Source organism: Mucilaginibacter arboris (assembly GCF_009754915.1).
GTDB classification, from domain to species: domain Bacteria; phylum Bacteroidota; class Bacteroidia; order Sphingobacteriales; family Sphingobacteriaceae; genus Mucilaginibacter_A; species Mucilaginibacter_A arboris.
In genome coordinates this window covers 1-57,671 of sequence record NZ_WPIK01000017.1, presented here as the reverse complement: position 1 = coordinate 57,671, position 57,671 = coordinate 1, and the positions used below count along the sequence as shown (strand labels likewise).

Sequence of the window (57,671 nt, the reverse complement as noted above, 5' to 3'; positions counted from 1 at the left end):
TATGTAAGTCATCAAAACTCAAAGGTTGCACGTCCGATTAAAGAACTTAAAGCGTTTAAACGGATCACCCTAAATCCAAATGAAACCCAAACAATGAAGTTGTTACTGAATGCAGAAGCACTACAATATTGGAATGTAAAGCAGAAACGATTTGTGGTTGAAAAAGATAAACTTAAAGTGATGGTTGGCGCATCTTCAGCAGATATTAGAGGCGAAGGATTTTTGGTAGTTAAATAAGATTGACCAGAAAATTTACTCGGAAACAAATTTTACCCTTATAAAAGAAGCATTCTGATTTCCATAAATATTGTTGGCTTCATGCACGTTTTTAAAAGGATACAACAGTTAATTAAAAAGTGCTTTTTATTATGTTAATTCATTTTAATCTACTCTAAATCAGATAATTAAACTGAATTAACATTTGTGCCCCTATTTCTTAACATTTACATTCATTACCTGTTCTATTTTTATCCTCATAAACCAAATAAACTAATGGGCAGCTCTATTTTGTTGTTGTTCCAAGTACTTTGCTAAATCAATTGTAGTAATAAATAAACCTGTTGCACTTATTTAATTTTTTATGAAGAAACGTGTACATCAGATTTTGTGCCTGTTTTTAGCTGTTTTTTTGTTTCCTGCTGATATGGATTATATGCAATCAGTCAACATTAAAAAATTGCAAACAGTTGTACTTATTTCCTTTTCAAACAACGGGTATGCCAGGCTGCGGTCGGAAGTCATATCAGATAAAATAATCTCTTTTACTAAAGCAAATCGACCGAAAAGTGATAAAAACTTAAGGTTGGATAATCTAAAAAGCTGTTCCTAAACTCTGTGCTAACCAAACTATAGCACAGTTTAAATTGAATAGGAACCTAGCTATCATACTATATCTAATTAAACAATAAACCAATTTATATGAACCAATTATTTACTAACCTAAATTCATTTGTAAAATGAAGAAAAAATTAAAAAGAATAGCCATAAGTAACAGTTTCTTACTTGTTGTTATTACCCTGTTTTTTTCCTTTACCGCTTATGCACAGATAGGGCAAATAGCGGGTAAAGTAACCGGTGCCGATGATAAACAAGCTTTACCAGGCGTAACGGTAAGGGTGAAAGGGGCCAATACGTTTGCACCCACAGATATTAATGGTAATTACCGTATTCAAGCAAAGGAAGGCGACGTCCTCGTTTTTTCATTCATTGGTTTTCAAACGAAAGAAGTTGCCGTTGGTAAAAATACTACGGTTAATGTTGTATTAAATAGTTCATCCAGTAATTTAAATGAAGTGGTTGTAATAGGTTATGGTACGGCCAAGAAATCTGACTTAACCGGCGCAGTATCATCTGTAACGTCAGCTGATATATTAAGAACGCAGCCCACTACAATAGACCAAGCGCTGCAGGGAAAAGTTGCCGGGGTTGTTGTTCAGCAGGTTTCGGGCCAGCCAGGCGGAGCTGTAAATATACAAATACGGGGGATAGGCGGTTTTTCTGGTACGCCGCCTTTATATGTAATTGATGGGATACAAATCCCGCCCAGCGCTCAGTCGCCTATTGGCGGCAACGGTACCAATCCTTTATCCAGCATCGATCCTTCCCAAATTGCTACAATAGATGTGTTAAAAGATGCCTCTGCTACTGCAATCTATGGTTCGCAGGCATCAAATGGCGTAATTATTATCACAACAAAAAAAGGAACAAGTGGCGCTCCGACGATCAGCTATGATGGATATTATGGCTGGCAAAAATTGCCTAAGTATTACGACGTAATGAACTTGCAGCAGTATGCTACTTTTATGAATGAAAAAGCAGCTATTATTGGTTATGATTTTCGGCCGCAGTTTGCAAACCCTAAATATTTGGGCCTGGGTACTAACTGGCAAAAAGCATTATACAGGACTGCTCCCATGCAAAACCACAATGTGGCCGTTAGTGGTGGCGATGCCAGGACAAAATATTATTTGTCGGGCACCTATTTTTCTCAGGAAGGTATTGCTTTAGGATCTGATTTTCAAAGAACTTCTATAAAAGCAAATATTGATAACAAAACAACCGATTGGTTAAGAATAGGTACAAACATACAGTTGGCCCATGTAACTGAAAATGTAGCTACAAGCAATACGGGAGTTATTTTACAAGCTTTAAATCAAACACCGGATGTAAACGTAGTAAACCCTGATGGTACCTGGGGCGGTAACGATCCAAATATTTATGGTGCAACAGGCACTAACCCATTTGCATTGGCTTCTATTGTAAAAGACCTAAGAAACAGGAACCAGGTGCTGGGAAATGCTTATGCTGAAATTCAATTTACAAAAGACCTTACCCTTCGTAATGAAGTATCCGGAAATTTCGATTTTGCTACAGAAGACTATTTTAACCCTACTTATACCATGGGGGCATATTCTCATAATACCAATTCGGGAACTGCTACAAGCGCACAGAATTTTTATTACTCGGTTACTAATTTTTTAAATTACTCGCACACTTTTCACAGCAAATATTACTTCAATATAACGGCTGGGCACGAAGCTCAATTACTTAATAGCAATAGTGTATCTGCTACCAGGACTAATTTTGCAAGCAATAATGTAACTTCCATAAGCACTGGCGATGCTACAACTGCAACTAATACCGGTACTAAAGGACAAGGGGCACTCGAAGCTTATTTTGGCCGTGCAAACTTTACGTACAATGACAAATATTTATTAACGGCCACGGTACGTCGTGATGGTTCTTCAAAATTTGCAGTAGCAAACAGGTGGAATACCACCTACTCAGGAGCTTTAGCATGGAAAATAAACCATGAAGATTTCCTGAAAGATATAAAAGCTATTAATGATCTGAAACTTAGGCTGGGTTATGGTTTGGTAAATAACCAAAACATTGCCGAGTATGCTTACGGTTCAACTTTAACAACTGTAGCAACAGGATTATCAGGAAATTCGCAGTTAACTTCTACTACCGGAAACCCTGATATAAAATGGGAAACAACCAGGTCCTATAACGTGGGATTGGATGCCAGTATTTTAAACAGCAGGATCCAGTTTTCTGCCGATGCTTATTATCGTAAAACCTCCAACTTATTATTAAGCCTTACAGAGCCTTTTTATTCAGGTACTTTTCCTTCAGGCGGATATTCGCCAGGTGCCGTTCGGGCTCCTTACGTTAACATTGGTTCTGTAAGCAATAAAGGTTTTGAATTTTCATTAACAACTGCCAATATCAGATCTAAAAGCTTTAACTGGAGAACAACTCTTACACTTTCCAGGAATAAGAACACTATTCTTGCTTTAGCTTCTGGTACGCCAGCTCTTTATGGCTCAGTTACTAAAACCATTGTAGGCCGTTCTATCGGTGAGTTTTACGGTTATCAGGCTATCGGGATTTATAAAAATGCGGCAGATTTTGCTAAATATCCTGCAAGGCCGCAAAATGGAAGCGGGCCAATACCAATTACAAATGGTTCCGGTGGTGTTTGGGTAGGTGATGTTATTTTTAAAGACCTTAATAATGATGGTAAAATTGATGCGAACGATCAAACGTTTTTAGGTTCGCCTATACCAAAGTTCCAATACGGCATTAATAATACTTTTAACTTTAAAAACCTTGACCTGACAGTATTTATGACAGGTGATTATGGCAATAAAATTTATAACCAGCTTAGTGTTAATGCAAATAATCCGAATCAGAATTTTGGTTATTTCCCAAGTGTTTTGAATTTTGCTAACATTGGGTTAATCAATGCTGCAGGTTCTACAACGGATATTAATAATGTATATATCACCAATCCCACTACCAATATTACCAGGATAAGCCAGAGCAGCGGCAATGGTAATCAGCGTTTTTCTGACAAGTATATTGAAAACGGATCTTTTTTAAAATGTAAGAGTATTGCTTTAGGCTATAGTTTCCCGCCTGCCCTGTTATCTAAAATACATTTAAGGTCGCTGCGCCTTTATGCTAATGTAACCAACGTGTTTACTATAACCAAATATACCGGGTATGATCCTGAAATTGGTTCATGGAACCCTTTAGAAGCAGGTATTGATAATGGATATTATGCACAGCCACGGGTTTATACAGTTGGCCTAAACGTCTCTCTAAACAAATAAAATTTACGATTATGAAACTGATTAAAATATATATTTTTTCTTTGCTTGTCATCATACTGATGTACAGTTGCAAAAAGGAATTTCTGAACCGGCCTCCTTTAACAGGATTAACTACTGATAACTTTTATAAAAGCAGCTCCGACCTTAGGCTTGCTACTGCTGCTGTTTATGCGCAGCCTTGGTGGGGTTGGAATGATTTCTGTCTTCTTGGTATCGGCGATATTATGAGCGGTAACATGTTGCAGCCTTACAATTCTGCTTTAGTGCAATTTACAACTTTTTCTATCACCAGCGACAATGCCTATATCGCTCAATCATGGAAATCCTTTTATGATGTGATAGCACATTGTAACATCAATATAAAAGCTATTAACACCAAATTGCCGGATAGTGTATCTACTGTAAGTAAAAATAGAGCTCTTAGCGAATTGAGGTTTTTGCGTGCAACGGCTTATTATCACGTGGCCATGTTATGGGGTGCGGTGCCTATTATTGAAGACAATGACAAGCTGATTGCTAATCCTTTAGTTCCGCGCCATAAGCTTACTGATGTTTATAAATTTATCATAAACGATTTAAGGTACGCGGCTACTAATCTGCCAAAAACAGATCAGGCGGGGCGTGTAACTACATGGTCTGCGCAGGGTATGCTGGCTAAAGTATATTTAACCAGGGCTGGTTTAGGCCAGAGTGGTGCCAGGAGTCAAACTGATTTGGATAGCGCAGCCTATTATGCAGGCAATGTTTGTAACACAAGCGGCTTAACGCTTTTATCAAGTTATTACAATCTTTTCAGAACACAGTATAACGATAATTCTGAGTCGCTGTTTGCATTTCAATGGGCACCAGGTGTAGGTTATGGTAATGGTAATAGTATAGAAGCACAGTTTGCACCCAGCGGAAGCCTTGTTACCGGTGGTGGTGGCTATGGAGGTGCTATTGGCCCAACACTTGATCTTGCCAATTTATATACTACACAAGATTCTATACGCCGTAAAGCTACTTTTATGCTTACCGGCGATCGTTACCCCGAATTAAATGCCGCAGGTGGTGGCTATACCGCAACTGGTGTAAACGTTAAAAAACATGTAGTAGGTACGGCTGCTGATAACAATTCGCCTACAATGGATCTTTGGTCGTCTATCGAACATAATACGGTATTACGGTTAGCCGATGTATATTTGATATATGCAGAAGCTTTGTTAGGTAATAATAGTTCAACTACAAATGCTACGGCCTTGCAGTATTTTAATGCGGTAAGAACAAGGGCCGGTGTTAGTACGGTAACAAGTATTACGCCAGCAATTTTGATGAAAGAAAGAAGGATTGAATTGGCATTTGAAGGCCAGTATTGGTTTGATCTGGTCCGTCTTTCTTACTATAATCCACAAGCTGCAAGCGCTGCACTTAACACTCAGGTACGGCAGCAATTTACTTACGCTCCTGCAACAGGTGTAAAAACGCCGGTAGTCAATGGCCTGATCATTACGCCAGCAACTGCTTCCACGTTTACCTTGCCCATACCAGCCAATGATCAAACTGCTGATCCAAAACTGTTAGAAGCACCAGTAGCATATTATTAATATACTTAGAATTCATTATTCAAAAAACATGAAAAAGCTACGCTATAATATTCATTTATTGCTTGTTTCGATTACAGCAATAATCCTTATACAAACGGGTTGTAAAAAAGAAACTTCGTATTCTACCGGAACACCTGTTATTACCCGTATCCGCAATTATGTTGCAAGCCCCGGCGATTCTGTTTTAAGCAAAGTCGGAACCGGGCAATGGGTTGTTATTTCGGGACGGAATTTAAAAGGCGCCCTTCAAATTTATTTTGATGGTACGGCAGCTTCTTTTAACGATGCCTGGTTTTCTGATACCAGCGCCATTGCATTAATTCCGGCTGTTATCGCTTTCCCATCGGTTCCAAGCAAGCAGCTTAATACCATCCGGTACGTAACTACACATGGCGAAACCACCTTTTCTTTCCCTATTGTTGCTCCTGCCCCTTCAATTACCAGTATCTCAAACGAAAGTGCAAATGCCGGCGATTCTGTTAAAATTAACGGGTTAAATTTTTTCTTTATCAAAAGCGTCGTTTATGCAGGTAAAACAATTACCAGCTATACCGCTTCAAATGATGGTACCACTATTAGTCTGGCCGTTCCTGCTGGCATAACAACTGGTGGACCGGTAAGCGTTACTACAAACTCCGGTTCCGCTACAACGACTTTCAATGTTGAAGATTTTGTAACCGGCGTATTTTGTAATTTCGATGCTATCAATACCTATCCTTGGGGTTCAAACACTTCAAATAGTTCTACAAATTATCCAGGCAATACTGGTTATTATGATGTCATTGGTGCAACTAATCTTCCTGCTGGTGGAACAGATTGGTATAATTCTCCGCACTCCATCAACCTTAATGCTGCACAATGGGTCCCAAAGGCAGATATAGCAAACAGTTTAGATAGTTATGCCGTAAAGTTTGAAATATCTGTTCCGGCTACTACACCCTGGATAAATGGTACGCTGTATATTTTAGTAAATTACAAATTTACTTATATGGCTGCGTACAGCCCATGGCAAAATGCAAATGGTACAACAACTCCGTTTACTACAAAAGGCTGGCAAACAGTAACGATCCCGCTATCAAGCTTTAATGTAAATAACGGTGCAGCAGGTGTGCCACCAGCATCAATAACAGCCTTAGTAGGTTCAAGTGGTAATAATGCAATGGAGTTTATGTTTATGAATTATGGCAAAACTCCGGTTGTTAAATTTGCAGCTGGTATTGATAACATTCGGGTTGTAAAAATTAAATAAAAAAAACTGTTAATTAAAGGCAGAGTGCTGTTAGGTATTCTGCCTTTAAACTAAATAAGAAAGCTGTAACAGGTATTTTAAATTGTCGGACACATTTTTAATGCTTCTTTTATCATCTAAAAAATGGAGCGTTCCATCCTTTATATATATAATTGATAAAAATATAAACATAAATTTGATAGGGCTAAAAGAAGCATGAGAAGGCAGTTTTTAGCTAAGGATTTAACTGCTTCATATACATCTACCCGTGAAAAAGAACCGTTTTAAATATATTTATTCTTGCTTATTTCTTCTTGCTTTAGTTAGTTGCAAAAAAGGCAGTAAAGATGATATTGCAAATAATAATACCACCACTACAACAACTACTACAGTTACACCGCAAGCCGATGCTCCTGTAGCTAAATCTATAGGGTTTTTTTTAGATGATTGGGCGCCAAAAAATTTTACTGCGCCCGCCTTTACAGATATTGCAAAACCCGACAATGCTACTGTTACAATAAATGTAGATTATAGTAAAGTAGTTACCAAAGTATCAAAGTATTTATTTGGTAATAACACTAATCCTTACATGAGCCAGATTGTAACGGAACCTGTTTTACTTAATAATATTAAAACGCTTTCTCCTAATATATTGCGTTTTCCGGGTGGAAATATATCGAGCGTTTACTTTTGGAATGCTTCTCCCGGAAATGAAAGGCCTTCAGATGCCCCTACAACTTTATATGACTCTGATGGAAATCCAACAGCAGCATCCTATTGGGGAGGTAAAAAAACAGATAGCTGGACGCTTTCATTAGATAATTACTACAATACTTTACAGCAAACCAACAGTACGGGAATTATTACGGTTAACTATAGCTATGCACGTTATGGTTTGAGTACGCATCCGGATCAAATGGCAGCACATTTAGCTGCCGATTGGGTACGATATGATAAAGGCCGAACAAAATATTGGGAAATTGGTAACGAAAGTGACGGGCCGTGGCAAGCGGGCTGGAAAATAGACATTTCTAAAAACAAGGATGGACAGCCGGAAATCATTAATGGTGGGTTGTATGGAAAGCATTTTAAAATATTTGCCGATTCGATGCGAAAGGCTGCAACTGAAATTGGTGTACAGATTAAAATTGGGGCACAGTTAGTACAAACTGATCCTGTAAACGCATGGAACGCAGTTGATAAGACATGGAATTCCGGTTTTTTTGCTTCAGCTGGTGATTATGCCGATTTCTATATTGTTCATGATTATTATACATCACAAAGCAATGAATCAGCAGCCACTATTCTTAATTCACCGGTAACAGAGTCAAAAGCAATGATGGATTGGATGAATACCACGACTACACAAGGTGGTGTTCCTTTAAAACCTGTTGCATTAACAGAGTGGAACCTTTTTGCTACTGGTTCCAAACAAATGGTCTCTAATGTTGCAGGAATACATGCTACAATGGTTTTAGGCGAACTGCTCAAAAATAACTTTGGTATGGCAAGCAGATGGGACCTGGCAAATGGATGGAGTAATGGCGATGATCAGGGAATGTTTAACCAGGGAGATGAACCTGATGGAATAAGTAAATGGGGCGCACGGCCGGCTTTTTATTACATGTACTACTTTCAAAAGTATTTTGGCGACCGGATGATTAGCTCAACCGTGCAAAATAATGCAGATGTTTTGAGTTATGCCTCGTCATTCAATTCAGGAGAAGCCGGAATAGTTATTGTCAATAAGGGAACTTCAACCCAAACGATAAATATCAGCTTACAAAATTTTGTTAGCGGCAGCCGCTATTACTATTACACGTTTGTAGGCGGGAATGATAACGGTGAATTTTCCCGTAAGGTTTATATTAATGGCAATGGACCAGATGGCGCTGCCGGCGGACCATCAAATTATTTAACATTAAAAGCTAATGCATCAACTATACAAGGAGGAATTAAAGTTTTGGCACCTCCAAGATCAGTTGTTTTTGTTGTAGCTGAGGGTAAAAAATAATATAAATGCAGTTTAGTTTGATTTTAAAAAATTGCAATGCTTCTTTTAGCACTATAAAATTTGTGTCTGCCTTTTGTACGAAAGTATAGAAACTTTCTATTTTTTGTGTGATAAAAGAAGCATGTAACAAACCAGCATGAAAAAGAATTGGTCGAAACTATTTTAACAATCACATCATATAGATTAAAACAAATTATTTAAAAATTACAAACAGAAAAAAGTATTGAACGTCAATCGGAACAGCCCAATAAACCTCTTAATGTTAAGGATACTTAATTTAATCTTTAAAAGAAGCACATCACTTTTAATAATCCTACTGTTAGGAGGTAAAATATTTGCGCAACAAACGATCATACAATATCTTTCTGGCACCGATAAAGACCATACTGTTACCTGGGATTTTTACATTAATACCGGGATGAAAAGTGGTTCGTGGAACAAAATCCAGGTTCCATCTAATTGGGAGCAGCAGGGTTTCGGCACGTATAATTATTATCGCGACACCGAAAACCCTAACGAACAGGGTAAGTATAAATACAACTTTAAAGTGCCTGCTTCAAATTCAAATAAAAATGTTTTTATCGTTTTTGAAGCATCGATGACGGAAACGGAAGTTAAAATCAACGGACAACTTGCTGGCCCGATTCACCAGGGCGGATTTTACCGTTTCAAATACAATATTACTAAACTGCTTAACTTTAAAGGAGATAACTTACTTGAAGTTACGGTAAGTAAAAAGTCAACAAATGAATCCGTTAACCAGGCCGAGCGAAAAGCTGATTTTTGGTTGTTCGGAGGTATTTTTCGTCCGGTCTATCTGGAAATCGTCCCTCAAACTTATATAGACAGAATAGCCATCAACGCTAAAGCAAACGGTACACTTTACCTCGATGCGTTTACGGAAAATTTAGGTGATAAAAACAGTATGAAGGCCCAGGTGCAAAAGCTTAATGGCGAGCCTGTCGGATTACCTTTCACTGTAAAAACAGCAGCAGGACAACAAAAAGTAAGTTTACAGCAGCAAGTAAAAGGCATTTTACCCTGGAACCCCGAATCGCCAAATCTATATAATTTATCAGTAACGTTAAACGGGCCGCAAGGTATTGTTCATCAGGTAAAGCAACGCTTCGGTTTTCGTACTACCGAAATGAGGTTACAGGATGGTTTTTATGTTAATGACAAAAAAGTAATTTTTAAAGGTGTTTGCAGGCATAGCGAATGGCCGGAATCGGGACGGACATTAAGCAAAGAAATCAGTTTAATGGATGTAAAACTGATGAAAGAAATGAACATGAATGCGGTTAGAATGTCGCATTATCCGCCCGACCAGCATTTTCTGGATGTTTGCGATTCTCTTGGCATGTTCGTACTGGATGAATTAACCGGCTGGCAGGCAAAATACGATACAGAAGTTGGCAAAAAGCTGGTAAAAGAATTGGTGGTGAGAGATGTAAACCATCCATCAATTGTACTTTGGGACAATGGTAACGAAGGCGGCTTTAATACAGATCTGGATGCCGAGTATCCAAAATACGATCCGCAGCAACGCTGGGTAATACATCCATGGGAAAAATTTAATGGTACAGATACCAAGCATTATCCAGATTATAATTATGTAGTTAACGCAGTGCTGTATGGAAAGGAAGTGTTTTTTCCAACTGAATTTATGCACGGCCTTTATGATGGCGGACAAGGAGCTGGTTTAGAAGATTTTTGGGATGAGATGAGTAAGCACCCGCATTTTGCAGGCGGTTTTTTATGGTCTTTTCATGATGAAGGCGTAGCGAGAACAGATCGGAACGGACAAATAGATGTACAAGGAAATTCGGCACCTGACGGTATTTTAGGCCCGCACCGGGAAAAAGAAGGAAGTTTTTATACGATAAAAGAAGTATGGTCGCCTGTTCAAATTGGAAATAAGTACATTCCTGAAGTGTTTGACGGAAGGTTGGAGATAGAAAACAAATACATTTATACAAACCTGAATAAATGCACTTTTAAATGGAAGCTGGTAACATTGGCTTCACCAAATGATGTTAATCTTCAATCTAAAATCAACGCATCAGGAAACGCAGTTCCGATAAACGTGGAACCGGGAGCAAAAGGTTTTTTACATCTCAACTTGCCTGCTGACAGAAAAAACAGCAATGCTCTTTATGTAACAGCTATCGATCAATATAATAAAGAGATTTTTACCTGGAGCTGGGCGTTAAAAGCTCCTGAAAGTGCAATCAAAAATTATGCTGATAAAAGAAGCATTAAGATAGATACGACATTGCAGGACGGAATTTTCATGGTGAAAGCAGATGTATTAAGCTATTATTTCGATACCAAAACCGGCTTTCTGCAAAAAGTAGTCACAGTAAAATCGACCATTAATTTATCTGAGGGCCCAGCATTGGCAGGCGTAAAAAACACGCTAAAAAAGTTTAACCATTATGCTTTGGGGAATGATTATTATATTGTAGAGGCCCAATACGAAGGCGACCTAAAGTTTACTGTGAAATGGACTTTCAGTTCAGGCAAGCCGGCAAAGCTCAATTATCAATATGGTCAAAAAGGCGAATTTGATTTTTCTGGGATCACTTTTAATTTTCCCGAAGAGCAGATCACCGGTATGAAATGGGAAGGCCGAGGCCCGTACCGGGTTTGGAAAAACAGATTGAAAGGGCAGCAATTTGGCGTTTGGCATAAGGATTACAACAATACAATAACCGGCGAGAGCTGGATTTATCCGGAATTTAAAGGTTATCATGCAGATGTATATTGGGTAACTGTTGAAAATAAACAAGCTCCTTTTACGGTTTACATGGATCAGAAAGACATGTTTTTCCAGATGCTAAAACCCGGTAAACCAGTGGGTGCAAATAATGATAATACAAACCCGCCCTTCCCCGAAGGGAACTTAGGGTTTTTGAATGCCATTAGCCCTATCGGTACAAAGTTTCAACCGGCAGATAAAATGGGACCACAAAGTCAGAAAAATATGCAGTTAAACTATTCACCTGTAAAAGGAACTCTCTGGTTTGATTTTAAATAAATAAGCCAGTTAAAAGATTGAAAATTACCCGATAAAAGAAGCATTACCAATGATAAAAACTACAACTAAAAAAATTATTTTTCTAAGCGCCATCTTATGGATGTTTGCAGCCACAAAAGTATCAGCGCAGTTACAAGACATGAAGCTCCTGAACGTGCCGATTGATATCAGTAACGATTTCAAAGATTTCACAAATACTTATTATCTGGCTGATAGTTTATCTTCTTTTGATCCGGTTACGGCAACCGGGAAAATCACTTACAAACGATATAATTACGCCACGAGGCAAGCCTTTAACAACATGCTCGGCGTATTGCGGCCTGTAGCTGCTAATGAATTTCCGACTACAGAGTACGAAGCATCGCCTAAACTCCCATTTTCCATACAATTTGTTTCTGCCCGCACGGTTCGTGTGCGTGCTACTTCCGGTTTCCAGGTAAAACCGGATCAGGAATCGTTAATGCTGGTGAACGGAAAAGCACCGGTTGATAAAAGTGACTGGAAATACAGTAAGATTTCGGGTGGCCACCGTTATACCAGCCAGTACGGTTCTGTCACTATTTTAGAACATCCCTGGCATGTAGAATTTCGGGATGCGACAGGAAAACTGCTGACTAAAACCGTTCATAACCAGGATAATATCGATTCTACTTATACACCTGTTTTGCCGTTTTCCTATGTGCGGCGCGCGGCAGATTATTCGCGCAGCATGTCGGCCGCGTTTTCGCTTTCTCCGGGAGAAAAAATATTTGGTTGCGGCGAATCGTTCGCGTCCTTCAATAAAAGAGGGCAAAAAGTGGTTTTGTGGGCCGATGATGCCAATGGCGTACAAAACGAAACGATGTACAAACCTATCCCGTTTTTTATGAGCAGCCGCGGTTATGGCATGTTTATGCATACTTCTACACCGATTACCTGCGATTTTGGTAAATATTTCAGCGGCGTAAATTCGCTAATGATAGGAGACGATGAGCTGGATCTGTTTGTGTTTTTAGGCGAACCGAAAGACATTCTGAACGAGTACACTAATTTAACCGGGAAAGCAACCATGCCGCCGCTTTGGTCTTTTGGTTTCTGGATGAGCCGGATTACGTATGTTTCTGAACAAGACGGACGCGATGTTGCCGCCAAACTGCGGGCAAATAAAATCCCGGCAGATGTGATCCATTATGATACCGGCTGGTTTACTACCGATTGGCGGACAGATTACAAATTTGCACCTGATCGTTTTAAAGATCCGGCAAAGTTAATGTCGGATTTAAAGAAAGACGGTTTTCATGTTTCACTTTGGCAGCTTCCTTATTTCACACCTAAAAACACCTTTTTTAACGAACTGGTTAAAAATAATTTAGTGGTAAAAGATGGCAAGGGAAATCTGCCTTATGAAGATGCAGTGCTTGATTTTTCCAATCCGGCTACCGTAAAATGGTATCAGGATAAAATTGCTGGCTTGCTAAAATTAGGCGTAGGTGTGATCAAAGTAGATTTTGGCGAAGCCGCACCAAATAACGGTTTGTACCATTCTGGCCGGACAGGTTTTTACGAGCATAACTTGTACCCATTACGCTACAACAAAGCAGTTGCCGATATTACCAGACAGGTTAATGGTGAAAATATCATTTGGGCGCGCAGTGCCTGGGCCGGTAGTCAGCGTTATCCGTTACATTGGGGCGGCGATGCGGCCAATACCAACACAGCAATGGCTGCTGAATTGCGCGGCGGATTATCTTTCGGCCTTTCCGGCTTTGCTTTCTGGAGCCATGATATGGGCGGATTTGTATTGAAATCACCAGAAAACCTGTATGCAAGATGGGCAGCATTTGGACTACTTTCCTCTCACAGTCGAAGTCATGGTGCGCCACCAAAAGAACCTTGGGAATACAGTCCGGAGTTTTTAAAAACCTTTAGGCTAACAGACGAAACACGCTATAAATTAATGCCTTACATCTACGCGCAGGCAAAAGATTGTACAGAGCGCGGTTTGCCAATGGTTCGTGCCTTATTTGTAGAATATCCGAACGATCCGGGTTCCTGGCTGGTTGATGACCAGTATTTGTTCGGTTCCGACATTTTAGTTGCTCCGCTTTTTGAAAATGTGGCAGAACGTGATGTGTATTTGCCGCCGGGACAATGGATCGATTATCAAACCGGACAAGTATATAACAACGGCTGGAATAAAATTAAAGCAGGGCCGATCCAGGCAATTATCCTGGTAAAAGAAGGTGCAGTTATACCTCATATCAAACTTGCCCAATCTACCATGCAAATGGATTGGTCTGCACTTGATCTTGTTTCCTATGCTATTAAAGGAGAGAAAGCTACTGCCCTGATTTGCCTTCCGTCTGATAATGTGCTGCGTAGAATAAATGTGTCAGGCACTTCGGTATCGAATGATGCTTTTTCTGGCAAAGTAAAATTGCAGGTAAAACCTTATACCGCTACCATCCCAAAATAAGGAGCAAGTTTGATAATCATGCTGCTCAAATTGAATATGAAAAGATTTTTTATTTGCCTTCTGTTAATTGCATCCCTGTTTCAGCATACCGTTAATGGCCAGCAATTGAACAAACCCTATAACTGGAAAAGTGTACAAATAGCAGGCGGCGGTTTTGTTGACGGTGTTATATTTCACCCTACAGCAAAAGGATTGTTGTATTGCCGCACAGATATGGGCGGCGCCTATCGCTGGAATGATGTTTTAAAAGCATGGGAAGCCCTGCTAGATTGGGTATCTTATAAAGATAATAACCTGATGGGTGTAGAAAGCATTGCGCTTGATGCAAATGATCCTAACCGGCTTTACATGGCTTGCGGTACTTATACCAGTTCTCCGGGCCCGAATGCTATTTTAAGTTCTGATGATAAGGGGAAAACTTTTAAACGCACAGACGTAAAATTCAGGATGGGAGGCAATGAAAATGGCAGGGGTAATGGAGAACGTATGGCCGTTGATCCTAACAACGGGAACCTAATTTATATGGGTACACGCCTCGATGGTTTGTGGTGCAGTAAAGACCGGGCTGTTACCTGGAACCGTGTAGCAGGTTTCCCGGAGATAACAGAACCTGTTGTAGCTGCAGGTCCAGAAACTCCCCGCCGTTACAGGCCACGTGCTAACGGAATTATCTTTGTAATATTTGACCCTAAAAGTGGCAGCTTAAATAAAGGCAGTAAAATTATATATGCAGGTATTTCTCAAAAAGGGAAAGACAATTTATACAAAAGCACAGATGCCGGAGCTACCTGGGCACCGGTAGCAGGACAGCCGACAGCTTTAATGCCTACACATGGCATTTTATCATCCGATGGTATGCTATATCTAACTTATGGAACCAATCCGGGACCGGATAGAATGACCGATGGAGCAGTTTATAAATTTAACACCGTAACAAATGAGTGGACAGACATAACACCTGTAAAACCGGAACCGGAAAATCAAAAAGGATTCGGTTATGCGGCTGTGGCTGTTGATCCGAATCATCAAAACACACTCATCGTCAGCAGTTTTAACCGTTATGGAAAAGCGGGCGGCGAGGATATATTTCGTAGTACAGACGGCGGTAAAACCTGGCGGCCAATTTTTACGGGCGGAGGCGGAGGAAAATTCGATTACACGTTGGCGCCATATATCAAACATACAGGTATCCACTGGTTATTTGACCTGGAAATTGATCCTTCAAATTCAAATCATGCGATATTTACTACCGGTTATGGATTGCATGAAACTTTCGATTTGACAGACGCAGATCAGGGTAAGCCAACTACCTGGAGTGTAATGAACAAAGGCATTGAAGAAACGGTAGCGCTCAGTTTGCTTAGTCCGGCTAAAGATGCAACGTTGGTATCAGGCATTGGAGATTATGGAGGCTTTGTACACTACAATTTAGATAAACCTGTACCGGAAGGTAATTTTGTAAACCCGCATTTTGCAAATACAGACGTGGTGACTGGCGCAGCACTTAACCCTGACCTTATGGTTAGGGTAGGCGAAGGTTCTACACAAGTAGGAGGTGGGAATATTGGGTACTCTTTGGATGGCGGAAAAACCTGGCAACTGCCTAAAAGCACACCACAACCTGATAGTAAACGAGGTACTGTTTGTGTTTCCGCATCGGGCAAAACCTGGATATGGATACCTGCACACAGCGCTGCCTTTATCACCAATAATAATGGTGAAACCTGGCAAAGGATAAGCGGATTGCCTGATAATACTCCGGTTATAGCCGATCCTGTAAACCCGACAAAATTTTACGCTTTGTCTTTGTTTGATGGAAAGCTTTTTGAAAGTAACGATAGCGGAAGTTCCTTTCAGGAGCATGAACTAAAGCTGTCAAACGGATTACCTCAACGGGGTAACCGGGGAGACAACCGTGGACAACAGGACCATTTATATACAACGCCTGGCAGAGAAGGCGATCTATGGATACCAGCTTATGATGGTTTGTATCATACTGATAATATAAATAAGGCTTTTGAAAAGATTAATAATGTAGAGGAAATTCATGCCTTTGGTTTTGGCAGGGCAGCCAAGGCTAATGGTTATCCTGCATTATACCTTGCCGGAACGATCAACGGAGTAGATGGTATATTCCGCTCTGATGATAAAGGGAAAAGCTGGCTGCGGATCAATGATGACAGCCGCCGGTGGGGATTAATACTTCAAATTACTGGAGATCCTAAAACTTACGGCCGCGTATATGTTGGTACACATGGCCGGGGTATTTTTTATGGTGATAAACATTAAATAGAGTAAGTACAAGCCAAAACAGAGAAACCCTTACTTAAAACTCAGAAAAATTTATAGTGCTTCTTTTAGGCATATAATTGTTTTTTGTATTTTTTATAGATACAAAAAGCATGAAAGTTTTATATTTTTCAGGTGATAAAAGAAGCATAAAAAATAATTTAAACAACCTCTTAATACCATTAAATATTTTTAAATGCAGGTAAGGTAATTGCAACAATTAGTTAAGACACAAAATATAAAAATTGCCATAACAGATTTTGGAACAGGCATACCGAAAGGTCCACCTCTTTTTGGTTTTAATTACCTGTAGTTTAATACTTCTATTGATAAAAAACGCTGTTATATTTGTCCATCTGCCATTTAATTATTTATTTGTTTTTGCAGCAAAAGAAATGCTACAATCATAATTTATAAAATTTTTGGCTGATGTTAAAGATATGAGAAGAATTGCTATGCTTCTTTTACCCTATAAAAATTAGTGTTGTAGTGCTTCCTCACCAATTGAAAAATCAGTTTTTATACGATAAAAGAAGCATGTTAATTTTTAACCAGCTAAATTCAGGAAGAAAATTCCGAACAACTTAAAAAAAGTGGGATTCCTCTTAATTTAAATTTAACTTAATTTTTAATACCAATAAGAAAGGAAAGGCAAAAAAACATATATTGCTTTGCTATTAAACCAGTTATTTTCAACCAATAATCTTCATGAAGTTAGAACAAGCAGAGGGTAACTTAAACATTTTAAGCAGAATGGTTGCAGATCATGTTCCTGCAATGCTGGCTTATTGGGACAAAAATCTTGTTTGTTTGTATGCAAATTCTGCTTATCAAGATTGGTTTGGAATGGGCCCTGATGAAATGATTAATAATAAGATGACGATCGATAAAATCCTGGGGCCTCTTTATCAACAAAATTTACCGCACATTTTAGGGGCATTAGCCGGAGAAAACCAAACCTTTGAACGCGAAATTGTAAACCCAAAAGGGGTTATGATGCACTCCATTGCAAATTATATTTCAGATATAGAAGATGGGGTAGTCAAAGGGTTTTTTGTGCATGTTGCTGATATTACTTCCTCAAAATTGTTAGAGAAAGAGGTAACCCTCAAAAATGAAATCATCAACGATCAGAATAAAAGGCTTCTAAATTTTGCAAATGTTGTGTCTCATAACCTGAATACCTATTCAAATAATTTAAAAGGGATTTTAGATTTATTTGAAAATGCAGAATCTGTGGCCGAAAAAGATGAAATGATCGCTTATCTAAAAGAAATTTCTAACCGGTTCAGTTCAACTGTTGTTAATCTAAATGAAATAGTTTATGCTCAAAATTTAACAGATTTTGCACACGAACCTGTTAATTTGTTTGAATACACTAATAATGTAATTAAAACGCTCCTTATTCAAATTAAAGCGTCTGAAGCTGTAGTTAAAAATGAGGTGGGGGACAACATTATTGTAAAAGCAAATGCGGCTTATGTAGAAAGTATTATTTTAAACTTGCTTACCAATGCCATTAAATACAGGCAACCTGGCCGGCAACCTGTCATTGCCATTTCAGCCCGTATCCAGGATAAAGAAGTAGTTTTAAGTATAAAGGATAACGGTTTAGGGATTAATTTAGCAAAGTGCAAAAAAGACCTTTTCGGAATGTACAAAACATTTCACGGAAACTCCGATGCTAACGGTATCGGTTTGTTTATTACCAAGTACCAGATAGAAGCAATGGGCGGACGTATTGAAGTTGAAAGTGAGGAAGGTGTAGGCACAACGTTCCATCTTTTTTTAAAATATAAATAATAAATTTAACCTTTTGTTAGTTCGGACCAGAAAAGTATAAGCTATGTCATTCTGGTACTTTCAGCAAACCTCTTTAAAATAGATAAGGCAGGATGCTGTTCTCCCTTTTGGGCAGGAAGAAAATTTGGGCTGGCTGGGTCGGCAAAACCTTTTATAGCTGTAAAATCTTCGGCCGATGCAACTTTAAAACCCATTGACCAATCCGGAAATATTCGCTCTTCTATAGTTTGGCAATCCAATTGTATTACACTATGGTGGCGGTTATCTTTTTTAATCTTCTTAATCAGCGTATCCACATCCCTGTCGTTTCCTTCCAGCACCTGTAAAAAAATCCCATCGCCAAACAGCATCATTCCCGTAATTTTGTTTGCTTCATTGTTTTTTCTAAAATGGATCAGCATCGTTTCCAGCATCCCTGTCTGAAAATACATAGATGCGGTGCTCATATAGATGATATATTTCACGGTGATAATAATTTTTATAATAAGGGAACAGGCAAAGATTTATAAACCAAATACAACATTTACGTAGTGATGAATGGGCTTCGAAGCAAAAATAATTAAAAACGATAAAGAAAAATCCAATAAAGTACATCTTATTTTCTGGCAATCCTGTATATTTCTTTATAAATTTAAGAATTAGTTTGATCTGGGAGAATGTGTTAGTTTTATTCTGTTTGAGTTGATGCTTCTTTTATCACCTAAAAGATGGCAAGCTTTGTTAAATTTACATACACAAATTTTTAGGTGATAAAAGAAGCATCAACATAAATTGAACTTAAATTATGTGGAGATGTGGTGCAAAAAAGCATAAAAAATGGGGCAGCTATGTACCCCGTTTTTTACATTAAATAATAATGATTGATTGTTGAAATGCTTTTAAAAACACAATAATTAAGGCTGGCCGCTTCCGCCTGCGGAGCCATAAACCTGCCCGTTTGCATAACTGGCATCACTTGCGGCAAGCTGCACATAAATAGATCCAAGTTCTGCCGGTTGCCCTGGCCTTCCAAGCGGTGTTTGTCCGCCAAACATTTCCAGTTTTTCCTGGGTTGCGCCTCCGCTAACTTGTAAGGGCGTCCAGATTGGTCCCGGCGCTACGCCGTTTACCCGAATGCCTTTTGGCCCAAGTTGTTTAGCAAGAGATTTAACATAATTCATGGTAGCGGCCTTGGTTTGTGCATAATCGTACAAGTCAGGCGATGGGTCATAAGCTTGTTCGGATGTCGTTCCAATGATAACCGAGCCTGGCTGCAAGTGTGGCAGGGCAGCTTTAATAATCCAAAATGGCGCATAAATATTAGTCTTCATCGTCCAGTCAAACTGCTCGGTAGATATATCCAAAATAGATTGATGTGCTTGTTGCCTTCCAGCATTGCTCACTAAAATATCCAGTCCGCCCAGTCCGCGTACAGCATCTGCTACCAGCTTTTGGCAAAAAGCTTCGTCCCGTAAATCTCCGGGAATAGCAATTGCCTTGCGGCCTTCAGCTTTTATCAGCGCAATAACTTCGCGTGCATCCGGTTCTTCAGTTGGAAAATAATTGATCGCTACATCTGCCCCTTCGCGTGCATAAGCAATTGCGGCAGCTCTTCCCATTCCAGAATCTCCTCCTGTAATCAGTGCTTTACGGCCTGCTAAACGGCCAGAACCTTTGTAACTGGTTTCGCCATGGTCCGGGCGCGGGTCCATTTGACTGGCTAAACCAGGCCATGGTTGTGATTGGCCTTTAAACGGAGGTTTTGGATATTTGGTAGTAGGGTCTTGCAGTTTTTGTGGCGCCACATGTTCTGGGTTTGAACTTCCTGGCCCGGCAAAAACCGGTGAAACGGCAGCAGCAGCCAAAGTAGCCCCTAAACCACCAATTACTTGGCGCCGGTTAATTTTATCTTTTTCATTCATGATATTAATGTTTTTGTTTTTTTAAATAACTTATCCTATCTCCATAAGTTTTAATTGCTTATTTAAAAAATGTTGTCCCCGGTTAAAAAATCAAAAACCCTTTAAGCTTCTTATTGTGCCTGTTTTTATATGTTTGCAAAGTGGAACATGTATTAGATAATCCAGCCTGGAACGCTTTAATTTCGGGTAACCGTAAGTTGGCATACGGAAATGATGCAATTAAATATTTTGCAAAGGATGTATCTCCATTTATCGGCTTTAAAGAAACTGCTTCTAATAACTTCCGGCTTCTTCATGATTTAATTCCGCACAATAACCCGGTTATATTAATCAGCCCTAAAGAAACCGAAGTGGCAGGAGAGTGGAAAGTATTGAACTGCATCGGTGGTTTTCAAATGGTTTACAATCAACCTGATGAGTTACCTGAAGAAGTAAATGTGGAAATAACACCTTTAAAAAAGGAACATGTACCACAAATGCTTGCCCTTACTAAATTAACCAACCCGGGGCCATTTGCCGAAAGGACCATTGACTTTGGGCATTATAACGGAATTTTTAAAGGAGAAGAATTGGTGGCAATGGCCGGGCAACGCCTGCATATATTTGAGTACGCAGAGATAAGTGCAGTATGTACGCATCCTGATTATTTGGGAAAAGGTTATGCCAAGCAACTGCTGAAACATCAGGTCAGGCGGATCAAGGCAGCTTCTGATATTCCGTTTTTGCATGTTCGTTTTGATAATATGCGGGCAATCCAAGTTTATGAAAGTTTGGGATTTGCTGTTAGGACGGAAATCTTCTTTTATGTCATACAAAAGCAAAGCTAAGTTGAAGATAACCTAAAACTAAGTTTAGAAAATGATGTTAGCGATATAAATAAAAACTATGAACAATTTTTTCAGGACTATAATTGCAGCATGGGGCGCTAAAAAATTAGGCGGAGGCTGTTTCTCTACCATTGTTATATTTATTATAATTTACACCATGTTAGGAAAATGTAACCAGCAGCCTGCGCATGCAAGTTCAATTCCGGCACACGTAAAAGTACAGGCAGCAAAAAGGTTTTAATTTCGATTAGTAAGTTCCTAAACTTGCAGTTTCTTTATTTTAGGATGCTTCTTTTATGCCTGTATTTTTTGTTTCTTCTATCCATAAAAAAAACTCAATTTTTAGGCGGTAAAAGAAGCATTGGTGATGGAAACAACAATTGCAATCTGCATTTTTAAAACAAGCCAAACAGCCATTGCGAAAGTTTGTAAATGAAAAACACAAACACGGCAAAAAAGATCAGCAGTACTAAAAATACAATAACCAAAACACCGGTGCCATTTCCCTGGTGCCTTCCTTCCTGGTAATGTTCTTTTAAAAGCTTAATGTTACGGGAGTTGGCCTTGTAGTAAAAATCGAACACTTGTCCTATCAGTGGTATTCCGCCAATTATAGCATCTATAAAAATATTTAAGACCATCAGGATCAATACTTTCCGGCTCACACCATGTCTGGCCATAATCCAAACCAGCGCTGCTGCAACGATAAAACCGGAAATATCTCCTGCAACAGGAATCAGGTTGATAACAGGATCAAGCCCAAACCTTAGTTTTGTCCCGGGAAACCTGAATTTTTCATCCAAAAGATAAGCAATACGCTCTACCCATTTTAGCCTTCCCGTTAAAGCTGCTTCTTTAATATCTTTCACTATTTAAGTTTAAACGCTTACCTGTAACCCAAAAACCTGTACCGATGTTTTTGTTCTGGTTAGCTACGCTGATAAAACCACAAACAAACATAGTTTTAATAGCGAAAATCTATTACTTTTAAAATGTCCTTTTAAATATTAATTTTAAGTTTAGAACAGTCCAAATATTAATTACAAATCCATAGTTCTATTAATCACTTGGGATTGTAAAGCATTTTAGAACAATACCGTGAAATTTACCTCATTCGAAATTTACAAATATTCTATTCCGATAGAACCTTTTACCATTGCTACAGGCACGATGGAGTTTGCCCAGAATATTTTTATCCGCGCAAATACAGATATTGGTTTAACCGGTGTTGGCGAATGTTCTGCTTTCCCGATGATTGTAGGCGAAAGTCAGGGAACTTGTTACGAACTGGCCAAAGATTTTGCAGCCATCTGGAAAAATAAAGATGCTGCCGAGATTGAAACAAGATTAGCAGAATTGGATTTATATATCGCTAAAAATTATACGATAAAAAGCGCATTCGACATGGTTTTGTACGATCTAGCCGCCAAACATGCAAACCAACCTTTATACAAGTTTTTAGGCGGAGAAAAAAGGAAAATTGAAACTGATATTACCATCGGGATTGCTGCCCCCGAAGCAATGGCAGGTTCTGCCCTAAAATTTAAAGCACAAGGTTTTGAAATCATCAAAGTAAAATTAGGCAAGCAGCCGGAAGAGGATATTGAACGGATCAAACAAATAAGAAATGCCATTGGGCCAGATATAAAGTTACGTTTGGATGCAAACCAGGGCTGGACTTTTGATGATGCTGTTTTTACCTTGCAAAACTTAGCACAATACAACATCCAATTTTGCGAACAACCCATGCGGACTTACAACGATAATTTGCTGCCCGAACTTTGCAAACTTTCGCCCATTCCAATTATGGCCGATGAAAGTGTTTACACACATTACGATGCAGAACGCATCATTCAAAATAAATCTGCAAAATACATCAATATTAAATTTGCCAAAAGTGGCGGCATAAACGAAGCCATTAAAATTAACCAGGTTGCAGAAAAAAATAACATAAATTGTATGCAAGGCGGAATGCTGGAAAGTCGATTGGCCTTAACTGCAAATGTTCATTTTGCAATGGCTTTTAAAAACATCAGCTTTTTTGACTTGGATACTTGTTTGTTAGGGCATTTGGTTGATCCGGTAATTGGAGGTTGCAAGTATAATGGAATGCAATTGGAATTGGATGATTCTCCTGGTATTGGTGCAGATGTGGATCAAGGATATTTGGATCGGTTGGAACAAGTAATTATTTAATTGGATAATGGTTTATCTAAAAAATGTGATGCTTTTCAAAAAAACGTTTTTAAACAAAAGTTTCAAAAGAATAAATTTATGCTTCTTTTATGCCCTAATTATTTGCATGCTTTCAAGCTGTTCTCATCAAATTACCAAACACAAAATCAGCAGGATATTCAAAAACTCAACCATCAACAAAGATCATTTTACAGGTTTTGCTTTGTACGATCAGGAAAAAAAGAAAATGATTTATGAGGAAAATGCGGATAAATACTTTACACCTGCATCCAATACCAAACTTTTTACTTTTTATACAGCTTTGCAAATGTTGGGCGATTCTGTTCCAGGTTTGCGTTATATAACAAAAGGCGATTCTTTGATTTTTTGGGGAACCGGCGATCCTTCTTTCCTGCATTCCAATTTAAAATTAACCAAAGTATTTGAATTGTTAAAAAATACTTCTAAACAATTGTTTTATTCGGCTTCCAATTTTACCGGAGATTTTTATGGTGAAGGTTGGCCTTACGGCGATTACAATGATTACTATCAGGCAGAAATAACAGCAATGCCGATAGAAGATAATGTTGCCATAATTAGTGCAGATGCACAAGGGAAATTGCAAGTTAAACCAAGTTATTTAAAAAAATATTTGCAACAGGATACTTCTTTTATACCACAAAAATTTATGGTTAAAAGAAGCATTTTTGAAAACAAGTTTGTGTATCCTGCCGGTCCGGTCCCTACAAACTTTAAACAGGAAATCCCATGGAAAACCAGTCCGGAATTAACACTTGCATTATTGCAGGATACTTTAAAAAAACCAATTGGATTAATTAAGATGGATATGCCAGGATCAGCAAAAATAATTTACAGTATTGCTGCCGATTCTGTTTACAAGCAAATGCTTTGGCCAAGCGATAATTTTATTGCCGAGCAACTGTTGCTGGTTTGTTCATCTACTTTACCCGGAGGGGTTTTAAGTACGCAGGCTGTTATCGCTTACAGCAAGAAAAATTTTTTGAGCGATTTGCCGGACGGGCCGCAATGGGCAGACGGTTCCGGGCTTTCCCGCCAGAATCTTTTTACGCCCAGAACAATGATTGCTATCCTGCAAAAAATAGAAAACAAAGTAGGAAACGAACAAAAACTACATAGTTTATTGCCTGCCGGAGGTGTTTCCGGTACGCTTAAAAATGCTTACAAAACCGATAACGGTATTCCTTTTGTTTGGGGGAAAACAGGTTCTTTATCCAATAATCATAACCAGAGCGGTTATTTAATTACCAGAAAAGGCAAAAGACTGCTGTTTTCTTACATGAACAACAATTACACGCGCCCAACGGCAGAAATTCGCGGAGAAATGGTTCGGGTGATGACAGAAATTCATAACCGCTTTTAGTCTTCATCTAACATAACCTTATTTCCGGTGTTTCGATTGCCATTCCTGTTGTTCAGCCTGATCCAAAAATGTCCATGCTAAAATACGGCTGGTTTTTTGTCCCTGCGCCATGTTTATGGTCCTGACTTCTCCTGCTTTAAATTTTTCCAACGCACGGTAACATCCCGGCAGCGTTTCTTTTTTAGAGATGAGCGAAGTAAACCAAAAGCAGGATTTGGCAAAAGCTGCACTTTCTTCAATCATCTGACGCACAAAACGTTCCTCTCCGCCTTCGCACCAAAGTTCTGTGTTTCTGCCGCCAAAATTTAGCGTTACGATGCCTTGTTCGGCTTTGCCCAGATTTTTCCATTTCCGCACTGTCCCTGCAGTTGCTTCCGTTAAAGAAGCGTGAAAAGGCGGGTTGCACATAGTCAGATCGAAGGTTTCTTTGGGAAGGATTATACCTGTAAAAACATGCTTTGTCGAATTTTGCTTCCTGATGCTGATGGCTTTTGTTAAAGAATTAGCTTGTACCATGTTTTTTGCAGAACTGATGGCAACAGGATCAATATCAGATCCGGTAAAGTTCCAGCCGTATTCCTGGTGCCCGATCAAAGGATAAATACAATTTGCGCCTACACCAACATCCAGCACTTTTACAGATTTTCCGCGAGGAATAATTTCTTTGTTTGACGAAGCCAATAAATCGGCGAGGTAATGAATATAATCTGCACGCCCGGGAACAGGCGGGCATAAATAACCTTCTGGAATATCCCAAAATGCAATGTTGTAAAAATGCTTCAGCAAAGCTTTGTTTAACATTTTTACAGCTTGCGGATTTTTAAAATCGATGGACAAATCCTGAAACGGGTTAAGGGAAACAAACGCAGCTAAGTCTGGAAAGCTTGTTATCAGTTCCGGAAAATTGTAGCGGTATTTATGCCTGTTCCGCGGATGCAGCTTATCTTTTAGTTCTACAATTAGTTTTGGCTTCGCTGGCATTAAAAACAAATTTCACTGTAAAAGTAATCCAAATTTTTAAGGCCGGCCATCAAGCTAAAAACTTGTTCAGGTTTATTCAGCCTGCTTTTCATGCTTCTTTTATCACCTAAAAATTTTAATTGTATTGTTTGGATTTGATTGAACAGAGGCCGATGCAAATTTTTAGGTGATAAAAGAAGCATCAACAGTTTTTACAGTATCATCTCGCCAAGCACTCCATTTGTTGTTTTAAAGAAGCTGGTACGGGTTGTTAAAATGAAAATTTGACATTTCAAAACTGAAAAAATTTCATTCATACTGTCTGTTTTTCATCAGTTCTTATACCTGCTGCTGCTTTATCTGTTTTGGCATTCGGCTTGTTTAAGCTTATACGGATAGCAATCCAAAGTTTAATTAATTAATGTATCCATTTATTTTTTAAAACAATTAAAGGAGAATAAACCATGGCATTGGTTAAATTTAACAACGACAAAAGAAACAATTCATTATTGCCAGGCTTTAATGATGTTTTCGAATCTATTTTAAACGACACCTTTTTTTCTGACCGCATGGTAACCCGCGTACCTGCTGTTAACATCAGCGAATCTGCTGAAAATTATCATATCGAACTTGCTGCCCCTGGTTTAAAAAAACAGGATTTTAAGATTAATGTTGATGATAACGTGCTGAATATTTCTGTTGAGCAACAAAAAGAAAACACCGAAAATAACCGGAAATATAACAAACGCGAGTACAGTTACAGTTCATTTGTGCGTTCGTTCACTTTACCAGAACTGGCCGACCATAATCGTATTGAAGCTGCTTACGAAGATGGCGTGCTGAAAATTGATCTGGCTAAAAAGGAAGAAGCCAAAACCGTGAGCCGGCAAATCGATATAAAATAAGTGTTGGTAATAGCTTTAAAAAAGCTGCCATTTGGGCAGCTTTTTTGTTTTTAACGGATATCTAAAGGAAAACCTGTCTGTTATATGGATTGCGCTATTTTGTAAACCAGCTACTGTTTTTATGCCTGTAAAAATAGCAGGTACAAAAGCACTCAACTTTACTTTACAGCTTTTTTAACTTTAATGGCATTTGGGCCTTTTTGTCCCTGTTCGGTTTCAAAAGTTACTTTATCACCTTCTTTTACCGGGTCAACCAAACCATTGATGTGGACAAAAACACTGTCCTGCGTTTGCAAATCTTTAATAAACCCATATCCTTTTGATTCATTAAAAAACGTAATCGTTCCGTTCCTGATCAAATCTGCCGGCAATGCAGCTTCTTGTTTCGGCACACCAATTTGTATGTTTTCTACAAGGTTTTTCCTTTTTTTAGTTGGATCCGGAGGTGTGGAAGTAATATTTCCGTTTTCATCCACATAAGCCATCATTTCGTCCAGGCTTTTTCCTTTATCAGAATTAGCTTTACGATCTTCTGTCTTTTCTTTTTTATCCAGTTGTTTTTTTAATCTTTTCTTTTCTTTTTCTTTTTTACTGAAAGTTTCTGTTGATCTACCCATTGTTTTATTTTAATTATTGCGAAGGCTTCGCAATGTGCTGTTCGTTTGTTATAAAATTATAAAAAAAATCGGTTATAAAAAAAGCATCCTCCTAAAAAGGAGAATGCTTTATAAATGATGATTATAGTATAATATTAACCTACTTTTACATTTACCGCGTTAGGGCCTTTACGGCCTTGCTCAACGTCAAAATTTACAGAATCGCTTTCGCGGATATTGTCAATCAGACCTGAAGAATGAACAAAAATTTCGCTTCCACCATCATTAGGTGTAATAAATCCGAAACCTTTTGTTTCATTAAAAAATTTTACTGTTCCTTGTTGCATTATATATTTAATAAGTCTGCAAGGTACTGAATAATACTGATAGTTTTTCTTTTTATTAAAAGTTTTTAAACATAATTTAAAAACTAACTGTATTAGTCCGATTTTTTTAGTAAAATTAATCACCAAAAAAATCAGCCTGTTAATTTTTATGCCATAAAAACAGCATCGGCCAGTTTTCATTTCTTTAGGTTGATTCTGTTTAACCGATACATTTCTTTTATTTACCGATACATGTTTCGGCTATCAGGGAAAGTGTAAGAAGTTTGTAGGCATCATCAGCATTTTAGATTTTACTTATGGAATTATTGGCCTCACAAAAGCGGATATTGGTTTTGGACAAGGATAGCCGGATACAATCTGTAGTTGACGAAATAAGCTGTTATGGCGATTTTGATTTGCAAACCATTTATGATCCGAATGCGGTTTATGATAAAGCTAAAGTTTTCAGGCCAGACCTTATCATCCTGGATTATTTGCTGCTCGATGGCGATTGTGCCGTAATTTGCCAGGACCTGAAACAGGATGCCGAACTGCATACCGTTCCGATTATTATTGTTACGGCTTATAAAACCAAAAAAGCAAATGAAGATTTTTATAAATGCGATGCCCTTTTTATTAAACCGTTAGATATTCAGGTTTTAGCTTCAAAAATGGCTTATTTAATGGCTTCTTAATTTATCGATTTTAAAAAAAAGCTCTTCTACCAAAATTTAATTATACTGCCAATCGGTAGTAAAAAAGGGGCCTATGCAATTACTATACAAACAAAAAATTAAGTTAACAAGCCTCATCATTCATCTTGCAGGCTGGATGCTGTTCCTTTGCTTTCCGCTTGTTTTTTTTAATCGGGGAAGCAGTAACGGTAACATTTTTTCGCTTCTGTTAAACCACCATTACTGGGAATTCTGCATTTGCTATATCCTTATTTTTTACCTGAACAGCCTGTATTTAATACCGGCTTTCTTTCTCCGGAAAAAATACTTCCCCTACTTTACAATCATCCTTATTTTATTTGCTGCAATTTATTTGCTGCAGCCTTTCGACAGGCTTTTATCTAATATGCCTTTTCCTTCCGAAAGGAATACAGGGGATATGCGGCCTGGCGAAAACGGAAGCTATGGCAATGACAGAAGAATGGAAGGGCCGCCTCCCGGAAAAGGTTTTGATCATCCTATACCGCCCCCAGATAAACAATTTGGCGAACGGCCCGAACATCATGGCCCACCAGGAGGGCAGAAGCCTGGCAGGGAACACTTCCGTTATGTGGATACGACCAGTCTTTTTATCTTCGTAATGATCATTGCTTTAAGTACGGCCGTTGAAATTACGCAGCAATGGGGCTTAACAGAACAGCGGGCAACAATAGCCGAAGCCGGCAGGGCAAATGCAGAATTATCGTTTTTAAAAGCACAGATCAATCCGCATTTTTTGTTTAATACGCTTAATAATATTTACACGCTTGCTGTTACCGGAAACGAACATACTGCTGAAAGTATCATGAAACTATCCAACATTATGCGTTATGTAACAGATGAGGTGAGTGAAGATTTTGTACCGCTGCAAAATGAGCTGGAGTGTATTGAAGATTATATCGGGCTGCAACAGTTGCGTATTGGCAGCAAAACGCAGGTAGATTTTACGATCACCGGAAACCCGGTAAATAAAATTATCCCGCCACTTATATTTATGACTTTTATTGAAAATATTTTTAAATACGGCATCAGCAAACAGGAAAACAGTATCTTAAAAATCAGGATTGCGATTGAAGAAAAAACAATAGCCCTGTTTTGCCAGAACCCGGTATTTAATACCAAACTGGATGCAGGCCGGAAGGGAATAGGCATTACCAATACCAGGCAACGGCTTGAACATCTTTATCCGGGTAAATATTCCTTAAATATCAGCCATGAAAATGGACTTTATACAGTAAACCTGGCTTTGCATGCTTAGGTTTTATTGAAAATTATCCTGCCACATTACATGCTTCTTTTACCACCTAAAAATCATCAGATTTATATACTTTTGGTACCGGTATAATTCGGCACCTAAATTAGTGTGCTAAAAGAAGCATCAGTAACCTAAGTGGCTTTATCAATGATGATAAAATGTATTGCAATTGATGACGAGCCGCTGGCTTTGCAATTAATTAGTAGTTATATCGGCAAATTTCCGTTGTTGCAATTGGTGCAAACTTTTGAAGATGCCATAGCAGGGGCAGAGTTTTTAAGGAACCATACCATCGACCTCCTTTTTATTGATATCAATATGCCTGATATTACTGGTATCGAACTGGTTCGCTCACTGCAAAACAAACCGATGGTTATTTTTACCACTGCTTATAAAAATTTTGCTTTCGAAGGTTTTGAACTTGAAGCACTTGATTATTTGCTAAAACCGATTGATATGAAACGGTTTAGCAAAGCAATAGACAAGGCTTTGGATTATTACAGGTACAAGCACGGCATTCGCGACCAATCGCAGGCAGAAAGTTTGTACGTGTATTCGGAGTACCGGATGATTAAAATCAACCTGAATGATATTGAGTATATTGAAAGTATGGAAGATTATATCAAAATCCATACGAAGGCAGAAAAGCCTGTGCTAACATTAATGTCGTTAAAAAAAGTATTGGAAAAATTACCTGCGGAAGATTTTAAGCGTATCCACAGAAGTTTTATTGTAGCAGTAAACAAGATCAGGTCGATACAAAACCGGAAAGTGCAGCTTACTACTGCCGAGCTTCCTGTAAGTGATACTTATATTGATAGTATCCGTAACTTGATTAAAAAAAAGTAACTACATATTTTTCAAAATCAGGCAGCTATATTTTCGCCTGCCATTTCTATTATTAATATAATTGCCTGATTACTTAACGCTTCCAGGTCTGCTTCCTCCAGTTCCCAAAGAGCTAATCCGTCCCGCTCATGCATTAAACGTCCCTGTAATTCAAAAGCACCATGAATTACAAAAGCAAAAAGTTGAGAAGATTTATTTTTAAGCTTTAAAAGCGCATCTTTTCTGCCTTCAAAACGGCCGATATAAATAGAAAAAGGAGCGGCTGAACTAACTACATCTTCCTCAGTAACTACTTTAATAAGTTTGTTAGAGGTAGCATCGAGATCAAACCCGAACATTTTGCTAAAAAGAATATCAGTTTTTGTATCTGCCTTTAATTGCAAATGCAAAAAATTAATCCAGTCGCCTTCAAAAGGATTTATAAGCTCAGCAGCACTTCCTGTCGATTGGTACTTTATAAAAATTTGTCCGGCATCAACAGTTACAGCATTGCTGTTTTGACCTTTATAAATTACTTCTCCCGTTATCGGAATGATAATAATATATTCAGATTGTTTAAAGCTAATGTTTACTGAACGATTTGCAGCCAGTATCTGATCGTTTAAAACCTCTAATTTATCAAAAGCTTTGCGATGCTCTTCAAAGTAACCAGCATAATTAAAAGTGCTGTACCTTCTAAAAGCACTGGTTTCTAAAACGCCGCGCTGGTCTGCCAGGTAAATTTGGCCGTGAGAAATAGCATCCATTTCAAATACTGTTTTTAATGGCACAAATATTTAAATAAGGCTGTAGCTGGAAAAGGTGGGTTAGCAGTTCGTTATCCTGTGGCTTCAATTGTGCATCCGGCCCATGATGATAGTTGGATACCAGCAAATAATTTCCTACTGTTTCATGCCAGATAAGGTTAGAATAAAAATTAATGCCTACCTGGTGTTTGCTTTTATCATTCATATCAGAATTAATCAATTCAAACTTAAATTGATTAAACTTCAGAAACCTTCTTCCGATGTTGTTTAAAATATCAGGAACAATAGAATCCAATTGCTGCACGTAACCAGTAATAGATGGTGTAACTAAGCCTGTCAGCCGTTCTGCATGTGGAATATTTCTAATTAATTCTGCATAAGAACTGAATGGTGTTCCCCGATTAAAGTTTTGGGCCTGCATTTTAAATTCTACAAAAGAATCTTCAAATACCAGTTTGTCCCATTGTTTTATTGCGTTTACATCAATAATTTTTCTGTACTGAAGTGTTATGATACGTGCGGTCATTATTTAAAAAGATACCCCCTATAGGAGAGCCTTTAGCGTCTTTGGCAGAAGTAGGATTAACAAGGTAGAATTTAAGGTTTAAGCAGGTATGCTCATGGTAATGGATAATACAAATCCGTCAGTAGTATTTCCGGTAACGGTTGCCAGTTCCAAGCCTGCGCTGTCATCGCTAAATACACTGTCCTGCGCGTTATAAGTATAACCCGTCATGCCCTTTTTATAACCATTAACAGCTAATAAGGCGCTTCCTGTTCCTTCCGGAAAACAAACCTGTGTTACTTTTAACGAAGTGCCGGCAGCATTGTAAATATGGACATGGATATGCGTAGCACGACTTTGGTACCAACCGGGAAAGATAGAGGTAAACGTAACCAAACCATTAGCATCTGTGGTTTGCCTGCCCCGCAAAAAATGTACAGAAGTGTAATTGGTAGATTGCATACTGGTGCCGCCGTATTCAGAATAATTACCTTCTGCATCACAATGCCAAATATCTACCAAAGCACCTGAAAGTGGGTTACAACTGTTATTGCTGTTGTTGATTGTAAATTTAGCCGTTAATTTATAACCTGTTCTGCCATCCGTAATATCACTCCTAACATAAGAAGCAGGTGTTTTGGATGGAAAAGGGCCTTCGGTTTCTGTTTCAATTACACTGCAAGTGCTGCTACCCGATGAGCTGGAAGATGACGAGGCTGTTGTTGATGACGAAGTTGTTGTGCTGCTGCCGGTAGCTGTTATGGCATCAGTATCTTTCTTACAACTATCAACGAGAACAGAAGTAGATACAGTGCCAATAATCAGGCTTCTTAAAAAATTCTTTCTTTCCATTATTATATCTTCTTTGAGTTTATAAATTTGATATATGCTGGTTCAAAAATAATCCTAAAGAAATGTGCCTGATTAAATGTATCGGTAAAAGAAGTGTTTGTGCCGATGGATGAGTTTCCGGCAGGTTAAGCGACCCGTTTTTTAATTATTAAACTTTGCCCTATTCTTAGTGCTTTTTTTCCTGATGAGCCTACAACTATAAGGTGTAAAGGCTTTTTCTTTAAGCCTTTGTTTTGCTTTTTCTTTTTTTTGGGATACAGTAGAGCGGTTACTTTTATCGAAAGTAAGTTTTTAACCGGGAAAGTTGAAAGCTGCGGAAGGACAATAAAAGAACATTTGTTTTCTTTCGGGAAATAATTATTCTTTTTTACGATCCATTTGTTCAATCCCGGAAAACGGACAGAAGTAGCATTTCAATTCTATATCGCAAATGCTTTTTTTACTGGCATTTTTATTGGCTGATTGTTACCGGAACCAATAAAAGTCTAAGTTTTAATAATAGAAATCGCCCCTTGAAAAAACTATTACTATTTTGTTTATCGGCATTAGCATTGGTAAGTTGTAAAAAATCCGGGAACGAAGCCGGTCCAACTTCTCTTCCTGTTACCGGAAACTTTACTGCCCTGAATATCAAAACAAACCCTCAGCTTGTTAAGCTTACGGTTAGTTCTAACAAATTAAACATTGTTTATACGGAAGACTTAACGCTGGTGCTGGATTCTAATAGGTTAGCACAAAAGTGTGCAGTACATTTAAAAGAGGATTTTACCGGAACAACTTTAGCCAATTTTGATTACCAATCTCTAACTAAATACGGTGTTAACGCTACCAATTGGGTAGATGATAACTTGAATAATATGGTAGTAAACAGCAGCAAGGATACTTTAATTGCCGGCAAAATGTTTGTGAAGAAAAGGATCACGCGTTCTTTTATCTATCAAAAAATTTATAATTCTTCAGACGATGCAAGTATGGCGTTAAACCAGTTGCTTAAACAAAAGGATATTATCACTTTCTCTGCTTATTATGCACCAACCGATACAGAAACAGCAGCTACTTCTAATACAGCTATGCTCAATTATGTAAAAATGTAAGCTGGTTATTTTAATAAATTAGTTTCTACAACAGTGCTCTTTTTAAAACAAAAACCTGAAGTTTTTATCAAACTTCAGGTTTTTTAATACCCAAACTAAGCTTCTAATTTACCTTTCAGGTTCAGGGAAATCTGCACTAAGTGTAAGCTCTTTCCAGGCTTCAAAATTTTCTTTAAGCATCTCTGTTTTCTCCAATGCCATTTTAAAAGCAGGCTCGCCTAATAATAACCGAAGTTGGTGTTTATCAGATTCCACCGCTTTAATAATAGCCTCGCATCCTCTAACCGGGTCTCCCTGCTGCTTGCCGCTTCCTTTCTGGCTGGCTTGCATCCGTGCATCTACAGTGTCTTTGTAATCGGCTATTTTTACCGGGGTCCTGCTTGTTGACCGCCCTGCCCAGTCTGTACGGAAAGGCCCTGGTTCAACAATTAATATTTTTATTCCCAATGGCGCTACTTCCTGTGCCAAAGATTCTGATAAACCTTCTACAGCAAATTTAGTAGCGTGATAATAACCTGTTGCTGTAAAAGCCCTCAACCCACCGATAGAAGAGAAATTAACAATATGCCCGGACCGTTTTTCGCGCATGCCTGGCAATACAGCTTGCGTCATGTTTACCAGACCAAAAAAGTTGACTTCAAACTGGTTCCTGATCTTTTCTTCTTCGCCTTCTTCTACACTGCTGAAGTAACCGTAGCCTGCATTGTTTACCAGAACGTCAATCTTGCCAAAAACTTCTTCTGCTTTGGTTACCGCGGATGATACCTGGGTTTTATCGGTTACATCAAGCGGTAATACGAGTGATGTATTTTCATAACCTTCGGCGATGTCTTTAACCTGGTCAATATTTCTGGCGGTAATTACTGCATTCCAGCCTCTGCCTAATATTAATTTAGCCAGCTCTCGTCCAAAACCTGTAGAGCAGCCGGTGATAAACCAAACCGGTTTATTTGTTTTTTCCATGATGATATATTTACTATTAATCCTTTTTTAATTGCTAAATGGTTAGCAATAGTGTTACAACACTAATTAATCGTGGGTGTTTAGGATAATCGCTTTTTGCTAAACCTCCTTTTTAATCGTGGCGCTGTTAGTTTTTTAAATGCTTTTTTTATGGGGTAAAAATTGTTTTTGGCTGAGCATGAGCTATCATAAATTATAGGCATAAAAGAAGTATCAGCATTAGATGTTAAAAATGGCGATGCTGTTTTTATCAGATAAAAATCTGTGCTGTTAATTTTATGCCGGTAAAAGAAGCATGGAAATAAGCTGTAGCAATTAACAAATTTTATCGCTTTTTAATTAGGGGACAAGTAATCTTTGAAAGTCTTGGTCATCACCTTTAAAAGCATTAAAATCAACAACATGGTTAATGCCATTTACTTTGGCTTTGTCTGAATGCTGCCAAAACCACCAGTTAGTTGCAGGATTGATTTTTAAATGATCTTGGTAATAATGGGCAATCCAAAAAGGGTAGCTGTCAAAATAGCCCGATAAATAATCCTGATAAAAGCTCAATCCGGAATAAATAATGGGTTTTGCATGGGTTTTCTTTTCCAGGTAATCCAGAAATTTTTTTAATTCTTTCCGCATCTGGTCAGGAGGTACGCCATCCAATTCTTCAATATCAACAACCATTGGTAAATCGCCTTTTTCCAGATCAACATTCTGTAAAAAGAAACGCGCCTGCCAGGTACCATTTTTTTGCGGCCTGAAAAAATGGTAAGCGCCGCATACCAGTCCAACTTTTGGTGCTTCCCGCCAGTTGCGTTTAAAATAAGGGTCAACCGTTAGCAAACCTTCAGTGGCCTTAATAAATACGAAACTGATGTGTACGCTGTCTTCCTGCATAGCCTTTACCTGGTACCAGTCGATCTTGCCCTGGGCATAAGAAACATCAATGCCATGGATGCTGTATTTTTTGGGGATACGGATGTCAAAACTTCGGTAAGTACGGTAATTAGGGTTCTCTCCGATGTCCCTTATCCACCGCCAGGCAGCAGTAAAGGTTTTAACGATATAGCCGTAATAAAAAGGCGAAAGCAGTACAAGCAGTATTCCGGCAAGAACAATTTTCCATGGAAAAGCAGATACCTGTTTTTTGTTTCCTTTCTTTTTGACAGGTGCTTTTTTCTTTACAGCAGCTTTTCTTTTAATTGGCGTTTTCTGGCTTGCCTGAGGCCTTTTATTTGGAGGGGTCACCGGCTGCAAAAGTAAAAAAATAACTTATTAGAGATAATTAAAGCATGAACGCATGCCCGGTATTTAAATCTCCCCAACTCTTTTGTAATTTTTATTAAACGTTAGCCATTTTTATTAACAGGTGCAGCAAAAGGGCCATAACCTTAATTTTCAGGATAATGGCAGCGTAAACCAAAAGGTACTGCCTTTTCCCGGCTTGCTCTCCACACCAATTTCTGTACCATGTTTTTTGATGATCTCGGCGCATATATACAGCCCAAGTCCAAGGCCCGAAAACTGAATGCCGCTATAATCAGCACGATAGTAACGGTCGAATAAATGCGGTAACTTATCATTAGGTATGCCTGGCCCGCTATCCTTAACCGAAATTTTTGCAAATTTTTCTAACTTCTCAATATTGATACAAATCTCCTTAGAATCGGGTGCATATTTTACTGCATTGTTAACTATGTTTACTACTACCTGATCAATCTGATGTTCATCTGCACATATTTGCAGGGCAATATCTCCTTTCAAAGTAATTGCGTGTGTTCCTGTAGTACGAATGTGGTGGCAGCAATCATTAATCATATTTGCAATGGTAAAATTAGTCTTCCTAAGCTGTAACTGTCCCTGGGAAATGCGGTTAGTGTTTAGTAAATCATTAATCAGGCTGCTTAATTTATACAGGCTTCTGTTAGATTGGTCAATTAGTTTAGAAAGCATAACCGGCGAAGGGTTATTCTTCATCCGGTTTAAAATCTGCATAGAGGCTTTAAGGCTGGTAACCGGCGTTTTAAGCTCATGGCTGGCAATGCTGATAAATTCCTCTTTCTGCTGCAAAAGTTTTCTCCTGTTGGTTACGTCCATAAACGTGCCGATACCTCCTGTAATTTTACCATCAGAATCAATAATAGGGGCCGCATTAATGGAGATATAGAAACGTTCTTTATCAGGCGGCTGTACAGCAATTTCACAATCATACACAGCTAAACCAGTATTTAGCATTACAGCCATCGGATGATCGGCCTCCGGTAATGGCGAGCCATCTATCCTCAGGTTTTGCCATTTAGAATCGTCAAAAGTGCGTTCTTTAATCGCACTTTCTTTAAGCCCTAGAATTTTTTGCGCCATCGGATTGGCATAAGTTAGCTGGCCATCAGTATCAATAATACCTACCCCTTCTGCCATGGTATCGAGTATGCCTTGTAAACGTTGTTCGCTGGCAGCAAGTTTTTCGTTAATGGCTTTTTGCTTTTCTGTTTCGCGGATCGTAGCCAGGCGTAATTCGGTTTGTTCCATCGCTACTTTTGCCAGTCCTTGCAATACTTCCTTTTCGTATGCCGAAAAAGTACGCGGGGTGGTATCCACAATGCACATAGTCCCTATTATAAAACCATCAGGTGTTATCAAGGGCGATCCGGCATAAAAACGCATATTTTCCGGCCCATGTACAAAAGGGTTTGTAGCCAGTAAAGGTTCTTCCAGGGTATCTTCAAATACCGTTGTTCCGGAATCAAGAATGGCCAGTGCACAAATACTGTCTTTTCTGTCAACCAAAACCAGATTACTTAAACCTATGCTAGCTTTAATAAACTCTTGTTCTGCATTTAAAAAAGAAACATGGGCAATGGGAGATTTGAATATAGTTTTTGCAAGTTCTGCTATGTTGTTAAATGCCTGTTCAGACGAGGTGTTAAAAATACGGTACCGGTTTAGTGCCTCCACACGTTCAGCATCGTTACCTGGAATAAGATTGATGCCAGCGGTTTGTTCCATAAGTTTAAACACAGGTTAAGTAATGAAAATTATAATACGCTTTTTTACGGAAATATTGGCTTACAGTTTAACTTAAAAATTAAAAGAATGGAATGGATAAGGGGGATTTTAAATTTATACTAAAATTAATGCTTCTTTTATACCTGTTTTTTTAGGTTGTTTTCTAAAACTGATGCAAAACTACTGCTATTTACCACATTTATTGCAGTTACCTTCGTTGATAAAGCGCTATAAATATCGATCTTTAATTTTATGAAATTTAACTATCATACACCTTTAGATACCTTTTTAAATACGTTGTTTGATCGTTACCAGGCAAAAGTTCCTGCAGTAAAAAAGATCACAGATGCATTAATTGAACGGGGAGTAGTTGGCGCTCAGCAGGAAATTGTTAATGATCATATTGCTTTCCGTACGCTTGGTGCCCCTAATTTAGGCATCCAATCTTTTGAGAAGATTTTTTTGCATCACGGGTATCAAAAAAAAAGACTATTATTATTTTGAAGGGAAAAAGCTGAATGCTTATTGGTATGCGCCTCCGTCGGAAGAATATCCGCGGATATTTATGAGTGAGCTTGTGGTAGATAAACTTTCAGAAAAAGCCCAACAAATAATCCATCGTTATACAGAACTTATAAAATCTGATCCTGTTGCTCAGCTGGATTTAAATAACGGACAGCAGATTGGCGAATTTTTCCACCAATCACTCTGGCAACTGCCAACCAGGCAAGATTATTTAGCGCTTTTGGAAGAAAGTGAATATGCAGCATGGGTAATTTATAACCGCTATTACCTTAACCACTACACCATCAGTGTTCATGCTTTAAAAGAAGGCTATAACACTCTTGCTAAATTTGATGATTTTGTAGAAGGGTTAGGCATTCAATTAAACACATCCGGCGGAAAGATTAAGGTGAGCGAAGATGGCCTGCTACTGCAAAGCAGTACAATGGCCGAAATGCAGGAAGCATCTTTTGCGGGCAGTGAAACGCTGAGTATTGCAGGAAGTTATGTAGAATTTGCAGAAAGGCTGGTTTTGCCAGAGTTTAAACATTTGTTGCCTCATCAAATAACATCAAAACACAGGAGGGACGGCTTTGAAACAAACAATGCAGATAAGATTTTTGAGAGCACTTATATCAAAACAAACTGATTGTTGATTATGCTTCTTTTATGCACTGTTTTTTGCTTTCTGCTGATACAAAAAGCATGAAAACCTTGATGATTTTTGTGTGATAAAAGAAGCATGAAAAAGATTATCGAAATAAATTTAAACTTGCCTTTATTAAATTTCAATATTTGAAGCAGAATTGTATTACTTTATTAAATATTGAAAACAGATAAGAATTACCTAAAAATGAACAAATCAGCCTGTTTTACTTTGCTTGGCATTTTAGCCCTTTCGGGGATGGGAAATGGCGTTGCAGTTGCTCAGGGCACTGCTGGACTGCCGGCTTCCAATCCTTTTTTTGCAGCCAGTACGTTGGCTTTTCAAGCTCCTGCTTTTGATAAGATCAAAAACAGCGATTTTAAACCGGCCATGGAAGAAGGCATGAAACAACAACTGGCAGAAATACAAAAAATAGCCAATAACCCTGCTGCGCCTACTTTTGAAAACACATTTGTTTCGATGGAAAAAAGCGGCCGCTTATTAAAAAGGACAGATGCCGTATTTAGTGTGCTTACGGGGGCAAATACCAATCCCGAACTGCAAAAGGTTGAAGAGGAGGAAGCGCCAAAGCTTGCGGCCAATAACGATGCCATTTACCTCAACACAAAACTTTTTAAACGGGTAGAAAGTCTTTACCAGAAACGTAATCAGCTTAAACTGGATGCAGAGTCCTTGCGTTTGGTGGAATTTTACTACCAGAATTTTGTAATGGCCGGTGCGCAGTTGCCCGAAACAGATAAAGAAACACTAAAAAAACTAAACCAGGAAGAAGCTTCTTTAAGGGCTAAATTTGGTACACAGCTACTGGCGGGAACCAAAGCAGGCGCATTGGTTGTAAATGATAAAGCCGAACTGGCAGGCCTATCGGCAGGCGCGATAGAAGCGGCTGCCCAAAATGCTAAAGCTGCCGGTATGCCCGGTAAATGGCTTATTTCTTTGCAAAACACTACCCAGCAGCCCGAACTGCAATCTCTTTCAAACCGTGCAACCCGTCAGAAACTTTTTGAAGCTTCCTGGACACGGACCGAAAAAGGCGATGCTAATGATACACGCGCAACTATTGTACGCATTGCACAAATCCGGGCACAAAAAGCTAAACTATTAGGCTTCCCTAATTATGCTGCATGGAAACTGCAAAACCAGATGGCTAAAACACCACAAGCGGTAGAGCAATTTTTAAGTCAGGTTGCACCGCCAACTATAGTTGGCGCTAAAAAGGAAGCGGCAGATATTCAGGCGGTAATAGATCAGCAGCATGGTGGTTTCCAGTTGCAGCCTTGGGACTGGAACTATTACGCCGAGCAGGTACGAAAGGCAAAGTTCGACTTAGACCAGAACCAGGTGAAACCTTATCTCGAAATAGATCATGTGCTTCGCAATGGCGTTTTTTATGCAGCTAATCAGCTTTATGGTTTAACTTTTAAAGAACGAAAAGATTTGCCGGTTTGGCAGCCTGATGTTCGTGTTTTTGATGTTTTTGATAAAGATGGCAGCCAGATCGGTTTATTTTATTGTGATTACTTCAAAAGAGATAATAAACGTGGCGGCGCCTGGATGAGCAATATGGTAGGCCAGTCTAAATTACTGGGCACTAAACCTGTTATTTATAATGTTGCCAATTTAACCAAGCCTGCTCCCGGCCAGCCAGCCTTGCTTAATTTTGAAGAGGTAAGAACAATGTTCCACGAGTTTGGCCATGCGCTTCATGGCATGTTCGCCAGTCAGCAGTATCCAAGCCTTTCGGGTACCAGCACGGCACGTGATTTTGTAGAATTTCCTTCGCAATTTAACGAACATTGGGCATTAGACCCGAAAGTGTTAAAACATTATGCTGTCCATTACAAAACCGGAGAGCCTATGCCACAGGAACTGGTAGATAAAATAAAGAAAGCAGCTACTTTTAACCAGGGCTATGGTACAGCAGAATTATTAGCAGCCGATTATCTGGATTTAGCGTGGCATACCATTCCGGCAGGTACACAAATACCCGATGTAGATAAATTTGAAGCAGATGCCTTGCACAAAACCGGCGTAGATTTACCGCAAATACCGCCGCGCTACCGCTCTACTTACTATTCGCATATTTGGGGAAGCGGTTATGCAGCAGGTTATTATGCTTATATGTGGACTTCCATGTTAGATAATGATGCTTATTCCTGGTTTGAAGAACACGGTGGTTTAACGCGGGAGAACGGCCAGCGTTTTCGGGATATGATTTTATCGCGAGGGAATACAGAAGATTTGGGTAAGATGTTCCGGGATTTTCGAGGCCATGATCCAGATATCCGCCCAATGTTAATTAACCGTGGATTGATAACAAAATAAAGTTATCTATCCTGATTGAAATGCCTTTAAGCGAAATCTTAGAGGCATTTTTTATGAAGTGTAAAAAAAGAAAAAAGATGTCAATAAAAATATTCATGCTTCTTTTATCAACCTAAAATTGTTGCCATAACCAGAATTTTTGGGCGATAAAAGAAGCATCACCAAAATATCCTCACCCAAAACCTAAGCCCGTTTTTTACGTAAACAGCTAACCTTTAAACAGGTTAGAACAATGGAAATTCAAAAAAAAGGAGCAGTTTCTTATCAGGAGTTTATGGAAGAACATTATCTTCCGGGCATACCTTTGGTTTTTAAAAATGCTTCCAGTATCTGGAAAGCAAACGGATTATTTAATCCGGATTGGTTCCGAAAAAACTACGGCGACCGTAAAACGATTGTAAAAGGCAACGAGTATAATATGCAGGAAATTATGGATTTGGTAGAAAACAGCACCGCCGAAAACCCTGCGCCTTATCCTTGTAAATATGATATTGGTGAGCAATTGCCAGAGTTGCTACCGCTAATTAGTCCAATTGGAATGAACTATGCCAACCCAAACTGGTTCGATAATAAGTTATTTAAACTTGGCCATTGGGGAAATGCAATCGAGCTTTTTATTGGAGGCCCCGGAGGAAAATTTCCCTATTTGCATTTGGATTTCTATCATTTAAATGCCTGGATTACCCAATTATTTGGCGATAAACAATTTACCGTTTTTCCACGCGGACAGGATAAATACCTGTATCCGGATCCCGAAAACCCCTGGAAATCTAATCTCAATATTTTTGAGCCGGATTACGAGAAATTCCCGGAGTTTAAAAAAGCAACACCTATAACTTTTACCGTTCATGCCGGCGAAACTTTGTTTATTCCTTTCGGTTTGTGGCATACGGCGCATTCGTTAACGCCAACTATTTCTGTTGCTTTTGATCAGTTAAACAGTAAAAATTATCCTGAATTTTTAAAAGATGTATGGAATTTCAAAAAACAGGAAAGCACTATTAAGGCTGTAGCTATGTATAGTTATGCTTTTGTAGCGGGTTTAGGTTGTAAAATAAGCGATTCGATGGCAGCTAAAAAAGCAGTCCGCTGATTATTGTCAATACTGTTTTTATCATACTTTTTCTCTATTGCTAATACAAACAAATCAATAAAAAACATAGTTTAGCAGGTCATGAGTGAAAGTGACCGTAAACGAAGTATTTCCGTTTTGATGCCTGTGTATAATCAGGCGAGTTTTATAAACAGGGCGATAGAAAGTTTAATCTTACAAAGTCATACCCATTGGGAACTTATTATTATTAATGATGGTTCTACCGATGATCTTCAGAAAATAATTACGCCATATTTAAATCATCCACAAATCAGTTATTTCGAAAAAGAAGTAAATACAGGCTTGGGCGCAGCATTAAATTTAGCTTTAGAAAAAGCGCAACATCATTTAATTGCTTATTTGCCTGCGGATGACATTTATTACAAAAATCACCTGCAATCTTTGCTGGATAAATTGGAAGAAAAGGAGGAAAACGTTCTTGCTTTTTCCGGAATCCGCCATCATTACAACCGAACTTGTACCGGAAAATTAGAAGGTTTCTGGTTGCAATTAGTACAATGTCTCCACAAAAAAACAGAAGACCGTTGGATAGAACGAGATGAGTTAGTTACCGATGATTTAGGCCGGATGTTCTGGAATAAATTAGCGGTAAAAGGAGCATTTGCAGCAACCGAAAAAGTAAGTTGCGAGTGGGTCGATCATCCAAATCAACGCTATAAAATTATCCAGGAACCGGTTGGCGGTATCAATCCTTACAAATTATATTACCACGTAAAACAGCCTTTGCGCTACCATACCACAGTTGGAAATTATATTGATGAGATCAGTTATTATGAACCTTTCCGCCAGAAACGCGACGATGCTTCTTTTACCGGCCTAAAAATAGTATTGGTTGGCGAGCTGGCTTATAATGCCGAGCGCATTGTTGCTTTTGAAGAGCAAGGCCACAAATTATATGGTTTGTGGATGCGCGATCCGTATTGGTACAACAATGTTGGCCCGCTGCCTTTTGGTAATGTAACCGATATTCCTTACGAAAATTGGCAACAAACTTTAGCTGAACTCAAACCGGATATTATTTACGGACAATTAAACTGGCAAGCCGTTCCTTTTGCGCATGAAATTTTAATGGCTGATACGGGCATTCCGTTCGTCTGGAATTTTAAAGAAGGGCCTTTTATTTGCATGGAAAAAGGGACCTGGCCGCAAATGATGGATTTATACACCAAATCCGATGGACAAATTTACACTAGTCCCGAAATGCGTGATTGGTTTTTACAATTCCTACCAAAAGAATCCGCTGAAACTGCTTTGGTTTTAGATGGAGATCTCCCGAAAAAAGATTGGTTTAAAACTGAATTATCGCCGCTGCTTTCTGAAAAAGATGGTGAACTACATACGGTAGTTCCCGGTCGTCCAATTGGTTTGCATCCGCATACCGTTGTTGAACTGGCCAAACAAAAAATTCACGTTCACTTTTATGGCGATTTTACACACGGACAATGGAAAGAGTGGATCATCAAAACGCAAAAACTGGCGCCTGGTTATTTGCATATCCATCCCAACGTAACGCAGCATAACTGGGTGAAAGAGTTTTCGCAATACGATGCGGGCTGGCTGCATTTTTTCAAAAGCGATAACGAAGGCGAACTGATGAAGGCCAATTGGGACGATTTAAACTATCCGGCACGAATGGCAACTTTAGCTGCTGCCGGTTTGCCGATGTTACAGCGTGATAATAGCGGCCATACCGTTGCCACGCAATCCATCGTAAAAAACCTTGGTTTAGGCTTGTTTTTTAATGATGCTGCTGAGTTAGCCTTGCAATTGCGTGATCAAGAAAAAATGAAACAATTGCGCCAAACCGTTTGGGAAAAACGGATGCTTTTTTCGTTCGATTATCATGTAGAAGAACTGATTGCTTTCTTTAAAAAAGCAATCGAACGCAAAAAACTGCAAGTTATGGATGAAGCAGCGAGCACAATTTTTCATACCTAAAAACAGTATTCGGAGTTATATCTGCTCTAATTTATACCTTCGTCTCTCATAAATATTCAACATCAACCTAACATGAATTTAAAAAGCGTATTCGAATCAAACCAGGAATTTCCTGAACTATTTACCTGTTTAAGTGAAAACATCAACCCGCCATTATTTTTTGAAGATATCCCTGAAGGAACAAAAAGCCTGATTTTAAGCCTGGAAGATACTAATGCTACACCAACAGCATGGATTCACTGGTTGTTATTCAACATTCCGCCAACGATTACCTCAATCAAACAAAACGAAATCCCGGAAGGCGCAACCGAAGGTTTGGCAAACAATAAAAGCTTTGGTTATGAAGGCCCTTGTCCGAAATATTTTTCCGGAACGCATACTTATCTGTTTACTTTAACCGCTTTAGATACCGTTTTGGATATTCCGAAAGCATCAGACAAAACAGCCGTGGAACAAGCTGCGGAAGGACATATCCTGGCAAAAACTGAATTAATCGGTTTGTGTACATCCGACAAATAAATTACCGATAAAAGAAGCATTAACAAAATTGGAAACAGTTAAAAAGATAGCCGTTGTAAGGGCCAACGCGCTGGGCGATTTTATTTTTGTTTTACCTGCTTTACGTGCTTTAAAAGAAACTTTTCCGGGTGCCGAAATTGTTTATCTGGGTAAACCCTGGCACCAGGAGTTTTTAAAAGAGAGGCCGGTCCCGATTGATCGTGTGGTCGTTGTTCCGCCTTATCCCGGCGTTGGCGCCGCTTATGATTACCAGCGGGACGAGGCGCAATTGGATCAGTTTTTTGCAGAAATGCAGGCTGAAGCGTTTGATTTAGCTTTCCAGTTTCATGGCGGCGGCGGCAATTCCAATCCGTTTACCAAACGTTTAGGTGCTAAAAAAAGCATTGGTTTGCAAGCAGCCGGAGCGCCGCCTTTGGATATCAACGTGCCTTACATTATGTATTTTAGCGAACCGATGCGTTATCTGGAAGTAGTTTCAAAAGCAGGCGCACGAACAGCATTTGTAGAACCGGAATTTGAAACGATACCTTCTGATTTGGATGAATTGAAAACGATTATTCCTAATTATCAAAGTAAAAAATTCGTTGTTATCCATCCCGGCGCTACGGATTTACGCCGGCGCTGGTCGCCTGAAAACTTTGCTGCTGTTGCAGATTTTTTGATTGAAGCCGGTTTTACCGTTATCGTTACTGGAAGCGATTGGGAAAGGGAAGTAACAGATGCCGTGATCAAAAATATGGCACAAAAGAAGCATGTGCTTAATTTCTGCGGAAAAGTATCTTTGGCTGGCTTAACAGGACTGCTATCGGTTTCCAAACTATTGATCTCTAACGATACCGGCCCGTTACACCTGGCGCGCGCTTTAAAAACGCCAACGGTAGCAACTTACTGGTGCGGCAACATCATCACCAGTGCCCCTTTTACCATCACTTTAAACCGTACTTTGTTATCCTGGATGATTGTATGCCCGGTTTGCGATAAAACCATCACAGGCCCGGCTTCTGAGCAAAACGATAAAGATTGTAAGCATGAGATTTCTTTTGTGGATGGGATCAGCATAGAACAAGTGAAAATTGCTGCATTTGATCTGTTGCAACAAAGTGAAGAATGGCCGAAGGAAGCTGAACAATTACCGGTATCGCCAAGCAATTATATATAATGAAAGTATCTGTTTTAATACCAACTTATAACCGGCTAACGGCGCTTATAGCCACTTTAACCGCTTTAACGGCTCAGGATTTTAGCGGTTTTGAAGTGATTGTTGCTGATCAGAGCGATAATTTTACCGGAAACAATGGCGTGATCCAAACCTTGCAGCGGATTTTCGATCTTCACAAAACGCCTTTAAAACTCGTACAAAATCTTCCCAAAAAAGGTATTGCTCACCAAAGGCAGTTTTTGCTGGATCAAAGTACAGGCGAATATTCTTTGTATTTGGATGATGATATTATCCTGGAACCGGATGTAATTGGCCGAATGGTAAAAGCGCTGGATGAAGAAAATGCTGCTTTTGTGGGCATGATGCCTATCGGTTTGAGTTATAGTAAAGATATCCGTGCGCACCAGCAGCAAATTGAGTTTTGGGAAGATAAAGTTCAACCGGAAACCATTCAACCCAAAACAACCGAATGGCAAAGGCATGTGGTACATAATGCGGCTAATATTATGCATGTTGCCCAGCAATTAAATATCCAGCCGGAAAACCAAAAGAAATACAAAATTGCCTGGGTTGGCGGTTGTATTTTATATGATACAGAGAAGTTGCGTGAAAATGGCGGCTTTACTTTTTGGGAACAACTACCGGAAGAACATTGCGGCGAAGAAGTTTACATTCAGCAAAAACTGATGAAAAAATATGGCGGTTTTGGTTTGCTGCCTTCTGGCGGTTACCATTTAGAACTGCCTACAACTTTGGTAAACCGGGAAGTAAATGCACCGGAGTTTTTGAGGGATTAAAATACAAATGCTTCTTTTAGCACTATAATTTTTAGGTGATAAAAGAAGCATTTTGTCTGTTTACAATAAAGGTATTAAACCATAAAGGTAGCCGTCCAGGTGCGTAGGGTTGAATGCCGCCCGGAGGCGATCCGGCATTCTTGATTTTTGGTTCTTTTGATCAAGCAAAAGAACGCACAAAAGAAAATCGATTTGATGAAGATTCCTCTCTTCATTCGGAATGACAGAAAAAGTTTAATCAGATCGCTTTTAACATCTTTGCATCCGCATTAATCTTTTTGATCATGTTCGTAGTAGAATGATCTGGCACTAAAGGAATAAAAGCAACCTGTCCGCCAACTTCTTCCACAACTTTTGCTTCTGGCAGGTTTTGCATATTGTAATCGCCGCCTTTAATATAATATTGCGGTTTTGCTGCACGGATCAAGGCTGATGGCGTATCATCTTCCGCAGAACCAAAAGGCACGATATGATCAATAGAACTTAAGCCGGAAAGTACCATAATACGATCAGCAAGCTCATTAATTGGCCGGCTGGAACCTTTTAAACGTTTGATACTTTCATCATTATTTAAACCAACTATCAGCACATCTCCATAATTTTTAGACTGGTTTAAATAACTAACGTGGCCAGAATGCAGAATATCAAAACAACCATTTGTAAACACAATATTTTTGCCTTGCTGATGGTAAAACTGGGATAATTCTTCCAGTTCTTTAGCATCAGACACATACTTGTTCTGCGTAGAAAAGAATGCTTTTAATTCGGTTAGAAAACAAGGGGCTGTAGTCGTTTTACGGATAGCAACCGTAGCCGCTGCAGTAGCCAATTCGGCCGCTTCCACTGTATTTGCACCAGAGCACTGTGCCAAAGTAAACGTGCTGATAAAAGTATCGCCCGCGCCAACAACATGCGGTGCTTCTACCTGATATGCTGGCGTATGATGCACATATTCTCCTTTTTCAAATAGCATTGAACCTTCTTCATCCAAAGTAAGCGTAATGTGCTCTGCGCCTGTCAATCGATACAAAGTTGGTCCGTAATTTTTCAACTGCTCAATCCGGTTATTGCTTAACGATTGCAGGTTAAGTAAACTGATCGCTTCTACATAATTCGGTTTTACAACAGAAGGCTGCAACGGCGTAAACAAAGGCAAATTTTTAGAATCCAGTGCTAAATAAGCAGGAGATTGCTGCTGAATCTGCTGCAAAAACTCAATCAAAGCCGGCGTAAACAAACCGGCTTTGTAATCTCCTAAAACAACTGCATCGAAACGGCTGTAACGAGCTTTTAAAAACTGAAATATTTTCTGCTCAGAATCAGCAGAAGGCGGATTTTGAGATCCGCAATCAAAACGGCTTAACAACTGTCCGTTAGAAACTAACCTGGTTTTGGTAACCGTTGTTCGGAAAGGTTCCCGAACAATCGCATCACAATTAATTCCGGCTTTTTCCATGAACTTGCAAGCCTTATCGCCATCTTTATCATCACCGGCAATTGCCAAAAAACTTACTTGTGCGCCTAAAGCTTTTAAATTGATGGCTGCATTTGCTGCGCCACCTGGAATTTCTTCGCGACTGGAAATGGTAACAACAGGCACGGGCCCTTCTGGTGAAAGCCTAAAGCTATCACCTTTAAGGTAAATATCCATTACTAAATCACCAATCACCAATACTTTTAATTGGTTAAAGTGATCCATAATCTCTTCGTGCCTGTTCTTGCTCATCATACTGTTTTTATCAATAGTTTTTAATGCTGATGCTTCTTTTACCAGATAAAATTTAAGGCCAGCTGGTTTCCATTAACGGAAGGATCAGGATTTCCGGTACAACAGTATCGGTATCATCTTCAATAATATAACGGATTTTAGTCGCAACATTCTTTGGATCTTGTAAATTTTGAGGTGGAATATCCGGGAAACGGTCCAGCAAGAAAGGTGTGCTCATTCCGCCAGCAATAATGGCTGTAACTTTTACATTTACTTTGCGGGCTTCGGTAAACAACGCGTGACTAAATCCGCGTAAGCCCCATTTGGTAGCGTGGTAAACAGAAGCTTCCGTCCAGGCGCGTAAAGATGCTGTACTTACAATATTGATGATGTTTCCTGATTTTTGCGGAGACATCACTTCCAAAGCATATTTAGACATTAAAAATGGCCCGCGTAGATTAACGGCAAAAGCGGCATCCCACTCAGAAACTGATAATTCTAAAATTGGCTTGGTAAAATCGATACCAGCGTTATTTACCAGGATATCTAAACTGCCATATTCACTTTTAATTTTTGCAATTGTTTCTTTAACAGATTCTTCGCTGCTTACGTCCAAGCGCATCGCAATAGCTTTTCCGCCTTTTTCTGTAATCGTTTTAACGGTTCCGGCTGCTTTTTCTTCCTGAATATCGCCTGCAATAACCGTTGCACCTGCTTCGGCCAACTGGTAGCAAATCTGCTGCCCCAGTCCTTGCGCGCCGCCGCTTACCAATGCAACTTTACCTTGTAATTTTTCCATTTTTTGGGTTGATATTTATATTTATTTTAAAGATGTAAAAGTAACAAGCAATGCTTCTTTTACAATACTATTTTTGAGTGCTGGTGTTTGCTGATTGTTTCGTTAAAAACACGGAGCCAATCTGCATTGAAACGCTTGATGTCAAAACGTTTTTTGGCCATTTCCTGTCCGGCTGCACCAATTTGTTGTGCTTTTTCGCGATTGGATAATAAATCTTTCATCGCATTGATCAGGTAATTAATGTCGGTATGTACAATTCCTGTTTCGCCATTTTTAATGACCGAAGCCAGTTCTGTGGTTGCTAAACCCAAAACCGGAATGCCCATCACCATCGCTTCGCAAACGGCTAAACCTAAACTTGTAAAGCGTATCGGGTTAAAAAAGAAACGGTATCTGCTTAAAAATTCCGGCAGTTCCGGGTGTAAAACTTCGCCTAAACCCAATTTTTCTGCGCCCATTCCAACCAGATCGATCGGAACGTGTTTTTGCACTTCCAGAAAAACGTCTAATCCCAATCGGCGTCCTCTTCGTTCAATATTATTGATCACTACGATCCCTCTTTCCAGTTCTCCTGAATAAGGAACGGTCCGTACTTTCACACCATGTTCAATCACGGTAAAAGGAACATTGTTATTATCCCACATCAAACTGTTAAAATGCGTAACATGAACGAGTGAAATGCTGCTATCCGTAATGATATGTTTGGTATAAGGCGTTATTTCCTGCGGAGGATCATGCTCCAGATAAATTTTCGGCAGTTCGCGTTGTTCTGCAGAAAGCGTTTCGTACTGGTCATCTAAAAAGTTTTTTCTGGTTTGGAAGAGGATGCAATCCAGTTCCAGCTCTTTTACTTTTTCTTCATCAACTTCGTGTACATTTTCTCCGAAGGGAAAAGTAGGCCCGCGGCCAACATAACCCGGTTTTGGTTCTTTACTTACCGGAATGTAAATTTCGTAATCTCCTAAAGATAAGTAATATAGATAAGTGCCGTGGATATGCCAGGTGAAGATTTTAATACGTTTACCAGAATTTAGACTATTAACAGAAAGCGATTGCATAAAGCAGAACAAGGGTTTTTTTGATGCGTAACCAGAAATGAACAGTAAGTGTTTTACCGAAACCTGATTTTTAGTGCTGCAAGTTAGGGATTTTTAGGTTGATGGGATTCCTATGCTTCTTTTATCAACCTAAAATCTGTATAGTACAGGTTGCAAAGCAATAAAGGATTGCGTTTATTGCCGGACCAATTATTTCTGTAAAATTTATTATGAAGAAGCTTCTTTTACTGCTGATTTTTCTTGTTCCCATGCGAGGGTTCTCTCAAAACGATACCAAACTCTGGTACACTAAACCTGCAAAAGTGTGGACGGAAGCTTTGCCTTTAGGCAACGGACGTTTAGGCGCAATGGTTTTTGGACGAGTTGAAAACGAGCTGATCCAGTTAAACGAAAGTACTTTATGGTCAGGCGGACCGGTTAAAACAAACGTTAACCCAAATGCTTACGCTAATTTACTTTTGGCGAGAGAAGCGCTTTTTAAGGAAGAAAATTATACAAAAGCATCAGCTTTAACCCGAAAAATGCAAGGGGTTTATTCTGAATCTTTTGAGCCTTTAGGAGATTTGATGATCAACCAGGATTTGAAAGGCGCAACGCCAACTGATTATTATCGTGATTTAAATATCCGCGATGCGCTTGCAACAACGCGTTTCACGGTTAACGGTACTGTTTTTACCAGGCAAATTTTTGTTTCTGCGCCCGATCAGGTAATTGTAATTCATCTTACTACAAGTAAACCCGGCGAACTTAATTTTAAAGCGAGCACTAAAAGCGTGTTGAAGTTTGAAAATATAAGCATCAGCAATAACGAAATTGCGATGAAAGGCAGGGCGCCGGCGCATGTTGATCCAACAAATGTTAAATATAACAAAGAGCCGATTATTTATGCGGATTCTACCAGTTGCAGAGGAATGCGCTATAAATTGCTGGTAAAAGCAGCAGGCAATGGCACGATTGTTTCGGATACGAGCGGGATTTCTGTAAAAAATGCTTCTGATGTTACGTTGTATCTTTCGGCAGCAACCAGTTTTAATGGTTTCGATAAATGCCCGGATTCGGATGGAAAAGATGAAAATAAACTGGCGGAGCAATATTTAAATTCAGCTTTAAAAAAGAATCTTCAAACATTGCTGAACGATCATTTAAACGATTACCACAAATACTTTAACCGAGTTTCTTTTCATTTGGCTGCGCCTGAAAATAACAGTAATGCCACTTTGCCAACAGATGAACGTTTGATTGGTTATACCAACGGCGCAACAGATCCGGAACTGGAAAATCTATATTTTAATTTTGGCAGATATTTGCTCATTTCCTGTTCGCGCACCGGCGGAACGCCTGCAAATTTACAAGGCATCTGGAACAATAATATCCGGCCTTCCTGGAGTTCTAATTTCACTACTAATATCAATACCGAGATGAATTATTGGCCGGTAGAAATGACGAATCTTTCTGAAATGCATGAGCCGCTTTTTGATTTTATTAAGAATTTATCGGTAACCGGAGCAGTAACGGCAAAAGAATTTTACCATGCAAACGGCTGGGCGGTTCATCATAACAGCGATATTTGGGCGTTGTCTAATCCGGTTGGCGATATGCGCGGCGACCCAAAATGGGCGAACTGGGCAATGGGTTCGCCGTGGTTATGTCAGCACTTATGGCAGCATTACCAGTTTACTGGCGATAAACAATTTCTGAAAAATACGGCTTATCCATTAATGAAAGGCGCAGCAGAATTTTGTTTGAGCTGGCTGGTGGAAGACAAAAACGGTTATCTGGTTACCGCGCCTTCCCTTTCTCCTGAAAATGATTTTTTGGATGATAAAGGCCAGAAAGGCAATGTTTCTATCGCTACCACGATGGATATGTCGATCATTTGGGATTTGTTTACCAATTTAATTGCTGCTTCTAAAGAACTCAATAATGATTCTGTTTTTCGCCAATTAATTACCGATAAAAGAAGCAAACTGTTTCCATTGCACATCGGCAAAAAAGGAAACTTGCAGGAATGGTACAAGGATTGGGAAGATGTTGACCCGCATCACCGGCATGTTTCGCATTTGTTTGCTTTGCATCCCGGAACGGAAATTTCTCCTGTAACTACGCCTGATTTTGCTGCGGCAGCAAGAAAAACTTTAGAACTGCGAGGCGATGAAGGAACGGGCTGGAGTTTGGCCTGGAAAATTAATTTTTGGGCGCGATTGCTGGATGGAAACCATGCTTATAAATTAGTTCGTGATTTGCTTCGGGCAGCTGCAATTCCGCAAGCAAATCCGGACGGAACACTTGGGAAAGTTGGTTCCGGTTCAGGCACTTATCCGAATATGTTTGATGCGCACCCGCCTTTCCAAATTGATGGTAATTTTGGCGGAACGGCAGGAATGACGGAAATGCTGCTGCAAAGTCAGTTGAATGAAATTCATTTGTTACCGGCCTTGCCGGATGCCTGGCAAAGCGGCGAAATTAAAGGCTTAAAAGCGAGGGGAAATTTTGAAGTTGCTATTAAATGGATGAATAATAAATTGCTTTCGTCCAGTATCAAATCAAATATTGGGGGCTTATGTAAACTTCGTACCAAGGTTCCGGTTAAAGTTGCAGGTATCCAGGCTAAATCTGTTAAAAGCAATATTGGCTATGTAACCAGCTTTACCAGTGCAAAAGGCAAAACTTACACGGTAACGCCTATCTGAAAAATCAGGCATAAAAGAAGCATCGCTGAAAATAACGATGCTTCTTTTATCGGCTTAAAATCTGAATTAAGCGTATTGGATTAATAAAGCTTGGATCTGGTTCAAATCGTTTTGAATACCATCACGTTGTTTTTTTAACAAAGCCAAATGGTCTGCATGGTCAGTATAATCAGCAATATCAGCATCGTATTTTTCTAAAGCCGCTTTTTCTCCGGTAACGATAGAATCTAAAATGGCTTTGTTATCATTGCCGCTAACAGCTTGTTTAATATCGATCCAGGTACGGTGTACTGCACCTAAAAGGCCGCCGCTGTCGTTATCAGAATCACCTCCGTGAACTTTAATATGCGCTTTTAATTCGGTTGCATAAGCAGCCCGCTCTAAGGCGATTTTTTCAAAAACAGCTTTCAATTCTACAGAATCTGTAGCTTCTGCAGATGATTGGTAGCCTTCTTTACCATCATTTAAAATGTTTACCAGCCCTTTTAAATCGCTGATTATTTCATCATTAGTTTTCATTGAATGTATTATTTATGTTAGAAACATAGAAGGTTTATGACTAATAATTTGTTTTAAAAGTGTAAATAAAAATTAAACCAAGCCGGATAACTGGTAACAAAATTAATTTTATCAGGTAAAAGAAGCATCGCTGTTGGCAGCAGAAATGAAATATTTCTGCCAATCCGTTTTTTGTGTTTCATATTATTTCTACCTTTAAAACCATTTCAAAAAAAAATCTCCTTTCACATTTAATAATGTTAAATCAAACTTATGAAACAGGGCCTAAAAAACCAGGGGCTTTGCAAAAAACGCCAACAGGTATTGTTGGCCTCGATGATATTACCGGCGGCGGTTTACCAAAAGGAAGGCCAACGTTAATTTGTGGGGAAGCAGGGTCGGGCAAAACATTATTTTCGCTGGAATTTATTGTACGCGGCGCTACAGAATTTAACGAACCCGGCGTTTTTATGGCTTTTGAGGAAAAAGCAGAAGAACTGGCTACCAATGTAGCTTCTTTGGGGTTTGACCTGGAACAATTAAAGGCCGGGAAAAAGTTACGCGTAGATTATGTGCACATAGACCGCAGCGAGATTGAAGAAACCGGCGAATACGATCTGGACGGCTTGTTTATCCGTTTAGGTTATGCTATTGATAGCATTGGCGCTAAAAGAGTGGTTTTGGATACTATTGAAAATTTATTTTCGGGCTTATCCAACCAAAGCCTTCTGCGTACAGAACTGCGCCGTCTTTTCCATTGGTTAAAAGAAAAAGGCGTAACGGCCATTATTACCGGCGAAAAAGGAGAGGGTTCTTTAACCAGGCAAGGTTTAGAAGAGTACGTTTCAGATTGTGTTATTTTACTGGATCACCGCGTAATCAACCAGATTTCTACCCGCAGGTTAAGGATTATTAAATACAGGGGATCTGTGCATGGCACCAATGAATATCCTTTTTTAATTGATGAAGAAGGCATTTCTGTTTTACCGGTTACTTCCCTCAAACTGAATAATAATGTTTCCACAGAAAGAATTCCTTCGGGGATCGTTCAGTTAGATGATATGATGGGCGGAAAAGGATTTTTTCGCGGCAGCAGCATCCTGGTATCTGGCACTGCCGGTACCGGGAAAACCAGTATTGCGGCTACTTTTGCCAATGCAACCTGCCAATGCGGAGAAAAATGTATCTATTTTGCTTTTGAGGAATCTCCGAACCAGATTATGCGGAACATGCTTTCTATCGGAATGGATGTACAAAAGCATGTGGATGATGGTTTACTCACTTTTTATGCTTCCCGGCCTACCCTTAACGGCTTAGAAATGCACCTGGTTGCTATTCATAAACAGATTAAAAAGCATAAACCACAGGCGGTTATTCTTGATCCGATAACAAACCTGATTACGGTTGGCTCCGTAAGCGAAGTAAAATCAATGCTGATCCGACTGATCGATTTTCTGCAGGAAGAGCAAATTACTGTAATGTTTACTGCACTAACGCTAAATAACATTGTTAACGAGCAAACAGATGAAGGCGTTTCTTCGTTAGTTGATGCATGGCTTAAAGTAAGCGATATTGAGTTTAACGGCGAGCGTAACCGGGGCTTATACATCATGAAATCAAGGGGCATGAAACATTCTAACCAGGTAAGGGAGTTTGTAATTACGAATAACGGGTTAGAACTGATTGATGTTTATCTTGGCCCTGACGGCGTATTGACTGGTTCTGCAAGGGAAGCACAGCAAATGCATGAAGAAACCGGAAAAGTAATTTACAACCATGGATTAAGTCGTAAAGACAGGGAAATTGAAAGAAAGAGAAAAGCTTTAGAAGCCAAAATTGCAACTTTGCAAAGCGAATTTGAATCAGTTGAAGAAGAACTGAACAAGGTTTATGTTGAAGAAGAGCTGGTAAAGGAAGTAGCAGAAAAAACACGCCTGGAAATGACAAAATTACGCGGAGGTAATGATACCGATAATATGAATGATAAAAAGAGCTCCTGATCTAATGGAAGAAGTAAAAGAAGATACTTGGGAATTAAGGCTTTATGTAGCCGGAAAAACTGTTAAATCGGTTACTGCGTTAAAAAACCTCAGAAAGTATTGCGAAGAGCATTTGCAGGGAAAATACCAGATTGAAATAATTGATTTGTTAGAGCAGCCGCAACTGGCCGAAGGAGACCAGATTTTTGCTATCCCAACCCTGGTAAGAAAATTTCCGGAACCCATCCGTAAAATTATCGGAGACCTTTCTAATGAAGAAAAAGTGCTGGTTGGCCTGAATATCAGAGCTGTAAAATCAGCATTATGAGTTCTTGGGAGCAGGGATCTCCGGAGGATGGGCCACATAAAACAGAAAATATAATTTATAAACTGAGATTATTTGTAACCGGGGCATCGCCAAATTCGTTACGTGCTATTACAAACACAAAAGCTTTTTGCGAAACTTATTTAAAAAACAAATACGATCTGGAAATTATAGATGTTTATCAACAGCCTCTCATTGCACAGAACGAACAGCTGATTGCTTTGCCCATGCTGGTAAAAAAATTTCCGCTTCCGGAAAGAAGGTTAATTGGTGATATGTCTGACACGAACAAAGTATTTAAAGGTTTAGGTTTAGAAAACATAGGTTAAAAATGCCAGCAATTCCAACTTATGATGAATTATTAGGCCAAAACCAGGAACTGCAACGGCAATTAGAAGAAGCCAGTGATGCAATTGAAGCTATCAGGACCGGTCAGGTAGATGCGCTGATTGTTAAAGCCAATGGCGGCCATGAACTCTATACACTTAGAAGTGCAGACCAAACTTATCGGGTTTTTATAGAAAAAATGGCCGAAGGAGCGGTAACGCTTGATCATAAAGGCACTGTTTTATACAGTAATTCGAGGTTTGCATCCATGATTGGCCTGCCGCTTGAAAAAGTGATCGGCACTCCGTTCGAAACCTTTGTACCGGAAACATTTAAAGAAGTTTATAATGAATTAATCCGTGCCGGATGGGCAATAGAAACCAAAGGTGAAATTAACCTTGTCAATTTTTATAATCACCATATTCCTTTCCTGCTGTCTATCAACGCACTTCCGCTAAATGAAGAAGCCTCATTAAGTATTATCCTTACCGATCTTACTTCGCAAAAAAGAACAGAACAACAGTTAAAATTTAAGAACGAACAACTGGAAGAGGCAAGGCAAATTGCAGAAAGTGCCAATGACGAACTGGAAGATATTGTAAAAGAAAGGACCCGGGACCTGATGATAAGCCAGGAACATTTTAAGTTTTTGGCAGATAACATTCCGGTTATGGTTTGGACAGCCCGGCCGGATGGTTTAATAGATTACTATAACCAGCGCTGGTATGAATATACCGGTTTTAATTTTGAGCAAAGTAAAGATTGGGGCTGGAAATCTTCGATACATCCGGACGACCTGGAAAATTCAATCGATACCTGGAAAAAATCTTTTGAAAGCGGTGAGCTTTATGAAATGCAATTTCGGCTTAAATGTGCAGAAGATGGGCAGTACCGATGGCATTTAGGCCATGCAGTACCGTATAAAGATGAAAGTGGCAAGGTTATTAAATGGTTTGGCACCAATACCGATATTGAAGACCAGAAAAAGGAAATGGAAAAAAGGGACGAGTTTATAGGCATTGCCAGCCATGAACTAAAAACACCTTTAACCAGTGCCAAAGGGTACATTCAGTTAATTGATTCTTTTCAGAAAGAAGTTTTGCCCGTTACGGTAAAAACCTTTGTAAAAAAAGCAAACGAATCTTTAAACAAACTTCAGATTTTAGTAAACGACTTGCTTGATGTAAGTAAAATACAGGCTGGTAAATTAGAGTTTAGCGTAACCAGGATTAATTTAAGCCAACTGATTGTTACTTGTGTAGAAAACGTGGCCCATATTTATCCTTCTGCTGTAATTATAAATTGTTATACCGGCGATTTTATGTTAAACGGCAATTTTGAAAGGTTGGAGCAAGTGCTGATGAACTTAATTAGTAATGCTGTAAAATATTCTAACACCGATCATCCGATTGATATTAATGCTGTACAGGTTGATAACTATGTAAGGGTTTCTGTAACGGATGCCGGTATTGGTTTAAGCGAGACAGAAATGGAACGTATTTTTGAACGCTTCTATCGTGTAGAAGACAAAAAGTTTTTAACCAGCGGGCTCGGAATGGGTTTATACATTTCCTCCGAAATTGTTAAAGCCCATCATGGATTTATGACGGTAGAAAGCAAACTGAACGAAGGCTCAACTTTTTCTTTTAATCTCCCTCTTTAATT

At 39.1% G+C, this 57,671-nt stretch carries 47 protein-coding genes (1 of these 47 running past the window's edge); 31 read left to right on the top strand and 16 right to left on the bottom strand.

The genetic code is table 11. The annotated features are described in order from the left end of the window. From GO621_RS16250 to GO621_RS16210, 9 genes are all read left to right on the top strand, one after another. On the top strand, positions 1 to 237 hold the end of the coding sequence (locus GO621_RS16250) for a glycoside hydrolase family 3 C-terminal domain-containing protein (RefSeq protein ID WP_157568954.1). 1,923 nt of this gene lie to the left of the window's left edge; only the last 237 of its 2,160 coding nucleotides appear in the window; its start codon lies off the left edge, out of view; the stop codon is at positions 235 to 237. Positions 238 to 956: 719 nt separating this feature from the next. Continuing rightward, positions 957 to 4,121 carry a SusC/RagA family TonB-linked outer membrane protein gene (locus GO621_RS16245; protein ID WP_157568952.1) on the top strand — a complete coding sequence of 1,055 codons (3,165 nt, stop codon included), beginning with the start codon at positions 957 to 959 and terminating at the stop codon, positions 4,119 to 4,121. Between the two features lie 11 nt (positions 4,122 to 4,132). Continuing rightward, the gene (locus GO621_RS16240; protein ID WP_157568950.1) at positions 4,133 to 5,704 is read left to right on the top strand and encodes a RagB/SusD family nutrient uptake outer membrane protein; all 1,572 of its coding nucleotides are present in this window, start codon (positions 4,133 to 4,135) and stop codon (positions 5,702 to 5,704) included. Positions 5,705 to 5,732: 28 nt separating this feature from the next. After that, on the top strand, positions 5,733 to 6,953 hold the full coding sequence (locus GO621_RS16235) for a glycan-binding surface protein (RefSeq protein WP_157568948.1): 1,221 nt from the start codon (positions 5,733 to 5,735) through the stop codon (positions 6,951 to 6,953). A gap of 247 nt (positions 6,954 to 7,200) precedes the next feature. Then, positions 7,201 to 8,946 (top strand): alpha-L-arabinofuranosidase, encoded by a 1,746-nt coding sequence (locus tag GO621_RS16230; RefSeq protein ID WP_157568947.1) that lies wholly within the window; start codon positions 7,201 to 7,203, stop codon positions 8,944 to 8,946. A 259-nt stretch (positions 8,947 to 9,205) separates the two neighbouring features. Further along, positions 9,206 to 11,986, top strand: coding sequence for a glycoside hydrolase family 2 TIM barrel-domain containing protein (locus GO621_RS16225; RefSeq protein ID WP_157568945.1), 2,781 nt, complete (start codon positions 9,206 to 9,208; stop codon positions 11,984 to 11,986). 49 nt (positions 11,987 to 12,035) lie between these two features. After that, positions 12,036 to 14,441: a glycoside hydrolase family 31 protein gene (locus GO621_RS16220; RefSeq protein ID WP_157568943.1), complete on the top strand. Its 2,406-nt coding sequence runs from the start codon at positions 12,036 to 12,038 to the stop codon at positions 14,439 to 14,441. Between the two features lie 36 nt (positions 14,442 to 14,477). Continuing rightward, the gene (locus GO621_RS16215) at positions 14,478 to 16,730 is read left to right on the top strand and encodes an exo-alpha-sialidase (RefSeq protein ID WP_157568941.1); all 2,253 of its coding nucleotides are present in this window, start codon (positions 14,478 to 14,480) and stop codon (positions 16,728 to 16,730) included. A gap of 708 nt (positions 16,731 to 17,438) precedes the next feature. Further along, complete coding sequence (locus tag GO621_RS16210) at positions 17,439 to 18,533, top strand: sensor histidine kinase (protein WP_157568938.1); 1,095 nt, start codon at positions 17,439 to 17,441, stop codon at positions 18,531 to 18,533. A 41-nt stretch (positions 18,534 to 18,574) separates the two neighbouring features. Here the strand turns inward: GO621_RS16210 and GO621_RS16205 are convergent, their stop codons facing one another. Together GO621_RS16205 and GO621_RS16200 are read right to left on the bottom strand one after the other, a co-directional pair. Next, positions 18,575 to 18,997 carry a BLUF domain-containing protein gene (locus GO621_RS16205; RefSeq protein ID WP_157568936.1) on the bottom strand — a complete coding sequence of 141 codons (423 nt, stop codon included), beginning with the start codon at positions 18,995 to 18,997 and terminating at the stop codon, positions 18,575 to 18,577. 429 nt (positions 18,998 to 19,426) lie between these two features. Next, a complete protein-coding gene (locus tag GO621_RS16200; RefSeq protein WP_157568934.1) occupies positions 19,427 to 20,434 on the bottom strand; it encodes an SDR family oxidoreductase in 1,008 nt (335 codons plus the stop codon). A 140-nt stretch (positions 20,435 to 20,574) separates the two neighbouring features. Here GO621_RS16200 and GO621_RS19330 point away from each other — a divergent pair, with 140 nt between their 5' ends. Further along, positions 20,575 to 21,261, top strand: coding sequence for a GNAT family N-acetyltransferase (locus tag GO621_RS19330; protein ID WP_198170288.1), 687 nt, complete (start codon positions 20,575 to 20,577; stop codon positions 21,259 to 21,261). 58 nt (positions 21,262 to 21,319) lie between these two features. Continuing rightward, the gene (locus tag GO621_RS16190; protein ID WP_157568932.1) at positions 21,320 to 21,502 is read left to right on the top strand and encodes a hypothetical protein; all 183 of its coding nucleotides are present in this window, start codon (positions 21,320 to 21,322) and stop codon (positions 21,500 to 21,502) included. Between the two features lie 154 nt (positions 21,503 to 21,656). Here the strand turns inward: GO621_RS16190 and GO621_RS16185 are convergent, their stop codons facing one another. Beyond that, positions 21,657 to 22,130, bottom strand: coding sequence for a DUF4112 domain-containing protein (locus tag GO621_RS16185; RefSeq protein WP_198170287.1), 474 nt, complete (start codon positions 22,128 to 22,130; stop codon positions 21,657 to 21,659). 229 nt (positions 22,131 to 22,359) lie between these two features. Here GO621_RS16185 and GO621_RS16180 point away from each other — a divergent pair, with 229 nt between their 5' ends. Next, positions 22,360 to 23,457, top strand: a complete 1,098-nt coding sequence (locus GO621_RS16180; protein ID WP_317163463.1) for a mandelate racemase/muconate lactonizing enzyme family protein — start codon at positions 22,360 to 22,362, stop codon at positions 23,455 to 23,457. A 106-nt stretch (positions 23,458 to 23,563) separates the two neighbouring features. Then, positions 23,564 to 24,838, top strand: coding sequence for a D-alanyl-D-alanine carboxypeptidase/D-alanyl-D-alanine-endopeptidase (locus GO621_RS16175; protein ID WP_232335683.1), 1,275 nt, complete (start codon positions 23,564 to 23,566; stop codon positions 24,836 to 24,838). An 18-nt stretch (positions 24,839 to 24,856) separates the two neighbouring features. On the opposite strand, the gene rlmF is transcribed toward GO621_RS16175, so the two are convergent. Continuing rightward, complete coding sequence (gene rlmF, locus GO621_RS16170; RefSeq protein WP_157568928.1) at positions 24,857 to 25,819, bottom strand: 23S rRNA (adenine(1618)-N(6))-methyltransferase RlmF; 963 nt, start codon at positions 25,817 to 25,819, stop codon at positions 24,857 to 24,859. A 443-nt stretch (positions 25,820 to 26,262) separates the two neighbouring features. Here rlmF and GO621_RS16165 point away from each other — a divergent pair, with 443 nt between their 5' ends. Further along, positions 26,263 to 26,703, top strand: coding sequence for an Hsp20/alpha crystallin family protein (locus GO621_RS16165; RefSeq protein ID WP_157568926.1), 441 nt, complete (start codon positions 26,263 to 26,265; stop codon positions 26,701 to 26,703). A 158-nt stretch (positions 26,704 to 26,861) separates the two neighbouring features. On the opposite strand, the gene GO621_RS16160 is transcribed toward GO621_RS16165, so the two are convergent. After that, positions 26,862 to 27,320: a cold-shock protein gene (locus GO621_RS16160; protein ID WP_157568924.1), complete on the bottom strand. Its 459-nt coding sequence runs from the start codon at positions 27,318 to 27,320 to the stop codon at positions 26,862 to 26,864. A 134-nt stretch (positions 27,321 to 27,454) separates the two neighbouring features. Continuing rightward, positions 27,455 to 27,646: a cold-shock protein gene (locus GO621_RS16155; protein ID WP_157568971.1), complete on the bottom strand. Its 192-nt coding sequence runs from the start codon at positions 27,644 to 27,646 to the stop codon at positions 27,455 to 27,457. A gap of 296 nt (positions 27,647 to 27,942) precedes the next feature. Here GO621_RS16155 and GO621_RS16150 point away from each other — a divergent pair, with 296 nt between their 5' ends. The 3 genes from GO621_RS16150 (at position 27,943) to GO621_RS16140 (ending at position 30,442) form a co-directional block, all read left to right on the top strand. Further along, entirely contained in the window at positions 27,943 to 28,320 is a 378-nt protein-coding gene (locus GO621_RS16150) for a response regulator (RefSeq protein WP_157568922.1), read from the top strand. Between the two features lie 352 nt (positions 28,321 to 28,672). Then, a complete protein-coding gene (locus tag GO621_RS16145; protein WP_198170286.1) occupies positions 28,673 to 29,596 on the top strand; it encodes a sensor histidine kinase in 924 nt (307 codons plus the stop codon). Between the two features lie 144 nt (positions 29,597 to 29,740). Beyond that, on the top strand, positions 29,741 to 30,442 hold the full coding sequence (locus tag GO621_RS16140) for a LytR/AlgR family response regulator transcription factor (RefSeq protein WP_157568919.1): 702 nt from the start codon (positions 29,741 to 29,743) through the stop codon (positions 30,440 to 30,442). Positions 30,443 to 30,459: 17 nt separating this feature from the next. On the opposite strand, the gene GO621_RS19325 is transcribed toward GO621_RS16140, so the two are convergent. From GO621_RS19325 to GO621_RS16125, 3 genes are all read right to left on the bottom strand, one after another. Beyond that, positions 30,460 to 31,212 carry a pirin family protein gene (locus GO621_RS19325; RefSeq protein WP_157568917.1) on the bottom strand — a complete coding sequence of 251 codons (753 nt, stop codon included), beginning with the start codon at positions 31,210 to 31,212 and terminating at the stop codon, positions 30,460 to 30,462. Next, positions 31,190 to 31,714 (bottom strand): hypothetical protein, encoded by a 525-nt coding sequence (locus GO621_RS16130; RefSeq protein ID WP_157568915.1) that lies wholly within the window; start codon positions 31,712 to 31,714, stop codon positions 31,190 to 31,192. Before GO621_RS16130 ends, GO621_RS19325 begins: the two co-directional genes overlap by 23 nt. A gap of 78 nt (positions 31,715 to 31,792) precedes the next feature. Then, a complete protein-coding gene (locus tag GO621_RS16125) occupies positions 31,793 to 32,545 on the bottom strand; it encodes a dioxygenase family protein (protein ID WP_157568914.1) in 753 nt (250 codons plus the stop codon). A 512-nt stretch (positions 32,546 to 33,057) separates the two neighbouring features. On the opposite strand from GO621_RS16125, the gene GO621_RS16120 reads away from it, so the two are divergent. Then, positions 33,058 to 33,639 carry a hypothetical protein gene (locus tag GO621_RS16120; protein ID WP_157568913.1) on the top strand — a complete coding sequence of 194 codons (582 nt, stop codon included), beginning with the start codon at positions 33,058 to 33,060 and terminating at the stop codon, positions 33,637 to 33,639. 108 nt (positions 33,640 to 33,747) lie between these two features. Here GO621_RS16120 and GO621_RS16115 read toward each other — a convergent pair whose 3' ends face one another. The 3 genes from GO621_RS16115 to GO621_RS16105 all read right to left on the bottom strand — a co-directional run bounded on the left by GO621_RS16115 (position 33,748) and on the right by GO621_RS16105 (position 37,599). Continuing rightward, a complete protein-coding gene (locus tag GO621_RS16115) occupies positions 33,748 to 34,602 on the bottom strand; it encodes an oxidoreductase (protein WP_157568911.1) in 855 nt (284 codons plus the stop codon). Positions 34,603 to 34,941: 339 nt separating this feature from the next. Next, on the bottom strand, positions 34,942 to 35,841 hold the full coding sequence (locus tag GO621_RS16110; protein ID WP_317163461.1) for a glycoside hydrolase family 25 protein: 900 nt from the start codon (positions 35,839 to 35,841) through the stop codon (positions 34,942 to 34,944). 150 nt (positions 35,842 to 35,991) lie between these two features. Further along, positions 35,992 to 37,599 carry an ATP-binding protein gene (locus GO621_RS16105; RefSeq protein WP_157568908.1) on the bottom strand — a complete coding sequence of 536 codons (1,608 nt, stop codon included), beginning with the start codon at positions 37,597 to 37,599 and terminating at the stop codon, positions 35,992 to 35,994. Between the two features lie 252 nt (positions 37,600 to 37,851). Between GO621_RS16105 and GO621_RS19140 the strand changes: the two genes are divergently transcribed. The 8 genes from GO621_RS19140 to GO621_RS16070 all read left to right on the top strand — a co-directional run bounded on the left by GO621_RS19140 (position 37,852) and on the right by GO621_RS16070 (position 46,622). Then, positions 37,852 to 38,103 (top strand): 2-oxoadipate dioxygenase/decarboxylase family protein, encoded by a 252-nt coding sequence (locus GO621_RS19140; protein WP_232335682.1) that lies wholly within the window; start codon positions 37,852 to 37,854, stop codon positions 38,101 to 38,103. Then, entirely contained in the window at positions 38,048 to 38,752 is a 705-nt protein-coding gene (locus tag GO621_RS16100; protein ID WP_232335681.1) for a DUF1338 domain-containing protein, read from the top strand. Before GO621_RS19140 ends, GO621_RS16100 begins: the two co-directional genes overlap by 56 nt. 204 nt (positions 38,753 to 38,956) lie before the next feature. Beyond that, positions 38,957 to 41,095: a peptidyl-dipeptidase Dcp gene (gene dcp, locus GO621_RS16095; protein ID WP_157568906.1), complete on the top strand. Its 2,139-nt coding sequence runs from the start codon at positions 38,957 to 38,959 to the stop codon at positions 41,093 to 41,095. Positions 41,096 to 41,327: 232 nt separating this feature from the next. Beyond that, on the top strand, positions 41,328 to 42,188 hold the full coding sequence (locus GO621_RS16090) for a cupin-like domain-containing protein (protein ID WP_157568904.1): 861 nt from the start codon (positions 41,328 to 41,330) through the stop codon (positions 42,186 to 42,188). 81 nt (positions 42,189 to 42,269) lie between these two features. Further along, entirely contained in the window at positions 42,270 to 44,147 is a 1,878-nt protein-coding gene (locus tag GO621_RS16085; protein WP_157568903.1) for a glycosyltransferase, read from the top strand. Positions 44,148 to 44,219: 72 nt separating this feature from the next. Further along, positions 44,220 to 44,666, top strand: coding sequence for a YbhB/YbcL family Raf kinase inhibitor-like protein (locus GO621_RS16080; RefSeq protein ID WP_157568901.1), 447 nt, complete (start codon positions 44,220 to 44,222; stop codon positions 44,664 to 44,666). Positions 44,667 to 44,694: 28 nt separating this feature from the next. Further along, positions 44,695 to 45,825 (top strand): glycosyltransferase family 9 protein, encoded by a 1,131-nt coding sequence (locus GO621_RS16075; protein WP_157568899.1) that lies wholly within the window; start codon positions 44,695 to 44,697, stop codon positions 45,823 to 45,825. Beyond that, entirely contained in the window at positions 45,825 to 46,622 is a 798-nt protein-coding gene (locus GO621_RS16070) for a glycosyltransferase family 2 protein (protein ID WP_157568897.1), read from the top strand. Before GO621_RS16075 ends, GO621_RS16070 begins: the two co-directional genes overlap by 1 nt. Before the next feature lie 238 nt (positions 46,623 to 46,860). Here the strand turns inward: GO621_RS16070 and rfaE2 are convergent, their stop codons facing one another. From rfaE2 to GO621_RS16055, 3 genes are read right to left on the bottom strand one after another with little or no spacing between them, the layout of a single operon-like run. After that, entirely contained in the window at positions 46,861 to 48,351 is a 1,491-nt protein-coding gene (gene rfaE2 / locus GO621_RS16065) for a D-glycero-beta-D-manno-heptose 1-phosphate adenylyltransferase (protein ID WP_157568894.1), read from the bottom strand. Positions 48,352 to 48,403: 52 nt separating this feature from the next. Beyond that, positions 48,404 to 49,129 carry an SDR family oxidoreductase gene (locus GO621_RS16060; RefSeq protein WP_157568892.1) on the bottom strand — a complete coding sequence of 242 codons (726 nt, stop codon included), beginning with the start codon at positions 49,127 to 49,129 and terminating at the stop codon, positions 48,404 to 48,406. Positions 49,130 to 49,188: 59 nt separating this feature from the next. Further along, positions 49,189 to 50,187 carry a glycosyltransferase gene (locus GO621_RS16055; RefSeq protein WP_157568890.1) on the bottom strand — a complete coding sequence of 333 codons (999 nt, stop codon included), beginning with the start codon at positions 50,185 to 50,187 and terminating at the stop codon, positions 49,189 to 49,191. Positions 50,188 to 50,396: 209 nt separating this feature from the next. Here GO621_RS16055 and GO621_RS16050 point away from each other — a divergent pair, with 209 nt between their 5' ends. Then, positions 50,397 to 52,877, top strand: coding sequence for a glycoside hydrolase family 95 protein (locus GO621_RS16050; protein WP_157568888.1), 2,481 nt, complete (start codon positions 50,397 to 50,399; stop codon positions 52,875 to 52,877). Positions 52,878 to 52,943: 66 nt separating this feature from the next. Here GO621_RS16050 and GO621_RS16045 read toward each other — a convergent pair whose 3' ends face one another. Then, positions 52,944 to 53,396: a ferritin-like domain-containing protein gene (locus GO621_RS16045; RefSeq protein WP_157568886.1), complete on the bottom strand. Its 453-nt coding sequence runs from the start codon at positions 53,394 to 53,396 to the stop codon at positions 52,944 to 52,946. A 236-nt stretch (positions 53,397 to 53,632) separates the two neighbouring features. Here GO621_RS16045 and kaiC point away from each other — a divergent pair, with 236 nt between their 5' ends. The 4 genes from kaiC to GO621_RS16025 are packed head-to-tail and all read left to right on the top strand — an operon-like array spanning position 53,633 to position 57,669. Then, positions 53,633 to 55,375 (top strand): circadian clock protein KaiC, encoded by a 1,743-nt coding sequence (kaiC, locus tag GO621_RS16040; protein WP_157568884.1) that lies wholly within the window; start codon positions 53,633 to 53,635, stop codon positions 55,373 to 55,375. After that, positions 55,356 to 55,682 carry a circadian clock KaiB family protein gene (locus GO621_RS16035; RefSeq protein WP_157568881.1) on the top strand — a complete coding sequence of 109 codons (327 nt, stop codon included), beginning with the start codon at positions 55,356 to 55,358 and terminating at the stop codon, positions 55,680 to 55,682. Before kaiC ends, GO621_RS16035 begins: the two co-directional genes overlap by 20 nt. Then, positions 55,679 to 56,008: a circadian clock KaiB family protein gene (locus tag GO621_RS16030; RefSeq protein WP_157568879.1), complete on the top strand. Its 330-nt coding sequence runs from the start codon at positions 55,679 to 55,681 to the stop codon at positions 56,006 to 56,008. Before GO621_RS16035 ends, GO621_RS16030 begins: the two co-directional genes overlap by 4 nt. A 2-nt stretch (positions 56,009 to 56,010) precedes the next feature. After that, positions 56,011 to 57,669 (top strand): hybrid sensor histidine kinase/response regulator, encoded by a 1,659-nt coding sequence (locus tag GO621_RS16025; RefSeq protein WP_157568877.1) that lies wholly within the window; start codon positions 56,011 to 56,013, stop codon positions 57,667 to 57,669. Positions 57,670 to 57,671 lie beyond the last annotated feature (2 nt).

Excerpts from the sequence above, each read along its gene's own strand:
- GO621_RS16225 (WP_157568945.1), top strand. The coding sequence starts at position 9,206 with ATGTTAAGGATACTTAATTTAATCTTTAAAAGAAGCACATCACTTTTA.
- GO621_RS16105 (WP_157568908.1), bottom strand. The coding sequence starts at position 37,599 with ATGGAACAAACCGCTGGCATCAATCTTATTCCAGGTAACGATGCTGAA.
- GO621_RS16130 (WP_157568915.1), bottom strand. The coding sequence starts at position 31,714 with ATGACCGCACGTATCATAACACTTCAGTACAGAAAAATTATTGATGTA.
- GO621_RS16085 (WP_157568903.1), top strand. The coding sequence starts at position 42,270 with ATGAGTGAAAGTGACCGTAAACGAAGTATTTCCGTTTTGATGCCTGTG.
- rlmF (WP_157568928.1), bottom strand. The coding sequence starts at position 25,819 with ATGCCAGCGAAGCCAAAACTAATTGTAGAACTAAAAGATAAGCTGCAT.
- GO621_RS19140 (WP_232335682.1), top strand. The coding sequence starts at position 37,852 with ATGAAATTTAACTATCATACACCTTTAGATACCTTTTTAAATACGTTG.
- GO621_RS16215 (WP_157568941.1), top strand. The coding sequence starts at position 14,478 with ATGAAAAGATTTTTTATTTGCCTTCTGTTAATTGCATCCCTGTTTCAG.
- GO621_RS16080 (WP_157568901.1), top strand. The coding sequence starts at position 44,220 with ATGAATTTAAAAAGCGTATTCGAATCAAACCAGGAATTTCCTGAACTA.
- GO621_RS16045 (WP_157568886.1), bottom strand. The coding sequence starts at position 53,396 with ATGAAAACTAATGATGAAATAATCAGCGATTTAAAAGGGCTGGTAAAC.
- GO621_RS16055 (WP_157568890.1), bottom strand. The coding sequence starts at position 50,187 with ATGCAATCGCTTTCTGTTAATAGTCTAAATTCTGGTAAACGTATTAAA.
- GO621_RS16140 (WP_157568919.1), top strand. The coding sequence starts at position 29,741 with ATGATGATAAAATGTATTGCAATTGATGACGAGCCGCTGGCTTTGCAA.
- GO621_RS16245 (WP_157568952.1), top strand. The coding sequence starts at position 957 with ATGAAGAAAAAATTAAAAAGAATAGCCATAAGTAACAGTTTCTTACTT.
- rfaE2 (WP_157568894.1), bottom strand. The coding sequence starts at position 48,351 with ATGATGAGCAAGAACAGGCACGAAGAGATTATGGATCACTTTAACCAA.
- GO621_RS16175 (WP_232335683.1), top strand. The coding sequence starts at position 23,564 with ATGCTTTCAAGCTGTTCTCATCAAATTACCAAACACAAAATCAGCAGG.
- kaiC (WP_157568884.1), top strand. The coding sequence starts at position 53,633 with ATGTTAAATCAAACTTATGAAACAGGGCCTAAAAAACCAGGGGCTTTG.
- GO621_RS16160 (WP_157568924.1), bottom strand. The coding sequence starts at position 27,320 with ATGGGTAGATCAACAGAAACTTTCAGTAAAAAAGAAAAAGAAAAGAAA.
- GO621_RS16165 (WP_157568926.1), top strand. The coding sequence starts at position 26,263 with ATGGCATTGGTTAAATTTAACAACGACAAAAGAAACAATTCATTATTG.
- GO621_RS16190 (WP_157568932.1), top strand. The coding sequence starts at position 21,320 with ATGAACAATTTTTTCAGGACTATAATTGCAGCATGGGGCGCTAAAAAA.
- GO621_RS16060 (WP_157568892.1), bottom strand. The coding sequence starts at position 49,129 with ATGGAAAAATTACAAGGTAAAGTTGCATTGGTAAGCGGCGGCGCGCAA.
- GO621_RS16115 (WP_157568911.1), bottom strand. The coding sequence starts at position 34,602 with ATGGAAAAAACAAATAAACCGGTTTGGTTTATCACCGGCTGCTCTACA.
- GO621_RS16035 (WP_157568881.1), top strand. The coding sequence starts at position 55,356 with ATGATAAAAAGAGCTCCTGATCTAATGGAAGAAGTAAAAGAAGATACT.
- GO621_RS16125 (WP_157568914.1), bottom strand. The coding sequence starts at position 32,545 with ATGGAAAGAAAGAATTTTTTAAGAAGCCTGATTATTGGCACTGTATCT.
- GO621_RS16200 (WP_157568934.1), bottom strand. The coding sequence starts at position 20,434 with ATGAATGAAAAAGATAAAATTAACCGGCGCCAAGTAATTGGTGGTTTA.
- GO621_RS16150 (WP_157568922.1), top strand. The coding sequence starts at position 27,943 with ATGGAATTATTGGCCTCACAAAAGCGGATATTGGTTTTGGACAAGGAT.
- GO621_RS16050 (WP_157568888.1), top strand. The coding sequence starts at position 50,397 with ATGAAGAAGCTTCTTTTACTGCTGATTTTTCTTGTTCCCATGCGAGGG.
- GO621_RS16240 (WP_157568950.1), top strand. The coding sequence starts at position 4,133 with ATGAAACTGATTAAAATATATATTTTTTCTTTGCTTGTCATCATACTG.
- GO621_RS16155 (WP_157568971.1), bottom strand. The coding sequence starts at position 27,646 with ATGCAACAAGGAACAGTAAAATTTTTTAATGAAACAAAAGGTTTCGGA.
- GO621_RS16025 (WP_157568877.1), top strand. The coding sequence starts at position 56,011 with ATGCCAGCAATTCCAACTTATGATGAATTATTAGGCCAAAACCAGGAA.
- GO621_RS16220 (WP_157568943.1), top strand. The coding sequence starts at position 12,036 with ATGATAAAAACTACAACTAAAAAAATTATTTTTCTAAGCGCCATCTTA.
- GO621_RS16235 (WP_157568948.1), top strand. The coding sequence starts at position 5,733 with ATGAAAAAGCTACGCTATAATATTCATTTATTGCTTGTTTCGATTACA.
- GO621_RS16090 (WP_157568904.1), top strand. The coding sequence starts at position 41,328 with ATGGAAATTCAAAAAAAAGGAGCAGTTTCTTATCAGGAGTTTATGGAA.
- dcp (WP_157568906.1), top strand. The coding sequence starts at position 38,957 with ATGAACAAATCAGCCTGTTTTACTTTGCTTGGCATTTTAGCCCTTTCG.
- GO621_RS16070 (WP_157568897.1), top strand. The coding sequence starts at position 45,825 with ATGAAAGTATCTGTTTTAATACCAACTTATAACCGGCTAACGGCGCTT.
- GO621_RS16210 (WP_157568938.1), top strand. The coding sequence starts at position 17,439 with ATGAAGTTAGAACAAGCAGAGGGTAACTTAAACATTTTAAGCAGAATG.
- GO621_RS16030 (WP_157568879.1), top strand. The coding sequence starts at position 55,679 with ATGAGTTCTTGGGAGCAGGGATCTCCGGAGGATGGGCCACATAAAACA.